Below are 57,166 nucleotides of genomic sequence, written 5' to 3' on the forward strand. Positions count from 1 at the left end.
CTGGATCACGCACAAACGCTGGCCGTCGTCCTGCCTGCACTGTGGAACGAAAAACGTGATACCAAACGCGCTAAATTGCTGCAATACGCTGAGCGCGTGTGGAACATCACCGAAGGTTCTGACGATGCGCGTATCGACGCGGCTATCGAAGCAACCCGCAGCTTCTTTGAAGGTCTGGGCGTGCCAACGCGTCTGTCCGGCTATGGTCTGGATGGCAGCTCCATCCCTGCCCTGCTGGCGAAACTTGAAGAACACGGTATGACCCAGTTGGGCGAGCACGGCGACATTACGCTGGAAGTGAGCCGTCGTATCTACGAAGCGGCACGCTAAGCGTTTTTGACATCCCGACTTTCGTTTTTTGACATTTCGTCCAGACTTAATGCACATCACATCGTCGGGGGTTCCCTCCGACGATGAGCACCTGAAGGAGGAAAAATGGCAAACCAAACCGTAATCAAGCTGCAGGATGGCAACGTGATGCCCCAACTGGGGCTAGGTGTATGGAAAGCCGGTAACGACGAGGTCGTCTCCGCCATTCATAAAGCACTGGAAGTCGGCTATCGGTCGATTGATACCGCCGCCGCGTACAAAAATGAGGACGGCGTGGGTAAGGCACTGGCCAGCGCTGGCATGCCCCGCGACGACCTTTTCATCACCACCAAACTGTGGAACGACGATCAAAAACGCCCCCGCGAAGCCCTGCAGGAGAGTCTGGACAAACTCCAGCTCGATTTCGTCGATCTCTATCTGATGCACTGGCCAGTCCCGGCTATCGATCACTATGTTGACGCCTGGAAAGGGATGATTGAGCTGCAGCAGGCAGGGCTGGTGAAAAGCATCGGCGTGTGTAATTTCCAGGTTCACCACCTGCAGCGCCTGATTGACGAGACGGGTGTCGCGCCGGTTATCAACCAGATTGAGCTGCACCCGCTGATGCAGCAGCGTCAGCTTCACGCCTGGAACGCCACGCACAAGATCCAGACCGAGTCCTGGAGCCCGCTGGCACAGGGCGGTGAAGGGGTGTTCGACCAGAAAATTATTCGCGATCTCGCGGATAAATACGGCAAGACGCCGGCGCAAATCGTTATTCGCTGGCATCTGGACAACGGCCTGGTGGTGATCCCGAAATCGGTCACGCCATCGCGTATCGCTGAGAACTTCGACGTCTGGGATTTCCGCCTGGATAAAGATGAACTGAGTGAAATTGCGAAGCTGGACAAGGGCAAGCGTTTAGGCCCGGATCCCGATCAGTTTGGCGGGTGAATAAAAAAACCCCGGCTCGCCGGGGTTTTTATTTTTTACGCTTTACGTTTCACGGGTTTCTTCGCACTGGCGTTACCGTTTGAACGCTGATGCACAATCGGCGTGTGCTTGGTCAATGCCGGGCGCGTGTGGCGGTTCTGGCGGCGCGCTTCACGCATCTCGTCAAGCGTAGGCGCAGGCACCAGGCAGTCGCGGCGCGAGCCGATCAGGTGCTTTTTACCCATATCTTCCAGCGCCTGACGGATCAGCGGCCAGTTAGCCGGATCGTGGTAGCGCAGCAGTGCTTTATGCAGACGGCGCTGTTTATCCCCTTTCGGCACCACCACATCTTCACTCTTATAGCCAATTTTACCCAGCGGGTTCTTGCCGGTGTAATACATGGTCGTTGAGTTCGCGAGCGGTGATGGATAGAAGTTCTGCACCTGATCCAGACGGAAGCGACGCTGTTTCAGCCACAGCGCCAGGTTCACCATGTCCTCATCGCGCGTGCCGGGGTGCGCGGAGATGAAGTATGGGATCAGATACTGCTCTTTACCCGCCTGCTTCGAGTAGGTGTCAAACAGCTCTTTAAAGCGATCGTAGCTGCCCATACCCGGCTTCATCATCTTGGACAGCGGGCCTTCTTCGGTATGCTCAGGGGCAATTTTCAGGTAGCCACCCACGTGATGCGTCGCCAGCTCTTTGATGTAGCGCGGATCTTCCACGGCGATATCGTAACGTACCCCAGAGGCGATCAGGATCTTCTTGATCCCTTTCAGGTCACGTGCACGACGATAAAGGTTGATCGTCGGTTCATGGTTGGTATCCATGTGCTGACAGATATCCGGGTACACGCACGACAGACGACGGCAGGTCTGTTCCGCGCGCGGTGATTTACAGCGCAGCATGTACATGTTCGCAGTCGGGCCGCCCAGATCGGAGATCACCCCGGTGAAGCCAGGCACGGTATCGCGAATGGCTTCGATCTCATTGATGATCGAATCTTCGGAGCGACTCTGAATAATGCGCCCTTCGTGCTCGGTAATGGAGCAGAAGGAGCAGCCGCCGAAGCAGCCGCGCATGATGTTTATTGAGAAACGGATCATCTCATACGCCGGGATTCGGCTCTCGCCGTATGCCGGATGCGGCACGCGTTTGTACGGCAGCGCGAAGACGCTGTCCATCTCTTCGGTGGAAAGCGGGATGGCCGGCGGGTTGATCCAGATAAAGCGCTCGCCGTGCTTTTGCATCAGCGCACGCGCGCAGCCCGGGTTGGTTTCGTGGTGCAAAATACGGGACGCATGCGCGTAGAGCACTTTATCGGCTTTGACCTTCTCAAAGGAAGGCAGCAGCACGTAGGTTTTTTCCCACGGTTTCGGGCGCGGCGGCTGAACAACAATAGCTTTCGTTTCAGCTTTCTTTGGCTCTACCGGTTTGTTATCCGCACACGGCAGATCGTCGCCGTACGGGTGCGGGATCGGGTCGATTTTACCCGGCATATCTATGATACGGGAATCCACCCCGCTCCAGCCCGGCAGCGCCTCTTTCACCATGATCGCGGTGTTGCGCACGTCGCGGATGCTGCTCACCGGCTCACCCTGTGAGAGACGGTGCGCCACTTCCACCAGCGGACGTTCACCGTTACCGTAAATCAGCATATCGGCTTTGGAATCCACCAGCACCGAACGGCGCACGGTGTCTGACCAGTAGTCGTAGTGCGCGGTACGGCGCAGACTCGCCTCGATGCCGCCCAGGATAACCGGCACGTCTTTCCAGGCTTCTTTGCAGCGTTGGGTGTAGACCAGCGTCGCGCGGTCAGGACGTTTACCCGCGACGTTATCCGGCGTGTAGGCATCGTCATGACGCAGCTTACGGTCGGCGGTATAGCGGTTGATCATCGAGTCCATGTTGCCTGCGGTCACGCCGAAGAACAGGTTGGGTTTCCCCAGACGCATAAAGTCGTCTTTGCTGTTCCAGTCAGGCTGGGCGATGATCCCCACACGGAAGCCCTGCGCCTCAAGCATACGGCCACAGATAGCCATGCCAAAGCTCGGGTGGTCGACATAGGCATCGCCCGTCACCAGAATGATATCGCAGCTGTCCCAGCCCAGTTGGTCCATCTCTTCCCGGGACATCGGCAGGAACGGCGCCGGTCCAAAGCAGGCCGCCCAGTACTGGGGCCAGGAGAAGAGGTCACGATCCGGCTGGATCAGGGAAATTGCGCTCATAGTGCTTCCGAAGAAAAAATAGACAAAAGGAGCGGGATTATACGCTGTTAGTCCGCCGGATTTGAAGAAAAGGATGCAAGAAGTAAACAGAAAATCCTGGAAGCCGTTAAAATACAGCGCACTGTTAATTTTGGATCATAATATCCACTCTATCTTGCGGTAATCAGTTACCGGGATGCATTCTGGCACGGAGTTTCTTTGTGAAGTTCAACGATTCGTTACATGTGTCCCAGCTGCGGGTTGTGCTTCACCTCTGCGGTTTTCTGGTTCTTCTGTACAGCCTGTCCATGCTGCCGCCGATGGTTATCGCCCTGCTGAATAAAGAGCGAACCTACTTTGCTTTTTTAACCACCTTTTTGACCTTTTTCACTCTTGGTGGACTCACCTGGCGGGCAACACGTCATTCCGGTATACAGCTGCGCACCCGTGACGGTTTCGTGATTATCGTTCTGTTCTGGCTGCTGTTTTCATTGATTAGCGCCATGCCGTTATGGATGGATGACGGTCTGCAACTCTCCTTTTCCGATGCGCTCTTTGAAGGGGTCTCAGGGATCACCACCACCGGGGCGACGGTGATTGGGGACGTCAGTGCCCTGCCGAAGTCGTACCTTTATTACCGCGCTCAGCTCAATTTCATTGGCGGATTAGGGGTCATCGTACTGGCCGTCGCGGTCCTGCCGCTGCTCGGTATCGGTGGCATGAAGCTGTATCAGTCGGAAATGCCTGGGCCGTTCAAGGAGGAGCGCCTGACGCCCCGACTCGCCGATACCGCGCGTACGCTGTGGGTAACCTATCTGGCGCTGGGACTGGTCTGCACGCTGGCGTACTGGCTGGCGGGCATGCCCTTTTTTGACGCCGTCTGTCACGGGCTTTCCACCGTCTCATTGGGTGGGTTTTCAACCCGAAGTGAGAGCATCGGGTTTTACGACAGCCACGCGATTGAGCTTGTCGCCGGGGCTTTTTCACTGCTTTCCGCGTTTAACTTTACCCTCTGGTATGTCGTCATCGCGCGCCGCACGCTGAAACCGATTCGGCGCAGCCCGGAGGTGAAATTCTTTCTCGGTGCCGCCACCGTCATTATCGCCATCCCCGCCTGGCAGGTGTGGCACGCGGGGATGTACAACGGTACCGACAGCCTGGTACATGCCTTCTTTCTGGCCAGTTCCATGATGACCGACAACGGTCTTTCGACGGCCGATTACGCTCACTGGCCTCCCCACACCATTTTCCTGCTGCTGAGCGCCAGCTTTTTTGGCGGCTGCGTCGGCTCTACCTGCGGCGGGATCAAAGCGCTGCGTTTTCTCATCATGTTTAAGCAGTGTATTCAGGAGATGAATCAACTCGCGCATCCGCGCGCGCTGCTGAGTATTAAGGTCGGCAAAAGCGTCGTGAATGAACGCGTTCTGCGCTCGGTGTGGAGCTTCTTTTTTCTCTACGTGATGATAACGGGCTTTTTCGTCTGGGCGCTGAACCTGCTGGGATACGATCTGTTCACGTCATTTGCCACCGTTGCGGCCTGCATTAACAATATGGGGCTGGGGTTCGGCGAAACGGCATCAACCTTCGGGACGTTAAAAGACGAGGCCAAGCTGTTGATGTGTGCGGCGATGATTATGGGGCGTCTGGAAATTTATCCGGTGCTGATCCTGTGCTCACGCTTTTTCTGGCGGGCATAAACATTCCCGGCGAACCGGGAATCGTATCGTGGTTTAGGGTGCCGGGTTGACCAGCATCTGGCCGACGGATCCCCTGTCCATCATCTCCAGCGTCTGGCTGTGGAACAGGAACGGGAAGTGCGGCCACGAAGGCTGTCCGTAGTAGACCAGCAGTTCGACCTGCCCATCCACCCAGACGGTATCCTTCCAGCCCCTGTCTTCAGGGAACGGCATCGCGCCATTGACGTTGCGGATCAGGAAACTCACCCCTTCGATATGGAACGACTGCGGCATGTCCGAGCGAACCGTCCAGCGCTCCCAGGTACCCTGCTGCGCGGTAATATCGATACGGTTAACGTCCCACAGCGTGCCGTTGATCCCCGGGTCGTCGCCCAGGCTGATATCGCGGCTGCGCACCGGCGAACCGCTCATGATCTCCTGCGGTAGCAGGCGCATCGGCAGGCTGTCGGTCACCAGCGGCAGCAGGCCGGTAGGACGCAGGGTCAGCACCAGGGTGGAGACCAGGATACTCGACGGCTCAAAGAAACCGCGAATGCGGTCCACAATGCTGGCCGCTTCGCCACAGGTGATCGACACCTCATCACCGTTGGTCATATCAATAAGGATTTCGCGGCGTTCGCCTGGCGACAGCGCCAGCTGCTTCACGGAAACCGGGGCCGGTAAAAAGCCCTGGTCGCCGGAGATGACGTGTAGCGCGCGGCCATCGCTCATTTGTAGCTGGTAGCGGCGCGAGTTAGAGGCGTTCAGCAGACGCAGACGTACCCACCCGCGCGACACTTCGACATACGGACTTTGCGCGCCGTTAACCAGCAGCGTATCGCCAACGAAGCCACCGCTGCCCGGCTCGCTGTATTCCGGCGTGCCGAAATTATCCAGCCGTTTGTCCTGAATAATGACCGGAAAATCATCCACGCCATAGTGGTTCGGGATTGGCAGGGATTTACTGATTTCATCTTCCACCAGCCACATGCCGGCCAGGCCGTTATACACCTGCTGGGCCGTGCGGTTAGGGGTATTGGCATGATACCAGAGCGTCGCCGCGCTCTGACGAATCGGCAGAACGGGCGCCCAGTCAGCGTTAGGCGACATCATGCGCGCCGCGCCGCCAAGCAGCGGGCCAGGCACCTGTAAACCACTGATGGTCATGGCGACATTTTCTGTCGTACGGTTACTGTAGATCAGCTTAACGTCATCGCCATTCCACACGCGTATGGTCGGCCCAAGGTAACGCCCGTTAATGCCCCACACCGGCGCACGCGTGCCCTGGGTAAAGGACCAGTGGCTGCGCTGTAGCGTCAGGAAAAGCGGCTGCCCGCGACGGGATTCTATTAACGGCGGAATGGGCAGCGGCTGTTGCTGCCCGGCGGCGTTGGCTGTCAGCGGCAGCGCACCCGCACAAAGGGCGATCCCGGAAGCCTGAATAAACTGACGCCGACTGAATGACATATAAGCTCCATCTGAAACGACTAACAACGCGGGAATTCGTTTTCCCTTTTAACGCCGGCTTACTTCTTACCGGCGGCTTCTCTCTCTGCGACTTCTTTGTCGAGCAGCGCAATATGCTGAGCCATCAGTTCACGGCAGTGTGCTGCCAGCTCGCGAACCTGATCTTTACCGTATTTACTGGTATCCACCGGCGGCAGCATTTCGACAATCACCAGCCCGTTATTCAGGCGGTTAAGATTAATCTTATTAGAAGTATTGGAAACACACACAGGAATAATTGGAACACCTGCCGCAATTGCAGCATGAAACGCACCGGTTTTGAACGGCAGCAGGCCACGACCACGGCTGCGCGTCCCTTCCGGGAACATCCAGATTGAGATCCTGCGCTTTTTGAAGTGATTAACCACTTCAGCAATAGTGCTGTGCGCTTTCGCGCGGTTGTTACGGTCAATCAGCAGGTTACCGGTCAGCCAGTACAGCTGGCCGAAAAAAGGGATCCACAGCAGGCTCTTTTTGCCCACGGTCACGGTCGGTGGCAGAACAATGTTGGAGGCCGTCACCATATCGTAGTTGTTCTGATGGTTAGCGATAAAGATGGCGTTACCGAAGTTCTCAGCCCCTTCCGGCAGGCGTTTTTCAACCTTCAGGCCAAACAGCGGCGCAAGGCGGCCGAACATATGGCCAAAGGTGGCGACATGTTTCGGATTGCGCGGACTGAACAGGCAATAAATAGAGCCGAAAATACAGACCAGAATGCAGTAAATAATGGTAAGAATTAAACGAACAATGAATAGCATAGCGACCTCTGAAGCCCTGACAGCTGACAATTATACTTCACCTGTGGCCAGGTAAGGACTTTATTACGAGCGCGTATTGTTAATCGCAACGCACGAATTAACAACGATTTTACGGGAAATTTTATTGAAATTCCCCCTCCGGAACAGAGGGGGAGATAACGGCGTTACTCTTCGCTGTCGCCCGCGGTACTGCGCGCAGGAGAGTCAATCTCCACGCGGTCAATACGCTGCAGGCCGCGCATCAGCGAGCCGCGTCGACCGCGCTCGCCCACCACTTTCTGCAACTCTTCCGGACGAAGCTTGATTTTACGTTTGCCGACATGAATGGTCAGCGTGCTCTGCGGCGGCAGAATAAAGAGGTGCGCCAGACCATCTACCCCTTTCGCCGCTTCCGCTGACGGGATGCTGATGATCTTGTTGCCCTTGCCTTTTGACAATTCCGGCAGGTCGCTGACCGGGAACATCAGCATACGCCCGGCGGCAGTGATCGCCAGCAGCATATCGCTGTCGTTTTCCACCACCAGCGGCGGCATCACATGCGCGTTGTCAGGCAGGCTGATCAGCGCCTTACCGGCACGGTTGCGGGAAACAAGATCGTTAAAGGTACAGATAAAGCCGTACCCCGCGTCAGACGCCAGCAGCAGTTTCTGGTCATCGGCTTCCATCAGCATATGGTCAACCGTCGCACCCGGCGGCAGCGTCAGCTTACCGGTAAGCGGTTCGCCCTGTCCGCGGGCAGAAGGCAGCGTGATCGGGTCGATGGCGTAGCTGCGCCCCGTCGAGTCGATAAAGGCGACCGGCTGGTTGCTCTTACCTTTCACGGCGGCTTTAAAGCTATCGCCCGCCTTGTAGCTCAACCCTGGCGCGTCGATATCGTGACCTTTAGCACTGCGCACCCAGCCGCTCTGAGACAGCACAATGGTGACCGGCTCTGATGGCTGCATGTCGTGCTCATTCATCGCCTTCGCTTCTTCGCGCTCATGCAGCGGAGAACGACGGTCGTCACCGAATGCATCGGCGTCAGCCTGCAGCTCTTTCTTAAGCAGGTTGTTCATCTTGCGTTCGGACGCGAGGATCGCCTGCAGCTGATCGCGCTCTTTTTCCAGTTCGTTCTGCTCACCGCGGATCTTCATCTCTTCGAGTTTGGCGAGATGACGCAGTTTCAGTTCAAGGATCGCTTCGGCCTGGGTTTCACTGATGCCAAAGCGCGACATCAGCGCCGGCTTCGGCTCGTCCTCGGAACGGATAATCTCAATAACTTCGTCGATATTGAGGAACGCCACCAGCAAACCTTCAAGGATGTGCAGGCGTTTAAGCACTTTTTCCAGTCGATAGTTCAGACGGCGGCGAACGGTATCGCGGCGGAACGTCAGCCATTCGCTCAGGATCTCCAGCAGGTTTTTCACTGCCGGACGACCGTCGAGGCCGATCATGTTCAGGTTGATGCGGTAGCTTTTTTCCAGATCGGTGGTGGCAAACAGGTGGTTCATCACCTGCTCCATGTCCACGCGGTTGGAACGCGGCACGATCACCAGACGCGTCGGGTTCTCGTGGTCGGATTCGTCGCGCAGGTCATCCACCATCGGCAGCTTTTTATTGCGCATCTGGGAGGCAATCTGTTCCAGCACTTTCGCGCCGGAGACCTGGTGCGGCAGCGCGGTGATGACCACTGCGCCGTCCTCTTTGGTCCACACCGCACGCATGCGCACGGAGCCGCGGCCGTTCTGGTAGATTTTGCGGATTTCCGCGCGCGAGGTGATGATTTCGGCCTCGGTCGGGTAGTCCGGCCCCTGCACGATATCCAGCAGATCGTCCAGCGTGGTTTTCGGCTGTTCAATCAGGGTGATGGCGGCTTTCGCCACTTCACGCAGGTTGTGCGGCGGAATGTCCGTCGCCATACCCACCGCGATACCGGTAGTGCCGTTCAGCAGGATGTTCGGCAGACGCGCAGGCAGCATTTTCGGCTCCTGCATCGTACCGTCGAAGTTTGGCACCCAGTCCACGGTTCCCTGACCCAGCTCGCCCAGCAGCACTTCAGCATAGCGGGAGAGACGGGATTCGGTATAACGCATCGCTGCGAAGGATTTCGGATCGTCCGGCGCCCCCCAGTTCCCCTGACCATCCACCAGCGGATAACGGTAAGAGAACGGCTGTGCCATCAGCACCATCGCTTCATAACAGGCGCTGTCGCCGTGCGGATGGTATTTACCCAGTACGTCACCGACGGTACGGGCGGATTTTTTGAACTTGGCGGTCGCATTCAGCCCCAGCTCGGACATCGCATAGACGATGCGGCGCTGAACGGGCTTCAGGCCATCCCCGATAAACGGCAACGCCCTGTCCATGATGACGTACATGGAGTAGTTCAGGTAGGCGTTTTCCGTGAATTCATGTAGCGCGAGGCGCTCTGCCATATCGCTCATTATGTGTGATTCCTCAACTCAGAAACCGAAAGGTTTCAGGCAATATTGCCGCAGATACTACCTTATCTGGCGTGTTGAGTCACAAAGAAAAAGGGCCGCATCCGCGGCCCTTTCGGGGTTATTTGTTCAGTTTGATAACCTGCTTCACGTCGATTTCAAAATCGTTCCACTCTTTATCGACTTTACCCTGGATTTCCACCTTATCCTGCGGGGTTACGGTCACGCCGTTCCAGCGCTTGTGGTCAATCTCCACGTTAACCGTACCGGTCTCATCGCGGAAGGTGTAGCGGTCATCAGACAGTCGCTGAGTGATGTTCCCGCGCAGCTTCACCCAGCTGTCGTCCTTCATGTCCTTCACTTTCACCGCGGTGGTGAGGTTCGCGTCATTATCGACAAAACCGCCCGCCTGCGTCTGGGCCTGGGTTTGTGCGGCAGAGGGGCCGTTAAATCCGCCCTGTGCAGCAAAAACAGGGGCAGTGGTCATCATCATGATGGCGGCAATCGCAGCGAATTTTTTCATATTAACTCTCCCTTTAATGTGGTTTCGCAGTCCATTTAACAGGGTAAACCTTAACAACTTCTTAAGGGAAAAATTTATTTATTATTACTGTACAGCAGGCTGATGCAGAGGGTTTACTGACGTTATCAAGGAGGGAACATGCGCATTTTACTGGTTGAAGACGACAAGTTGATCGGCGATGGCATCAAGGCGGGGTTAAGCAAAATGGGCTTTAGCGTGGACTGGTTCACCGACGGAAAAACCGGCCAGACCGCGCTTCATTCTGCACCGTATGATGCCGTAGTGCTGGATCTGACGCTGCCGGAAATCGACGGACTGGATATTCTGCGCGCCTGGCGCGAAAGCGGACGCCGCGAGCCGGTATTGATTCTGACGGCGCGGGATGCGTTAAACCAGCGTGTCGAAGGGCTGCGTCTGGGGGCGGATGATTACCTGTGCAAGCCCTTTGCACTGATCGAAGTGGCTGCCCGCCTTGAGGCGCTGGTGCGCCGAAGCCACGGCCAGACCCGCAGCGAGTTGCACCACGGAAAGGTCACGCTCGATCCCACTAGTCTCGTGGCCACGCTGGACGGCGAAACGCTGACGCTCAAGCCGAAAGAGTTCGCCCTGCTGGAGCTGCTGATGCGTAACGCGGGCCGCGTGCTGCCGCGCAAGCTGATCGAGGAAAAGCTCTACACCTGGGACGACGACGTCTCCAGCAACGCCGTTGAAGTCCACGTTCACCATCTTCGTCGTAAACTGGGCAGCGAATTTATCCGCACCGTGCACGGTATCGGCTATACCCTGGGTGACGCATGAAACTGACCCAACGCCTGAGCCTGAAGCTGCGCCTGACGCTCCTCTTTTTAGTGCTGTCGCTGACGGCGTGGTTTGCCGCAAGCCTGGTCGCCTGGCAGCAGACCACCCACACGCTGGATAAGCTGTTCGATACGCAGCAGATGCTATTTGCCAAACGGCTGTTGACCATGGATCTGGATGAGATCCGGGCCCCCGAACGGATGCGTGAGATCCCCAAAAAAGCGAAGCACGGTCGTCTGGATGACGACGCGCTGGCCTTCGCCATCTACGCCACCGACGGCAAGATGATGTTAAATGACGGCGAAAACGGGCGGGACATTCCGTACCACTATCGCCGTGACGGGTTTGATAATGGACGGCTACAGGGCGACAACGACGAGTGGCGTTTTTTATGGCTCACCTCACCCGACGGGAAGTACCGCGTGGTGGTCGGCCAGGAGTGGGAGTATCGCCAGGAGATGGCGGTAGATGTGGTCAGCTCCCAGTTGACCCCGTGGCTGGTGGCGCTGCCCCTGATGCTGCTGTTGCTGATCGTTCTGCTGAGCCGGGAACTGAAACCGTTAAAAAAACTGGCGCAGACCCTGCGCTCCCGCTCACCGGATGCCACCGACGCGCTCCCGACTCAGGGGGTTCCCACTGAGGTGCGCCCGCTGCTCGACTCGCTGAACCATCTGTTCACGCGAACCCAGGAGATGATGACCCGCGAGCGTCGTTTTACCTCAGATGCCGCGCACGAGCTACGCAGCCCTCTCGCGGCCCTGAAGGTGCAAACCGACGTGGCGCAACTGTATCAGGACGATCCGCAGGCGCAGCAAAAAGCGCTGGCGCAGCTGCATGCGGGTATCGATCGCGCATCCCGGCTGGTGGATCAGCTCCTTACGCTGTCGCGTCTGGACTCGCTGGATAACCTCGACGATATCGAACCGATCGTGATGGCCGATCTCCTGCAGTCGGCAGTGCTGGATATCTGGCATCCGGCACAGCAGGCCGGGATTGATATTCGCCTGAACATTCATGCTCCACAGATCACACGTCAGGGCCAGCCGCTGCTGCTGAGCCTGCTGGTGCGTAACCTGCTGGACAACGCCGTGCGTTATAGCCCGCATGGCAGCGTGGTGGACGTCACGCTGGACACCCGGCGTTTTACCGTGCGTGACACCGGCCCCGGCGTTTCCACCGATGCGCTGGCGCGTATTGGTGAGCGTTTTTATCGGCCACCGGGACAGGATGCAACGGGTAGCGGCCTGGGGTTATCGATCGTCAGGCGCATTGCCACCCTGCATGGTATGCGCGTCGCGCTGGGCAATGCGGCAGAAGGCGGCTTCGAAGTGAAGGTCAGCTGGTAAGGGATTATTGCGTTTAATGCAAAAGACTTTGCACATTTTGCTCATTTAACCGCATCGCTCGCGCGCGTAGAATCCTCGCCATACTTTCATCTTCGAGGACACCTCATGAGCAACATTCTGATTATCAACGGTGCAAAAGAATTTGCGCACTCTAAAGGCCAGTTGAATGACACCCTGACCGAGGTCGCGGACGGTTTTCTGCGCGACGCCGGGCATGATGTTAAGATCGTGCGCGCGGACAGCGATTACGATGTCAACGCGGAAGTGCAGAACTTCTTGTGGGCTGACGTGATTATCTGGCAGATGCCTGGCTGGTGGATGGGCGCCCCCTGGACCGTGAAAAAATACATGGATGATGTCTTCACCGAAGGCCATGGCGCACTGTACGCCAGCGACGGTCGCACCCGCTCCGACGCATCCAAAAAATACGGTTCTGGCGGCCTGATTCAGGGCAAAAAATATATGCTGTCCCTGACCTGGAACGCACCGCTGGAAGCGTTCACCGAGAAAGATCAGTTCTTCGAAGGGGTGGGCGTTGACGGCGCATATCTGCCGTTCCACAAAGCTAACCAGTTCCTCGGAATGACGCCGCTGCCAACCTTTATCGTGAACGACGTCATCAAAATGCCTGACGTCCCGCGCTATATCGCAGAATATCGCAAGCATCTCGCGGAAATTTTTGCTTAACTGGTAACCTGGAATTAGAAGGAGTTAACCATGCTTACTGTTATTGCTGAAATCCGTACTCGTCCAGGCCAACATCACCGCCAGGCGGTGCTGGATGAGTTCGTGAAAATTATCCCCACTGTACTGAAGGAAGAAGGCTGCCACGGTTACGCGCCGATGGTCGACGCCACCACCACCGCCAGCTTCCAGGCTACTGCCCCAGACTCGATCATTATGATTGAGCAGTGGGAAACCGTGGCCCATCTTGAAGCCCACCTGCAGACCGCGCACATGAAAGCGTGGAGCGACGCGGTGAAGGGCGATGTGCTGGAAACGCATATCCGCATTCTGGAGCAAGGGGTGTAAGTTTACCCTGTTCCTGATTCCTGCCCTCCCCCTTCCGGGAGAGGGTCAGGGAGGCATATTACCAGTACAACTTCCAGCTTTGGGTAAACCTGACCAACGCCTCCACGTAGAAGTAGTCCCCCCAGCTCGCGCACTCGTCCACGCCTTTATTGCTTGCCAGATGATAAACGGAGTGCTTCAGCAGCCCAGTGCCCTTCTCATCTTTGCCCATCAGGTAGTGTTTCGTCAGTGACGACATCATTCCTTTTGCCCATTCAGAATACCGCTCGCGATCCGGGTCGGTCACCGGCAGATGCTTCACCAGCTCCAGCAGGCCACATACCGCAATCGCCGCCGAGGACGCGTCGCGTAGCGCATCCGTGCCGACCAGCGCCAGGTCCCAGTGGCAGACGTAATCTTCCGGCAGACGGTTGAGGAAGTAGTTCGCCAGCCGTTTCGACAGGGCAATCATCGTCGCATCACCGGTATAGATGTAGCTCAACAGGAAGCCGTAAATTCCCCACGCCTGCCCGCGCGACCAGCAGGAGTCATCGGCATAGCCTTGCTGAGTATTGCCGTAGCGCGGCGCGCCGGTGTGCACATCCATATAGTAGGTGTGGAACGTTGAGGCATCTTCACGGATAAGGTACCTCGCTGCCTGCATCACGTGTGCTTTGGCGGCATCGGCAAAGCGCGGATCGCCCGTCTGTTCGCTCGCCCAGTAGAGCAGCGGCAGGTTCATATTGCAGTCGATAATCATCCGCCCGGCCTGTTCCGGGTCAGCCAGATCGCCCCACGCCTGAATAATCTTTGCCTTCTCGTGGAAGCGCTCCAGCAGCGCCTCCGCCGCCAGCAGCGAGAAGCCACGCGCCTCACGGTTACCGGTCAGTCGCCAGGCCGCCACGCAGGAGAGCGTATACAAAAATCCCAGATCGTGGGTGTTAGTGTCGTGGCGCCCGGCGATACGCAGGCCAAACGAGCGCACATGTTTTTCCGCCATCGCGCGGAATTTCGCTTCGCCGCTCATCTCCCACGCCAGCCACAGCTGCCCGGTCCAGAAGCTGGTGGTCCACTCCACGTTGTCGGTCAGCGGATAAAAACCCTGCTGGCAGGTTTCCGCCGGGAACTGCTCACCAAACGCCGTTAAATGGCGGCTAATCAGCGCGAGGACATGGTCGCGCGCTGAACTCAGTTCATCGCGGAATACGCGCGAATCAACGGGCACGGGGATAGCGGGCAGGCGTTCCTCTGCGATACGACTTAACATATTTCGGTTCCTTCTTTGACGGCTTAATTATCGTGATGAGGGTTCTGCTACGTTCAGCGCGCGGGGGCCGCGCCATTTACTCTGGCAGGCAGATAACGTAAAGGCAGAAATAAACGTGAAGATCAGCGCCGTGGCGCCCATGATGATATAGGTGTTCTCGAAACCGATGCGGTCATACATATAGCCAGCAGGCGATGAGACCACGACATTGCCGACGTACAGCATCGCCTGATATCCCAGCAAATACATAGTGGCGTTAACACGCTTATCGAAATGTTCGGCAATATATTTAAAGACGGAGACCAGCAGCAGACAAATTTCCAGACCGTACAGCGGCTTAAGAATGGAAATTAACAGATGTGAATCACACAGACCAGAAATAATCAGACGCGCACCGACCACCAGCCCGACAATTAACAGCCCTCGTTTGGCACCAATAGCGTTCACCAGCAGCGGGATCACCATATACATGACAAACTCCATTCCCGACTGCACGGTCCCCAGATAACCAAACACCGCATTGCCCTGGTGAATATCATCAAAGAAGGTCACGAAATAGCGCGAAAACTGCTGCTCGGCGATAAACATCATCCACGCCACACCGGCCACGTACAGACAGAAGGCCCAGAATTTACGGTTACGCAGCAGCGCGTAAACGTCTGACGGGGCAATTTTCTCTTTCGTCAGCACTTCGCCGGCATGTGCGGAGTTAGTGTTCACTTTCAGGCTCAACAGGACAATCAGCATCACCACCGATGCCACGCTGCCCATAATAAAGTTATACGCTGGTGAGAGATTAAACAGCAGGCCGGAGAAGGAGGACGCCACTGCCCAGCCAAGGGAGCCCCACATCCGGATCTGGCCAAATTCCATGCCATTTAAACGGCTAAAACGGTCAGAATAGGATTCGCACGCCGCCACGCCCGCATACCAGGCAAAGCTTAAATAGAGTGCGCCAATAATAATCCCCAGCAGCGTGTTGGACATTAACAGCGGCTGATAGACATAAATAAAGAACGGCGCCATCAGGGCAGACATTGCCACCACAAAATAGAGCAGGTATTTACTCATGCCGATCTTATCGAGAATATAGCCATAAATGGGCTTCAGAATGACGGAGAAAATACCGTTCACCGCAAATACGGTACCAATCACCGAACCACTGAGGTTCGCTTTCTGGCCTAACCAGATAGCCAGCAGGCCAATACTGGCAGACCAGGTAAAGAAATAGAGAAATATAAAACTGCTGATTTTGTAATATTCAGTTCTGTTTGTTGTAGCGGTCTTTTTCATATCATCCTCGCCGACGTGTAGGGTCAGAGTTTTTATAATGAGAACGACAGCTGTCGCTCACTGCCGGGCTCGCGGATAACAACCCGGTTCTCGCTAATATTCAGTTGTGGGACTGCCATAACCGGCTGGCTTTCGCCGGCGACGGCGGCACAACAGAGCCAGCTCTCCCCCTGCGCAAGCGTGGTTTTCAACAGCGGAATGGCAGCGCATTCCGGGAACATAATGCTGCTGTTCGGCGGTGTGACGATGCTGTCCGGTTCACGGTTAACCACCGGAGAGAGATCGACCAGCACGCTGGTGCCGTTACCGGCGACAAGCCAGCATCCGTTCTCACGGATCTGCGGTTCGGTGTTCATCACCGCAAAACCGCCCTCCGCCGTATTCAGTCGACGGGCGCTGTTGATACGGTGCAGTCGCAGGTGCCACTCACCAAACGGCACTTGCCAGGTCTCGATATGGACGTCATGCCACGGAGACCAGCGTGAGTAGAGATAATCTTCAGTGACCCGCACCGCTTCACATTCGCGGCGACCGCGGAAATAGTTATCCCCGTCTGCCAGCAGCAGCATGGAGTCGCAGGCGGCATGTTTCAGGCCAAACCTTCCGCGCTCAATCGTGAAACCAAAGCGGCTGGAGTAGGCAAATTTGGTGTATTTGGCTTCCGTATTCACGTAGTTATTCAGCTCAAGCTGCCCGGCGGTAAGCAGGGTGACGTGCTGCGACTGACCGGCATGCATCAGGATCTGCTGTGCATGCGGGATGACGCGTTTTTCCGCAAGCGCGGGCAGCGGCTGCTCTTCAGCCTGCCAGAACGGATGGTCCTCCGGCATCGCCAGAATCAGGTAGGTTTTCAGCGCCCAGTATGGCGAGCCGGGGGCGTTATAGTCCTCACACATCGCCAGGTTCGGATAAGCAAAACCGAGGGTCAGAATGCCGTCCCGATCGGTGATGGGCTGTTGCTGCCACCAGCGCAGATGGCGCAGCACGATGCCCTTCACAATCCCCGGCGTGAACACCTCCAGACCGGAAAAGGCGACCGCACTCCAGAAGGCGACCATTGCAAAGCGATAGGTCAGGCTGCGACCAAACGGTACCGAGGCACCGTCGGCGGCTGACCAGTAGATAAAGTCTTCGGCGAACAGACGCGAACGCGCTCGCAGCACCTGCGCCCTCTCCTCGTCACCGCTCAGGGTGGCGTAAATCAGGCCGTAGAAATGGAATGCCATCGAGATGTAATAGTCTTTCGGCCGCCCCGGCCCGTCGGAATACCAGCCATCGCCCAGATAATAGGCCTCCATCATCGCAAACCGTCGGTCAATCGCCGTCTGGTCATACGGCAGCCCGGCGCGCTTAAAACCGAGCTGCACCATAATGGCAAAGTAGTTCCAGTTGCTGTCCGGCATTTGCGCATGGGCGATCTGGTTGAGCCATGCGTGCAGGTTCATGACCTCGCGCCTGGTAAAGTGCGCGGTGAGTTTATCCCCCAGCAGGGCAAGCCCCAGACCGTAGGCCGCCATTTCGACCAGACGCTGATCGTAGGGGCCGGTTTCGCCCCAGTAACCGTCACTGTGCGGATCGGTGCCAAGTTTGATCGCGGTAAGGTATTTTTCGCAAAAGGGGCTGGCATCGCCGGATGCCAGCAGCGGAAACAGCCCCCATAACGCACGTGAGAGTCCCTCCATCTGCGCGATATCCGTGCTGTAATGCGCACAGGTTTCACCCAGCGAAAATCGTGAACTGCCCGGCGCAAACGCCTTATCCAGCGCACTCAACAGGGTATTCAATGACGCCACGATATCCTGGCGTGAAGACAACGGATTTGATTTTTCTTTATTTGCCGCCCACATACGCTCACCCTCGTAATCAACTGCGGCAAAGCATAGTGAATCCACACGGGGCAGAAATGTTAGCCATGTCACAGCTAAGAGCGATGAATAAACCCGCAGTTAAGAAAATTTAAAAAGGTGGTTTATAAAGAGATTCTGACGGGAAAAAGTTGAGTTTTATTGCACTATGCGCGACACGCCAACATCCGATCATCTGGAGCTGATTACCTTAAATGACACCGTGGTGTCGTTTAGCCGCCTGTTCGCCAATACGGTGCGCTATCACCACTGGCATCAGTGTCTGGAAATTCTCTATGTGGAAGAAGGCTTTGGCGTGGCGATTGTCGATAACCGTCATTACACCATGCGCCCCGGGCGGCTGTTTTTCTTCCCACCGTTTACCCTGCATAAGGTGATGGTGGACGAGAAGGCAGAAGCCCTTTACAGGCGCACCATTATTCATCTCGACCAGCATGCCGTACTGAAAACCCTGCGTGATTTTCCGCAGGCTCAGCAGCGTCTGCAGAAGCTGTCTCGTCGTGGCGGCGAGGCCTGGGTCGCTGACCTGGCGCATTGCCAGAAGCATATCGATTATCTTCTTGGCTGTTATCAGCCGCCGCTGAACAGCGAAAACATTGCCGGGCTGTTGATTAGCCTGTTTGCCATGCTGCCGGATGATAACGACGGTGCCCCGGGGAGCAGTCAAGGGGTGGCAAGCCAGGTGATGTTCTGGCTGGATGAGCACTATCGGGAGAAATTTCGCCTGGATGCGCTGGCGGCTGAGCTGGGGAAATCACGCAGCTATGTATCGCGAAAATTCCATGCGGAAACAGGCGAGAAGATCCACGACTATCTGAATACGCTACGGCTGCGAAAAGCCTGCGAGTACTTACTGCACAGCGATGCCAGCGTGCGTGAGATTGCCGCACGGGTGGGATTTTCCGATGTGACGTGGTTTATCAGCGCCTTTAAAAAAGGGATTGGCGAGACGCCGCTGCAGTACCGGAAAAATCATGGCGCGGCGTGATCCCCTCACCCGCTCTTCTTGCCCGGTTTTAACCCGCGGTGAAATTCGTTAATGCGCTTCATCGACCTGATGGTGCGCTGGGGCTCCGTTGACGCTACAGATAAAATAATCATCTCCAGACACAGCAGCACCGTGCCGTGGAGCGGAATTTTGCCCTTTTCACCGCCGCGCGGAACGTGGATCACCACGCTGGTCTCTTTGCTAAAGCGCGAGTCCGTAGCATTGGTCAGCAATATCGTGGGAATACCCAGCCGTTTCGCTTCACGCAGCGTGGTTTGTCCTTCCCGGTGGGCCGATTTTTGCGCCATCATCACCAGCACGTCGCCGCGCTGTAAGGCTATCAGTTGCTCTGCCAGGCCAATGCCGGTGCGGTTGAGCGCAATAGCGGGCAGGCCGATACGGCTGAACAGCCGGGAAGTGTACTCGGCCAGAATGCCGGAAGCCCCAATCCCAAAGATCGCGACCTGACGTGCCTGCGCCAGCAACGATACCGCCTGCGCCATTGCGTAGCGGTTGTGCGGCTCGGATAGTACGTCACAGGTATGCTGATGCCCTTCCAGCACAAAATCGATGCTCGCGTTCACGTCGCTGGTGAGCGTATTCACCGTGGTGGACATTTTTTCGCTGGAGGAGACCACCGGCCCAAACCACTGCTCCAGAGTCTGCTTCAGGTCACGCAGCCCGGCAAAGCCAAGAGCCTGAATGGCGCGTACCACCGTAGCGTCCGAGGTTTTCAGCAACGCGGCAATCTCCATCGCCGTCTGCTCCATCACCGCTTCGCGGTTTTCATTGATGTAACGCGCAACCTGCAGCAGGCGCGGCGTGAGCTGGTGCCCCCGCGAGCGAAAGCGGTCGCCATAGACATCAACCCGGGCTTTGTCTTTTCTGATCACTGTGACGCCTCCGGCAGCGGTCGACCGACAATCTGCGACTGCACCTGGGCGGCCATCAGTCCTAAGGAGGCAAAGGAGTTCGAGATGGCCTCTTCACGGGAGATCAGTATGTAGTGGCCGGTGCGACAGGCATTGAGGAACTGACACCAGCCAGGCATCACAGCATCCATCGCTGCCAGCTCATCCTGCGGTTTGCCGCCGGTATCCCCGCGCCAGGTGGCAAAGACAAAATCTGCATCCAGCTCGGGCAGACGCTCGGCGCTGACGTCAATTCGACCGCCGTCAGGGATGGACTCAATCAGCGGCGGGAATGTGAATCCTGCGTCGCGCAGCACGCGCCCCAGCGAGTGGTAGCTGTGCATGGCGTTGATTTTGCCCTGGTTGGCCTGTATCACCGACACGGTGATGTTGCGGGTGTCGATGGTCGCTTTCAGGGCGTTAATCTGCTCCTGATAGCGACGTTCAAGGATCTTCAGCCGGGCTTCGGTGCCCGTGAGCTGTGCCAGCTTGCGGTAGATCTCCGGCGCGCCGCCATCGAGATGATCGATACTCACCGTCGGGGCAATTTTCTCCAGCTGTTCAACCGGCGTGTTACGGGTCGGTTCGGTGATGATTAAATCCGGCTTTGCAGCAGCGATGGCCTCGATGTCGATATCCGCGGAGCCGATAAATTTGATGTCGGCATTATCAAAATCAACGCCCGTCAGCATGCCGCTGGCGCGCAGAAAATGGCTACCGTCCGGCCGCGTGCGCCCGTGGCTTGCCACTGGCGGCACGCCGAGCTCAATCAGCGGAATGGTGATATCCAGATCGTGCAGCGAGACAATCCGCTTTGGGTGAAGGGGCACAGTCACCTTGCGGTTCAGATCGTCGGTAAACGTCTGCGTCGGCTCCGACGCACTCACGGTAAACCCCACCAGCAACAACATCGAAAAAAGTATACGCATCACCATCTCCTAAAATCTGTCCCGTCGCTGCCAGAGCAGCAGCAGGAAAAACGGTCCGCCAATCAATGAAATGACTACGCCTGCCGGCAGCTGCAGCGGCAGGAAAGCCAGACGTCCGACGTTATCTGCCAGCAGAACCAGCAGCGCACCCAGCACGGCACTTCCCGCCAGCAGCGCGGTTTGTCCGCCGCGCAGCAGCAGGCGTGCCATATGTGGCGCAATCAGTCCCACAAAACCGATACTGCCCACGCAGGAGACGCAGGCCGCGGTCAGCACCACCGGGGCAAGCACGCGCAGCAGCGCCAGCCGTGAGGTGTGTACGCCAAGCCCCGTTGCGGTGGGGTTGCCCATCAGGGCCACGTCTGCGGCGCGCGCGGTCAACAGCAATAGCGCAAATGCCGGCAGCGTCCAGGCTGCCGCAATGCCCACCAGCGTCCAGTTTGCGGCATGCAGGCTTCCCGCCAGCCACAGCATCGCCGTTTGCACGTCACGCACGTCGGCGGTGGTCATAAAGACCCCCACTGCCGCGGCAAACGCCCAGGAAACACCGATCCCCGTCAGGATAAATCGCGGCCGCGAAATATCGCGCGCCAGCGCCACCACCAGCAGCGCGGTGAGTATGCCCCCCGCCATTCCCGCCAGCGGTCGCCAGGCCAGGCTGAGCGCCGGGAACTGAAAAATCAGCACCAGCACCGCCGCGCTACATCCCTCTTTCACGCCGATAAGCCCCGGGTCGGCAAGGCCATTACGGGTGACAGACTGCATCGCTGCCCCCGCCATGCCGAGCATGGCACCGCATAACACCGCCATCAGCAGACGCGGCAGACGGATATCCATCACGATGTAGCGTGTATCCGCCTCCAGACTTTGCGGATACAGCAGCGCCCGTCCGATGGCCGACGTCGGGATCGGCAGCGAGCCGTGCGTCAGGCCAAACCCGAGCAGGATAAAGGCCGTGAGTGAAATCAGCGCAAGGCAGGCCAGCGCCCTCGGGCGTACCAGCGTTGAAAAGGTGCCAATACGCAACGCGCGCAGTCCGGCCCGGCTCATTTGAACGCCCTCGAGGCCATAAAGATAAAGACGGGAGCACCGACCAGCGCGGTCATAATGCCGGTCGCCAGTTCATTAGGGGTAAACAGCGTGCGGGCGGCGAGATCCGCCAGCAGCAAAACCAACCCTCCACACAGGGCTGAAAGCGGCACCATCACGCGCAGATCCACCGTCACCAGACGCCGTATCAGCTGCGGCACCACGAGGCCAATAAAACCAATCGGCCCGGCAACGGAGACTGCCGCGCCGCACAGCAGCGCGATTGCCAGCAGCGCGAACAGGCGCGTCCTGAGAAGCGATACGCCAAGCCCCTGGGCCATCCGGTCTCCCAGTGCCAGCATATTGAGTGATGGCGACAGCCAGAGCGCAAGGGCGAAACCCGCGCCAGCGGCCCACGAAGCGCTGCGAAGCGTCCCTTCTGTTATCCCGGCCAAATCCCCCGCCAGCCAGGTGCGTAAGGCGAGAAGCGTCTGCTCATCGAGGATCAGGACCGTGGCGGTAATCGAGGAGGCGAACGCCGACATCGCCACCCCGCACAAGGTGACTTTCATCGGCGTCAACCCGGTGCGTCCCGAAGAGGAGAGCATCAGTACCAGCAGAAACAGCCCGGCGGCGCCGGTGGCGGCAATCAACGGGCGACCAAACGGCAGGGTGAACCCGAGTGCACTTGTCAGCACGACGGCCAGCGCGGCGCCAGCATTCAGCCCCAGAATATGTGGCTCACCCAGCGGGTTACGGATAACGGACTGCAGCAAGACGCCTGCCACGCCAAGTGCAGCGCCGGTCAGCATGGCCGCAAGGAGGCGTAACAGGCGCAGCCTGATAATGATGTTATGGTCGAAATTGCGCGGGTCGGAATCGACAAAAGCCTGCACGACCGTCAGGGGAGAAATAACGCGTGCGCCCGTGCCCAGATGTGCAATTGCGCCCATCACCAGCAGCAGCGCAAAAAGCAGAAAAGCCAGTGACGTTCGTATCATGATTTTTCTGCGACCTGGCGAAACGGCATGAAGAACGGTTTGCCGGTGAGCGGATTAACTGACATATGTACGTCAACCTCAAACACCGCTTTGATCAGTTCCGGCGTACAGGTATCGCCCTCGTGAAGCACACCCTCTACTTTCCCCTGGCGTAAAAAGACCAGGGAATCACCGTAGTTCACCGCGAAGTTAAGATCGTGCAGCACCACCACGACGGTGCGCCCGTGCTGGCGGGTCAGCGTATGCAGCAGTTCAAGGATTTCCACCTGATAGCGGAGGTCAAGAAACGTTGTCGGCTCGTCGAGCAGGATATAGGGCGTTTGCTGCGCCAGCGCCATCGCAATCCAGCAGCGCTGACGCTGGCCGCCGGAAAGGCTTTCCACCGGCAAATGGGCAAACTCCGCCGTACCGGTCAGGCGCAGTGCCTCTTCCACGGCCTGCTCGTCTTCGTCACTCCACTGGCGCATAAAATTTTGCCAGGGGAAACGCCCGCGCGAAACCAGCTCAAACACGGTTAACCCTTCCGGCAACAGCGGTGACTGCGGCAGAATGCCCAGCTGACGGGCGACCGCTTTGGTTGGCTGTTGATGAATGGCTTTGCCATCCAGCAGCGCAGCTCCCCCGAGCGGTTGCAGCAAACGTGCGATCGTGCTCAGTAGCGTGGATTTTCCACAGCCTTTCGCGCCCACCAGAACGGTTATTTTCTGTGGGGGGATCGCAAGCGAGATCTCATCGACGATGATTTTTTTCTGATAGCCAGCAGAGAGGTTCTCAAGAACCAGCCCTGACTTATTCGTGTTGTGAGCCACGTGAACGCCAACTTAATAAAAAACTAACAAATAAAAATAAAACTCATTCTCTTTTGAGAGAATGCCGCTGCGCCATGTAGTAGTCAAGAGAAGAAACACCCTTAAAACCCCAGGGTTATCGTGCAGGAACGGGAAAACCGCTAAACGAATTAATTAATTTATTTTCAACAAGTTAATTGCTTACCACGCTAAGTATCAGAGGGGGCGTACTGCTGTAGTCGATTTTTGCTTTTTTCCATTTACTACTACATCAGCGCATGATTGAATGATTCTCAATTACATGTTCGATGCCAGCGATGGCTAACGAGCAGACCGTAAAGGGCAATGACTCACACATTCTTCCGTGAAGCTTCATTCGCGGGATATTTCGGGAAAACAGATGTAATGGCTACGTTCACTCCTTCACTCTCTGGGGTAAAAGGGCGCGCGCTCTTTTCACTGCTGTTTATGGCGCCGCTGGTGCAGGCAGCAGACAACACCGCGGCTCAGGACGGCGAAACGCTTACCGTCACCGCCGATCCTAATGCCGTGGCCGATGCCACCAACGGCTATCAGCCGCTGAACACCTCCACCGCCACGCTGACCAATATGCCGATGCTGGATATCCCGCAGGTGGTAAATACTGTCAGCGATAAAGTGCTGGAAGATCAGCACGCTACCACGCTGGATGAAGCCCTCTATAACGTCAGTAACGTGGTGCAGACCAACACGCTGGGCGGCACGCAGGATGCGTTTGTACGCCGTGGATTTGGCGCGAACCGCGACGGTTCAATCATGACCAACGGCCTGCGCACCGTTCTGCCGCGCAGCTTTAACGCGGCCACCGAGCGTGTGGAAGTCCTCAAGGGACCGGCCTCAACGCTGTACGGCATCCTCGATCCGGGAGGGCTTATCAATGTGGTCACCCGACGTCCGGAAAAACAGTTTGGCGGTTCGATCTCGGGCACCTCCTCAAGTTTTGGCGGCGGTACCGGCCAGCTCGATGTCACGGGTCCCATTGAAGGAACGCGCCTGGCTTACCGCCTGACGGGCGAGTACCAGGACGAAGATTACTGGCGAAGTTTCGGCAAGGCGCGCAGCACCTTTATCGCGCCCTCGCTGACCTGGTTTGGTGATGACGCCACCGTGACCGTGCTCTATTCACATCGTGATTATAAGACGCCGTTCGATCGCGGTACGATCTTCGATCTCACGACCAAACAGCCGGTGAATGTTGACCGTAAAACCCGGTTTGACGAGCCGTTCAACATTACCGATGGCCAGTCCGATCTGGCGCAGCTCAACGCGGAATACCGCCTTAACAGCCAGTGGACGGCGAAGTTCGATTACAGCTACAGCCAGGATAAATACAGCGATAACCAGGCGCGGGTGATGGCCTATGACGCGAAAACCGGCAACCTGACCCGTCGTGTCGATGCGACGCAAGGATCAACGCAGCGCATGCATTCCACCCGTGCAGACCTGCAGGGGAACGTGGATATCGCGGGCTTTTACAATGAGATCCTGACCGGCGTGTCGTATGAGAATTACGACCTGCTGCGCACGGATATGATTCGCTGTAAGAATGTAAAAGATTTCAATATTTACCATCCGTCTTACGGCAATCTGAGCAAGTGTACGACCGTTTCCGCCGCGGACAGCGATCAGACGCTCAAACAGGAGAGTTACTCCGCTTATGCTCAGGACGCCCTGTACCTGACGGATAAATGGATTGCCGTCGCGGGGCTGCGTTATCAGTATTACACCCAGTACGCGGGCAAGGGCCGGCCGTTCAACGTCAATACCGACAGCCGCGACGAGCAGTGGACGCCAAAGCTGGGGCTGGTCTACAAGCTCACGCCATCCGTCTCGCTGTTTGCTAACTACGCCCAGACGTTTATGCCGCAATCGTCCATCGCGAGCTACATTGGCGACCTGCCGCCAGAAACGTCCAATGCCTACGAAGTCGGCGCTAAATTTGACCTGTTCAACGGCATTACCGCCAACATCGCGTTGTTTGATATCCACAAGCGCAACGTGCTGTACACCGAAAGCGTGGCGGGTGAAAACATTGCTAAAACCGCTGGCCGCGTGCGCTCGCAGGGCGTGGAAGTGGATCTGGCTGGCTCTCTGACCGAGAACACCAATATTATTGCCAGCTATGGCTACACCGATGCGAAAGTGCTGGAAGACCCGGATTACGCCGGCAAACCACTGCCAAACGTGCCGCGCCATACCGGTTCGCTGTTCCTGACGTACGATATTCACAACGTCATCGGCGGGAATACCCTGACAATCGGCGGCGGTGGACACGGCGTGAGCCGTCGCTCCGCGACCAACGGTGCGGATTATTATTTGCCAGGGTACGTTGTTGCTGATGCCTTTGCGGCCTATAAAATGAAGCTACAGTATCCGGTGACGCTGCAGGTCAACGTGAAGAACCTGTTTGATAAGACCTACTACACCTCGTCGATTGCGACCAATAACCTCGGCAACCAGCCAGGCGATCCGCGTGAAGTGCAGTTTACGGTGAAGATGGAATTTTGATGTAAAAAAGCCCGGTGGCGCTAGCGCCTACCGGGCCTTCGTTTCATCCCCTCTCCCAACGGGAGAGGAGTAAAGAGAGGGCATCAGGCCTCAATATCCGCCATATCGCCTTTTTCCTGCAGCCAGTTGCGTCGGTCTTCCGAACGCTTCTTGGCAAGCAGCATATCCATCATGGCGTTGGTTTGCTGTTCGTCTTCGTCGCTGATGGTCAATTGCACCAGGCGGCGGGTGTTTGGATCCAGCGTGGTTTCGCGCAACTGCATCGGGTTCATCTCGCCCAGCCCTTTAAAGCGCTGCACGTTCGGTTTGCCCTTCTTACGCTTGAGCTGTTCCAGTACGCCCGCTTTTTCCTCTTCCGTCAGCGCGTAGTAAACTTCTTTGCCGAGGTCGATACGGTAGAGCGGCGGCAGCGCCACGTGGACGTGACCGTTTTTCACCAGCGTCCTGAAGTGCTTCACAAACAGCGCGCACAGAAGCGTAGCGATGTGCAGACCATCGGAGTCCGCATCCGCGAGGATACAGATCTTACCGTAGCGCAGCTGGCTCAGATCGTCGCTGTCCGGATCGATGCCGATCGCAACGGAGATATCATGCACTTCCTGCGAGGCCAGCACTTCATCCGACGACACTTCCCAGGTGTTCAGGATCTTACCCTTGAGCGGCATGATCGCCTGATATTCACGATCGCGCGCCTGCTTGGCAGAGCCCCCTGCCGAGTCCCCTTCCACGAGGAACAGCTCGGTGCGGTTCAGATCCTGCGCGGTACAGTCCGCCAGCTTGCCCGGAAGCGCCGGGCCACTGGTCAGTTTTTTACGTACCACCTTCTTGGCAGCACGCAGGCGTCGCTGGGCGCTGGAAATGGCCATTTCTGCCAGCATCTCGGCGGCCTGCACGTTCTGGTTCAGCCACAGGGTGAAAGCATCTTTGACCACGCCGGAGACGAACGCCGCACACTGACGTGAGGACAAACGTTCTTTGGTCTGACCGGCGAACTGCGGATCCTGCATCTTCACCGACAGGACGTAGGCGCAGCGATCCCAGATATCTTCCGCCGACAGCTTCACGCCGCGGGGCAGAATGTTGCGGTATTCGCAGAACTCGCGCATTGCATCCAGCAGCCCCTGACGCAGACCGTTGACGTGCGTACCGCCAAGCATAGTCGGGATCAGGTTGACGTAGCTTTCGGTCAGCAGCTCGCCGCCTTCTGGCAGCCACAACAGCGCCCAGTCCACCGCTTCCGTATCACCGGTGAAATTACCGACAAACGGTTTTTCCGGCAGGGTTGGCAGGCCGTTAACGGCTTCGCACAGATAGTCGTTTAGACCGTCTTCATAGCGCCAGGTCTGTTCGGTGTTGTTGACGTTATCTTTAAAGGTAATTTCCACGCCAGGGCACAGTACCGCTTTGGCTTTCAGCAGGTGCGTCAGGCGTGAAACAGAGAAACGAGGACTGTCGAAGAAGCTTTCGTCAGGCCAGAAGTGAACGCTGGTCCCGGTATTGCGCTTGCCGCACGTGCCGACGACCTGCAGATCCTGCACCTTCTCGCCGTTTTCAAAGGCGATGTTATACACCTGGCCGTCGCGGCGGACGTTGACTTCCACGCGTCTGGACAGGGCGTTAACCACGGAGATCCCCACGCCGTGCAAACCACCCGAGAACTGGTAGTTTTTGTTGGAGAACTTACCGCCCGCATGAAGACGACAGAGGATCAGCTCAACGGCTGGCACACCCTCTTCCGGGTGGATGTCCACCGGCATGCCGCGTCCGTCGTCGATGACTTCCAGCGACTGATCGGCATGGAGGATGACGTCAACGCGTTTGGCATGGCCAGCCAGCGCTTCATCCACACTGTTATCAATAACTTCCTGGCCCAGATGGTTTGGGCGTGTCGTATCGGTGTACATCCCAGGGCGGCGGCGAACCGGCTCAAGCCCGGTGAGTACCTCAATGGCATCAGCGTTATAGGTTTGCGTCATGATTTAAACTAGCAGTTCGCATTGATTGTCAGTGGCTGTGCAGTCCAAGAAAATCGACAATCTGGGTGAAATGATTCTCAAAGCCCGTGAAAGCATGGTTTCCGCCTTCTTCTATAGTCTGGCGGCAGGATGCGTAATACGCCACTGCCTGGCGGTAATCCAGCACTTCATCACCCGTCTGTTGCAGCAACCAGATAAGATCGGGCGCTTCAAGCGGGTCTACCTGCATAACTTTGAGATCGTAAATATGGCGTGACTCTAGCACATATTGTTGGCCGGTGTAGGGGTTCTCGTTTTGCCCGAGAAAGTCCCGCAGCAGCTCAAATGGCCGAACCGCCGGGTTAACCACCACCGCAGGCAGCATAAAACATTGCGAGAGCCAGGTGGCGTAATATCCGCCCAGCGAAGAACCGACCACGCCGAACGATTCGCCGCCGTGTTCCATCACTACCGATTCCAGCATTTCTGCGGCTTCCGCCGGGTAAGGCGGCAGTTGAGGGACGATCATCTCAACGTGCGGGTGATGTTCGCTTAGCCACTGGCGAAACTGCGTCGCTTTCGCGGAACGCGGCGAACTGTTGAATCCGTGCAGATAGAGGAGCGTAGACATCAATAGCCTTCTGAAGCGGTGTCCGGGCGGAATTTTGCGCCGGTTAAACGGCAGACTTCCGTGGTGAGCAGGCCATCGGGATGCAGTTCGAGCCAGCGCCAGCCCGGTGCGATGGTGTCCAGGGTAAAGTTTGCGCAATGCGGCTTGAACTGAACGCAGGTCGAGGGCGTGGCCAGCAGTCGGCGGCCATTCCAGTCGAGATCCTGTTCCTGATGAATATGTCCGCACAGGAGATTCTGCACCCGCGGGAATTTCGCCAGCACTCTGTCCAGCGCGGCAGAGTTGCGCAGGCTGTGTTGATCAAGCCAGCTACAGCCTGCCGGCAAAGGATGATGATGCAGCAACAGCAGCGTATGACGTTCAGGTTCGGCAGACAGTTTGGTCTCAAGCCAGTCGAGTTGAAAGTCGCTTAACTCACCGTGTGGGACGCCAAAGACCTGGCTGTCCAGCAGCAGGATCTGCCAGTGGTCACCCACAAAAACACATTTTGCCGGAGAGATCCCCGCATCCTGCAGCGAGCTGTACATGGCAGGCTGGAAATCGTGGTTTCCCGGTAGCCAGACGCAAGGCACGCTAAAACTCGCGATGCCTTCAGCGAAATGCTGGTAGGCCGCGGAGGATTGGTCCTGCGCCAGATCGCCCGTCGCGACAATCAGATCGCATGGGCGATTTTCAGCGTGAATGGCGCTAAGTACCGCCTGATAGCTCTCCCAGGTATTCACCCCAAGCAGAGTTTCATGCTTTTCGGCAAAAAGGTGGGTATCGGTGATTTGTAATATCCTGACTGGTGCCCCACCAGCAACAGTCAGGTTCAACAGGCTTTCCAAATGGTGTCCTTAGGTAGGTTTATGACGCTAACAAACCGGAATCGCCATTGCTCCATGTGCTAAACAATATCTTAGCCAGTCGGCTAAAAACTGGTTAATTTGATGCTTTTCGTCGCGTTGATGCAACTTTTTATTCGGATAATCATACCGCGCTTTGAAGCGAAAGATCTGCTGGCTTGAACACACTTCAGCGACCATCGCGTCATGGTAAAGGCGCACCGTCATCGACGGCAGGCTCCAGTAGCTAATGCTGGGCGCCGTTTGTTCAATTTCGACAAGCGTAGTGTAGCGCGTTGATTCTGTTATCGTTAATCGATACTGCGCGTTGCTCACCTGATAGCTCACCGTTTCGCCGGGTGCGTCGTTTTTCGGCAGCAGGCGGCGCAATTGTGCGAAATTGGTTTCGCACAGGCGCATCATTTCTGGGAAGTCAGGTGTATAACGCTTCATTTTTTCCACTCGTTTCGTAAAGTCAGATAATGCAGTTGCAGCCATTGCAGAGCGATGACAGACGCTGCGTTGTCGATTTTCCCCTCTTCTACCCACTGATAAGCCTGCTCCCGACTCACCACATGAACCCGAATATCTTCGTTTTCATCTGCCAGACCGTGGATCCCTTCCGCCGTCGTGGCGTCCACTTCGCCCACCATAATGGACAAGCGCTCGCTGGTGCCGCCTGGGCTTGCCAGATAACTCAGCACCGGTTTTGTCCGGCCAACCACCAGCCCCGCCTCTTCCAGCGCCTCGCGGCGGGCAACGTCTTCGACCGATTCGCCCTCTTCAATCATGCCGGCCACCATCTCCAGCAGCCAGGGGCTGACGCTGACGTCATACGCGGCAATGCGGATCTGCTCCACCAGCACGACTTCATCACGCACTGGGTCAAAGGGTAGCAAGACTGCCGCATGCCCGCGCTCAAAAATTTCGCGTCTGATTTCACCGCTCATTTCGCCGTTAAACAGGCGATGCCTGAAACGGTAAAGTTCCATTGAAAAAAAACCGCTATAAAGCGTTTCTCGTGCAATAATTTCTACATCGTTTTTCGCGAATGTCACGGGCAAGTTTTCTGGTTTTTGCATGAGTCGAGTCCTGGTAGCAATGGTGATGAAATTATGAATTTCAAGGCTGTTTGGCTGCCGTTTGTAAGGCTATATGGTAGATTGGTGCAAATTACCGCCAGATGGCACGTAACGCCAACCTTTTGGTATGGAAGATTCTGTTAGAATCGGCAATTATTTTTTAATTAGATCAGCGCTAATACTGCTTCACAACAAGGAATGCAAATGAAGAAATTGCTCCCCATCCTTATCGGCCTGAGCCTGACGGGCTTCAGTGCAATGAGCCAGGCGGAAAACCTGTTACAGGTCTACCAGCAGGCACGTCTGGGCAACCCTGATTTACGTAAATCAGCGGCCGATCGTGATGCTGCGTTTGAAAAGATTAACGAAGCGCGTAGCCCATTGCTGCCACAGTTAGGTTTAGGTGCAGATTATACCTACAGCAACGGCTTCCGCGACGCCAATGGCGTTAACTCCAATGCTACCAGCGCCTCACTGCAATTAACACAGACGCTGTTTGATATGTCCAAATGGCGTGCCCTGACCCTGCAGGAAAAGAGCGCGGGCATCCAGGACGTGACGTATCAGACCGATCAGCAGACGCTGATCCTGAACACCGCCACCGCATACTTCAACGTGCTGAGCGCAATTGACTCGCTCTCCTACACCGAAGCGCAGAAACAGGCGATTTACCGCCAGTTAGATCAAACCACCCAGCGTTTCAATGTGGGTCTGGTGGCAATCACTGACGTTCAGAACGCCCGTTCACAATACGATAGCGTCCTGGCCAACGAAGTGACCGCACGTAACAACCTCGATAACGCGCTGGAATCCCTGCGTCAGGTTACCGGGAATTACTACCCTGAGCTGGCGTCTTTGAACGTCGACAGCTTCAAAACGGATAAACCGCAGGCCGTTAACGCCCTGCTGAAAGAAGCGGAAAACCGCAACCTGACGTTACTGCAGGCGCGTCTGAGCCAGGATCTGGCCCGCGAGCAAATCCGTCAGGCACAGGACGGCCACCTGCCGACCCTGAGCCTGAGCGCGTCTACGGGCGTGTCTGATACCACTTACAGTGGTTCTAAAACGAACACCTCCCAGTACGACGACAGCAACATGGGTCAGAACAAAGTGGGTCTGAACTTCTCGCTGCCACTGTATCAGGGCGGCCAGGTGACCTCTCAGGTGAAACAGGCGCAGTACAACTTTGTTGGCGCGAGCGAACAGCTGGAAAGTGCCCACCGCAACGTGGTACAGACCGTTCGTTCGTCCTTCAACAACGTGAATGCCTCTATCAGCAGCATCAACGCCTATAAACAGGCCGTAGTGTCTGCGCAGAGCTCTCTTGATGCCATGGAAGCGGGTTACTCCGTGGGTACGCGTACCATCGTTGACGTCCTGGATGCGACCACCACGCTGTACAACGCGAAACAGCAGCTCTCCAGCGCACGTTATCAGTACCTGATCAACCAGCTGAACATCAAACAGGCGCTGGGTACGTTGAACGAGCAGGATCTTCAGATGCTGAACAGCACCCTGGGTAAACCTGTCTCTACTTCTCCGGAAAATGTTGCGCCAGAGAACCCTGAGCAGGTTGCCGCCGTTGATAACTTCAACGGTAACGGTGCTGCACCTGCCGCGCAGCCAGCTGCCGCACGTACGACTGCACCCGCCAGCAGCGGTAACAATCCGTTCCGCAATTAAGCATGTCATCGGGCCCACTGCGGCCTGATGCCCTCGCCATACCCCTCTCCTTTCGGGAGAGGGCGTACGCAAATCACACCTGAACGTAAGCCAACGTAAAGATCCCCCTCATTCCGGCCATCATCGCTTCATTTTCAACCACTCATCCTCTATCCTGAGCGTTATTACCACTGGGTCCAGGAAGACAACGATGAAACGGACAAAATCTATCAATCACGCTTCGTTCCGCAAAAGCTGGAACGCGCGTCATCTCACCCCTGTTGCGCTGGCCGTCACGGCTGTCTTTATGCTTGCAGGCTGTGAGAAAAGCGATGAAACAGTTTCGCTTTATCAAAACGCGGACGACTGCTCTGCTGCAACCGGCAACGCCGCAGAGTGTAAAACGGCGTATACCAACGCCCTGAAAGAGGCGGAACGTACTGCGCCGAAATATGCTTCACGTGAAGACTGCGTGGCAGAGTTCGGTGAAGGTCAGTGTCAGCAGGCACCGGCTCAGGCAGGCACAGCCCCTGAAAACCAGGCACAGGCCCAGTCCAGCGGCAGTTTCTGGATGCCGCTGATGGCAGGTTACATGATGGGCCGCCTGATGAGTGGTGGTGCGGGTTACCAGCAGCAGCCGCTGTTTAGCTCGAAAAACCCGGCCAGCCCGGCTTATGGGCAATATACCGATGCCAGCGGCAAAGGCTATGGCGCAGCCACCCCTGGCCGCTCCGTAACCGTACCGAAAACGGCGATGGCTCCGAAACCCGCGACCACCAGCACCATTACCCGTGGCGGGTTCGGTGAGTCTGTGGCGAAACAGACCAGCATGCAGCGTAGCGCGTCAGGCACGTCCACTCGCTCAATGGGCGGCTGATCATGGAACGAGTCAGTATCACCGAGCGCCCGGACTGGCGCGAAAAAGCGACCGAATACGGTTTTAACTTCCACACGATGTACGGCGAGCCATACTGGTGTGAAGACGCTTACTACAAGCTCACGCTTGCCCAGGTTGAGAAACTGGAAGAGGTGACCGCCGAGCTGCACCAGATGTGCCTGAAAGTGGTGGATAAAGTCATCGACAGCGACGCGCTGATGGTGAAGTTCCGCATTCCGAAGCACACCTGGAGTTTCGTCCGCCAGTCGTGGAAAACCCACCAGCCTTCGCTTTACTCACGTCTCGATCTGGCGTGGGACGGCGTGGGCGATCCTAAGCTTCTGGAAAACAATGCTGATACGCCAACCTCGCTGTACGAAGCGGCGTTCTTCCAGTGGATCTGGCTGGAAGACCAGGCCAATGCCGGCAACCTGCCGCAAGGCAGCGACCAGTTCAACAGCCTGCAGGAAAAGCTGATTGAGCGTTTCGCCGAACTGCGCGAACAGCATGGTTTTAATCTGCTGCACCTTGCCTGCTGCCGCGACACGGAAGAAGACCGTGGCACGGTGCAATATCTGCAGGACTGCGCGGCCGAAGCTGAAGTGGCGACCGAGTTCCTCTATATCGAAGATATCGGCCTGGGTGAGAAAGGTCAGTTTACTGACCTGCAGGATCAGGTGATAAGCAACCTGTTCAAGCTCTACCCGTGGGAATACATGCTGCGTGAAATGTTCTCCACCAAGCTGGAAGACGCCGGCGTGCGCTGGCTGGAGCCGGCGTGGAAGAGCATCATCTCCAACAAAGCCCTGCTGCCGATGCTGTGGGAGATGTTCCCGAACCATCCGAATCTGCTGCCGGCTTACTTTGCGGAAGACGATCACCCGCCGATGGAGAAATACGTCGTTAAACCGATCTTCTCCCGTGAAGGGGCGAACGTGTCGATTATTGAAAATGGCAAAACGCTGGAAGCCGTTGAAGGGCCTTACGGCGAGGAAGGAATGATCGTCCAGGCGTTTTATCAACTGCCGAAGTTTGGTGACAGCTATACCCTGATTGGCAGCTGGCTCATCAACGATCAGCCAGCCGGGATTGGCATCCGCGAAGATCGCGCGCTGATCACGCAGGATCTATCACGGTTCTATCCGCACATTTTTGTCGAGTGATCGGGTGTGCCGGGGTGCGAGCGGAAGCCCTCACCCCGGCCCTTTCTCTTTGGGAAAGGCACGCATACGTTATCCAATCTGCACCGACAACATACTTAAGCTTCCCATCTCAATGCCATCGACCGGTATGCTGATCGGCTCCTGACCATCCCACGCGCCCAGTACATACAGCAACGGCAGGAAGTGTTCCGGCGTCGGGTTAGAGAGTGAACCGCCTTCGTGATCCAGATAGTTCACCAGCGGATGCTCCTCAACCGGCCCTTGCCAGGTCAGATTCGCTTTCACGTAATCGTTAAAAGATGTCGCCCACGGGTATGGCGTGTTCTCACCGTGCCAGCGCGCTGTACGCAGGTTATGTACCACGTTGCCGCTTGCGATCAGCATGATGCCCTCGTCGCGTAAGGTCGCCAGTTTTCGCCCCATCTCCAGGTGCCAGGCCGCCGGTTTAGTGCTGTCGATACTCAACTGCACCATTGGGATGTCCGCCTCGGGATACATCTTTATCAGTACGCCCCACGAGCCATGGTCAAAGCCCCAGGCTTCGTTATCCAGCGCCACAGGCACAGGCGCGAGTAATTCCACCAGCTGTCGAGCCAGCGCTGGCGAGCCGGGTGCCGGATAGTGCGTGTCGTACAACGCCTGCGGGAAGCCGCCGAAATCATGAATGGTTTTTGGCGTTTCCATTGCGGTTACGCCCGTGCCCCGGGTAAACCAGTGTGCAGACACCACCACAATCGCTTTCGGACGCGGTAGCGTCTCGCCCAGATGACGCCATAATCGGGTATAGACGTTGTCTTCCAGAACGTTCATTGGGCTACCGTGGCCTAAAAACAGTGCTGGCATACGGGAAGAAGTCATGGTGATATCCTTACAGAAGGTGTCAATTTAATGGTTCTACATTACGCGCAATCTCGCCCGGATGAACGCTGATAAGCGTGAAGATCATCATCAGGAAATTTGAATGTAAGGAATGTGTAAAGCAGGGTTTCACCTCTCGCTTTGACCGAAATGAACCATTAATATTAATGATAATCATTATCATAAGGAGCAATGCATGTCAGTCCCCTTGATCCTGACTATACTGGCGGGCGCCGCAACGTTCATCGGTGCCATTCTCGGTGTGCTTGGTCAAAAGCCGTCTAACCGCGTGCTGGCCTTCTCATTGGGCTTTGCTGCCGGGATCATGCTGCTCATCTCTCTGATGGAGATGCTCCCTGCCGCACTGGGCACCGAAGGCATGTCTCCGGTGCTGGGGTATGGCATGTTTGTATTCGGCCTGCTTGGCTACTTTGCCCTCGACCGCATGCTGCCGCACGCGCATCCGCAGGATTTAATGCAAAAAAGCGTGACCCCGATGCCGCGCAATATTAAGCGCACGGCCATTCTGTTAACGCTCGGCATAAGCCTGCACAACTTCCCGGAAGGCGTGGCAACCTATGTCACCGCCAGCAGCAATCTGGAGATGGGCTTTGGTATCGCCCTGGCGGTAGCTTTGCACAATATTCCTGAAGGACTGGCAGTGGCCGGGCCGGTTTATGCCGCCACGGGCTCGAAACGGACCGCGGTCTTCTGGGCGGGGATCTCGGGGATGGCCGAAATTCTCGGCGGCGTGCTGGCGTGGTTGATTCTGGGCAGTCTGGTCTCGCCTGTGGTGATGGCCGCTATCATGGCCGCCGTGGCCGGGATAATGGTGGCGCTCTCCGTGGATGAGCTGATGCCGCTGGCGAAAGAGATCGATCCGAATAATAACCCGAGCTATGGCGTGCTGTGCGGCATGTCGGTGATGGGCTTGAGCCTGGTGCTGCTGCAAACAGCAGGGATCGGCTAAGACAATCGCGCATTAACGTCTCACAACAAAAAAGCCGGGTTTCCCCGGCTTTTTCACATCAGCCCTTTCAGCTGGCTTTGCGCGCGTGCGCCTGGCGATACTCCACCAGATCTTCAATCGTCACCACGGGCATATTATGCAGACGGGCAAAGGTGATGCACTCCGGCGCACGTGCCATGGTGCCATCGTCGTTGGTGAGTTCACACAGTACGCCCGCAGGTTTAAAGCCTGCCAGGGTCACGAGGTCAATGGTCGCTTCGGTGTGACCGCCACGGGTCAATACACCGCCAGCCTGCGCACGCAATGGGAAGACGTGGCCTGGACGATGCAGGTCTGATGGCTTCGCATCATCGGCAATCGCGGCACGTACGGTGGTCAGACGGTCAGCCGCCGACACACCGGTGGTCACGCCATGTGCCGCTTCGATGGTCACGGTAAAACCGGTTCCAAAGGCGCTGGTGTTGTTTTCAACCATCATGGGCAGGTCGAGCTGCTTACGACGGTCTTCGTTGATACACAGGCACACGATGCCGCTACCGTGACGGATGGTCAGCGCCATCTGCTCAACGGTCATGTTTTCGGCGGCGAAAATCATGTCGCCTTCATTTTCACGGTTTTCATCGTCAAGCACCATCACGCCGCGGCCTTCGCGCAGTGCATCCAGTGCATGTTCAACACGTTCAATAGAAGTGCCAAAAGAGGAAAGTAGCGTCTGATTCATGGTAAAAAAACCTCATTAACATTATGGTTACCAGAATCAGGGCAGTCTTAGGAGCGCCGTATTAGCGGCAAAAAGATAACGTGAGCGGGCCAGGCCCGACTTGATCGTTACTCTCTCCCATCCGGACTCTAACCGTCGGCCCCGGAATTACACCGGATCTGCTGTCCTTTGAGTGGTGACCCAAAGCGCTCGCGGGCTTTCAGCGTTACGCTGATTTACCGCCGGTGGGGAATTTCGCCCCGCCCTGAGAATAAGCGAGATAACTATAACGCGATTGATTACCCTGGGCAATGCGCAGACATAAAATCTCCTTTATCCTGGGGCATGACGCGCTACAATGTTCATTAACACCGTCTTATCAAGGGAAGCCACAATGATTGACCCGAAGAAAATTGAGCAAATTGCGCGTCAGGTTCATGAGTCTATGCCAAAAGGCATTCGTGAGTTTGGGGATGACGTAGAGAAGAAAATCCGCCAGACGCTGCAGGCGCAGTTGGTTCGCCTTGATTTAGTCAGCCGCGAAGAGTTTGACGTGCAGACGCAGGTTCTGCTGCGTACCCGCGAGAAGCTGGCCCTGCTGGAGCAGCGTCTGAACGAGCTGGAAAACCGCAATACGCCAGCGGAAGTAAAACCGGCACCGGCCATTCCACCGGTTGATGAAGCAGAATAACAGCCGCGTATAACGGGCTGTTTGCGAAGATACCCTCTCCTGCAAAGAGAGGGTGAAAAAAACGGGCCAGATGGCCCGTTTTTTATTGGCTGACTTTATTTGCTGTCTTTCTGGATCTTCTTGATGATGTTGGTGGTTGAGCACCCGTCCTCAAAGTTGAGCACCATCACTTCACCGCCATTAGCCCAGACCTCTTCGCTGCCTGCGATTTGATCCGGTTTGTAATCGCCGCCTTTCACCAGCAGATCCGGCAAAATTCCGGCAATCAGGCGCTGCGGGGTATCTTCTTCAAACGACACCACCCAGTCCACCGCTTCCAGTGCACCCAGCACGATCATGCGCTGCTCCAGCGGGTTCACCGGACGCGTTTCTCCTTTAAGACGTTTCGTCGACGCATCGCTGTTCACCGCCACAATCAGACGGTCGCCCAGCTTACGCGCATTGGCCAGATAAGAGACATGACCGGCATGCAGGATGTCGAACACGCCGTTGGTCATCACCACTTTTTCACCGCGTTTACGGGCGGCGGCAACGGCCACTTTCAGCTCATCTTCGCTCATCACGCCAAAACCGGTATCGGCACGACCGCGCACCGCGTTTTCCAGTTCGATCGGCGAAACGGTGGAAGTCCCCAGCTTGCCGACGACCACGCCTGCTGCCGCATTAGCGAAGTAGCACGCTTCTTCCAGAGAGTTCCCTGCCGCCAGCGTCGCCGCCAGAACGCCAATGACCGTGTCGCCGGCACCGGTCACGTCATACACTTCCTGCGCCTGGGTCGGCATATGCAGCGGCGCTTTGCCAGGCTGCAGCAGCGTCATCCCCTGCTCGGAGCGGGTCACCAGCAGCGCGGAGAGTTCGAAGTCAGCAATGATCTTCATGCCGCGCTCAACGAGCTCTTCTTCCGTCTTACATTTGCCCGCCACCGCTTCAAACTCAGAGAGGTTTGGCGTCAGCAGCGTTGCGCCGCGATAGCGCTCAAAGTCAGTACCTTTCGGGTCAATCAGCACGGGCACATTGGCTTTACGCGCGAGCTGAATCATCTGCTGTACGCTTGCCAGCGCACCTTTGGCGTAGTCGGACAGCACCAGCGCGCCGATAGTGCTCAGCGCCTGGTTAATGCGCTCGTGCAGCGGCTCAGGATCAACGCCCTCAAAGCCTTCCTCGAAGTCGAGGCGGATCAGCTGCTGGTTACGCGACAGAACGCGCAGTTTGGTGATCGTCGGGTGTGTCGGAACCGAAACGAAATCGCACTTCACGTTCACGTCCGCCAGCGACTTGCTCAGCGCACGCGCCGCATCGTCAATGCCGGTTAAGCCAACCAGACGCGACTGCGCGCCCAAAGAGGCAATGTTCATCGCCACGTTTGCCGCGCCGCCAGGACGCTCTTCAATGGTGTCGACCTTAACTACCGGTACCGGTGCTTCCGGAGAGATGCGGCTGGTCGGCCCGTACCAGTAGCGATCCAGCATGACATCCCCGACAACCATAACTCCAGCACGTTCAAACTCTGGCAGTGTTACTTTCATTCCTGACTCCAGAAAGATTCACAATTTGCGCGCGATAATATCACACTTGTTTTGTTACGCACGGTTCCACCAGCCACTTCTGCCAGCTGGCGGTGACCTGCGCGCGTTCAGTGGCGAAACAGTCCAGCGCGACGTGGCCAGGCTGCTCCTGTAAGGCCAGGTGGTGCAGCTCGTCGCGCAGCGTGGTATAGGCGCGCGTTAAGGCCTGCGCCTCCTGCTCATCCATAATGTCGTTTTGCGCCAGCAGTTCCAGAATACGCACATTATCAGACCAGCGGGTCAGCTTCGGTTTAGCGTGCGCATGGCGTAGCACCAGATATTGCGTAATAAATTCAATATCGGTAATGCCGCCCTCATCCGCTTTAATATCAAAGCGATCGCGATGCTTATTGCCCAGGTGTGCGCGCATTTTCTCGCGCATCTCACGCACCTCGGTCTGCAGCTTGCTGCCGTCACGCGGGGTCGTCATAATCTCCCGACGAATGGCATCAAACTGCGTTTTCAGCGATGGATCGCCGTACACCACGCGGGCACGCACCAGCGCCTGATGTTCCCACGTCCAGGCTTCATTCTTCTGGTACTCAGCGAAGGACTCCGTTGAGGTCACCAGCATACCGGCCGCGCCGGAAGGACGCAGACGCGCATCCACTTCATATAAAATGCCGGATGACGTGCGGGTGCTGAACAGATGCATAATGCGCTGGGCCAGACGCAGGTAGAACTGACGCCCGTCGATTTCACGCTCGCCGTCGGTCATGACGTCTGCCGGGCAGTCATGCAGGAAGATTAAATCGAGATCCGAGCTGTACCCCAGTTCCCATCCACCGAGCTTACCGTAACCCACAACGGCAAAACCGCGGCCTTCGCGGTCAGCAAGGTGTTTCGGCTGGCCGTAGCGCGCCACCATCTGAATCCATGCCTGATGCACCACCGCATCAATGATCGCTTCTGCAAGCCAGGTTAAGTGATCGCTCACTTTCATCACTGGCAGCGTTCCGGCGATATCTGCCGCCGCCACGCGCAGCATTTGCGCCTGCTTAAACTGACGCAGCGCCTCCAGCTGTTGCTCTTCGTCCTCTTCCGGTACGCGCAGCAGATACTGACGCAGCTCGTCACGGTAGGCGTCCGTTGCCGTCGGCTGGTAGAGCGTATTGGGATCGAGCAGCTCATCCAGCAGCAGCGGATACCGCGCCAGCTTGTTGGCCACCATCGGTGAGGCGGCGCAAAGCGTAATCAGATGCTTGAGCGCGCCCGGGAACTCGCTCAGCAACTCAAGATAGGTCGTACGGGTGATGATCCCGCTCAGCAGCGGCATCATGCGCGACAGCGGGACCGGCGCATCCGCACGCGAGCAGACGTTGCTCAGCAGGTGCGGCATCAGATGATCCAGCACCTGACGACCGCGCGGACCAATGGCCCGTTTATTCAGTTCAAGACGGAAATCAGCAATTAACGCCACCACACGATGGCGATCGTCGTCGCTCAGGTGCGCCAGCACCGGCGTGGTGTCATCTTCCTGCAGCGCGTCCTGCCACAATTCGCGCCAGTGTTCAGAGAGCGTATCGTCCTGCGATTCACTTTCATCGTCACCAATCAGCGCGTTAAAGACACGGCGCACGCCGGCCATATGCGCATCCAGTTGCCCGGTCAACGTTGACCAGTCGTCGACGTGCATCCCCCAGGCCAGCCGCGCCCGGTTCAGATCATCGCCTGGCAAAGTCTGGGTCTGCTCGTCATTGATGCTTTGCAGCAGGTTTTCCAGGCGACGCAGGAACAGATAGGCCTCACGCAGGATCTGCGCGTCGCCTTCCGGCAGCAGATGCAGTTGCTCTATGGCTGACAGCGTCGGCAGCAGCGAACGGGATTGCAGTGAGGGCTCACGTCCGCCGCGGATCAGCTGGAAGACCTGAACGATAAATTCGATTTCGCGAATGCCGCCCGCGCCGAGCTTGATGTTGTCCTTCAGACCCCGACGGCGCACTTCACGGGCGATCATTCCTTTCATGTTGCGCAGCGACTGAATAACGCTGAAGTCGATATAGCGACGGAACACGAACGGGCGCAGCATGGCGCGCAGCTCGTTGGCGTAGGCATCGTCGCTGTCTCCCATGATCCGCGCTTTGACCATCGCGTAACGCTCCCAGTCGCGCCCCTGCTCCTGGTAATAATCTTCCAGTGCCGCAAAGCTCAGCACCAGCGGACCGCTGTCGCCAAACGGGCGCAGGCGCATATCCACGCGATAGACAAAACCATCCTGGGTAGGTTGATCCAGCGCTTTAATCAGACGTTGCCCTAGACGGGTAAAGAACTGCGCATTGTCCAGTTCACGGCGGCCCCCGCGTGTGGAGCCGTTCTCCGGCCAGGCAAAAATCAGGTCGATATCCGAGGAGAAATTCAGTTCGCAGCCCCCGAGCTTGCCCATGCCCAGAATCAAGAGTGGCTGAGGAACCCCATCCTCATTGCATGGCGTGCCCCACTCTTTACAGCAGGCGGCATAGAGCCAGTCCCGTGCGGCAACAATTAGCGTCTGTGCCAGCTCGCTCAGCTGTTGCAGGGTACTTTCTTCGCTGACCAGTTCCAGCGCCTGAGCCCAGGCAATACGCACCATCACCCGGCGGCGGAACTGGCGCAGGACGCGCATCAGTGTCGCTTCATCCGCGACCTCTTCAAGTGCGGTTTGCAACCAGCCCGCATAATGCCGCCACTCGTCTGCCTGCGGCGGGGTGCGCTCAAGCGCCTCCAGCCAGTCCGGGTAAGCGGTGATACTTTCCTGCACAAAATCACTGAAGGTGAGCACGCTCCTGGCCTGCTCGCTTAACGATGACGCCGGTAATGACTCAGGCAGACGTTCGCAAACGGTCTGCCACTGCTGCTGTAACTGCGAAGAAAGCGGCATTATAGGGTTCCTTGCCAGAGTTAACGTTTTCCGCTGTGCAGCCAGAACGGCTCCTGCGAAATGGCTTCATTGCGGAAATGCTCAATCTCAATGTGCTGACGGGTTTCGATAGCATGTTTCAGCCCCTGCCAGTTCTCCAGCCAGGCCTGCGCTTTAGGGCCGTCATAGGCACCCGACAGCAGCAGCATGCTGTCGATATTGCGCGACAGGCGGATCAGCTGATCGCCATACTGGTCTCCCAGCGGATACGCAAAGGTGGTTTTAAGCTCCGCCGCGTGGCGTGAAAGATGGATATCGGCGAAACGTTTGAAGTTATCTTCAATTTTGGCCTGCGCTTTTGCATCCAGGAAGGCACGCCAGCTGCGCGTCACCAGAAACTCGGTCAGCGCCAGCCTGGCGGCGGCGTTTTGCGGGCTGTAGAGTGCCGTTTGTGCGGATACGTCAGAGAGCAGCAGCGCTTCGGTCTGGGTCAGCAGGTCACGTAAGTGAGCGCTCGCTTTACGAGGTACGATGCCGCCGAACAGCGCCAGGGTATGACGCACAAGGCTCATCGCCGCTAACACGTGCGCTTTTGCGTTTTTCACATTACGCACCCACAGCTCTTCATGATAAAGCCACTGTGAGAGCGCCAGCTCCAGCGCCGCCTCCATGCCCTGCTCAACGCTGGCTTTCGGTGGCACGTGCAAAATAGTGGTCTCTTTCAGCAGGCGCGGCGCATTCCCGGCGGCCAGATGATACCCCCGCGCCGCTTTGCTCAGGCTGCCCTGACGCAGGCCCGGCTGGCTTACCAGCTTACGCGCCAGCTTCAGTACGTCCTGGACTTCACCCTCCAGCAGTTCGAGCTCCAGCTCGCAAATCGGCTCCTGAAGCTCACTCGCTTTTACCTCACCCTGATCGAGGGCGATTTCAATGCGGCTTTTCCCTTCCGTTACCAGCCATTTTTCACGCCAGAAATCAGTACTAAACAGCGGTTTCACCTCGGCGGATAAGGTTTCTGGCAGCACGCCGTCCGGCCAGACTTCTGCCGGGAAACGATCCAGCTCAAGTTCTGGCTGATTGATGTCGATATTGTATTCCGGGCGCTGATGCAAACCGCCGACCACGCGGCCAGCGATTTTCATCGTCATCTCGTAGCGCCCGTTCGCGCCACGGATGCGCAGTCCCATATCATGGCGGCGCAGCCAGTTGTCTGGCGTTTCGTAATAGATATTAAGCAGTTGTACCGGTTCATGGTGTTCGCCGGAAAGGATCTGCAGATGCTGACGGAGTGCGTCAACGCTGTCTTTTTCGACGATAAATTTTAATTCGATTTCTTGAGCCATAGCCTTGTACTTTTGCAGGCGTCACAGACGCGTCAATGAGGGCGAACTTCCTCGCCATTTGTTTGTCAGTACATAGTATTTTGCGCCAAATTGCCACGCAATGAGCAATTTGACGGGCGTAAATGTTTAGGGTCGTGACACAGATGATTCTGATTGCTGACGAATGCTTTGCGTAGAGACACTGTTGCCACTACTATCGTTCCACTATTTATGAAAATAACGACTAATGATGCTTAAATTACGCCTGATTGGACTTACTTTCCTCGCTTTTAGCGCCGCAACCGCCGTGCACGCTGAAGAGAAGCGTTACGTTTCTGACGAACTGAACACCTGGGTACGCAGTGGCCCTGGAGATAATTATCGCCTCGTGGGTACGGTCAATGCCGGCGAGGAAGTGACGCTGTTACAGACCAACGCGGAGACCAATTATGGTCAGGTTCGCGACAGTACCGGCCGCACGTCCTGGATCCCACTGAAAGAGCTGAGCGCGGTGCCAAGCCTGCGCACCCGCGTGCCGGATCTGGAAAATCAGGTGAAAACGCTGACCGACAAGCTGAACAATATCGACGGTACCTGGAACCAGCGTACCGCGGAAATGCAGCAGAAAGTGGCCCAGAGCGATAGCGTGATTAACGGTCTGAAAGATGAGAATCAGAAACTGAAAAACGAGCTGATTGTCGCGCAGAAGAAGGTGAATGCCGCCAATCTGCAACTTGATGACAAACAACGTACCATCATCATGCAGTGGTTTATGTACGGTGGCGGTGTGCTGGGCGTTGGCCTGGTGCTGGGTCTGGTGCTTCCTCACCTGATCCCAAGCCGTAAGCGTAAAGACCGCTGGATGAACTAATTCGTCTTCTCTGCCAGACTTACGTATTATCTTGCGAAAAGAGAAAACGGGAGTACAGGGCGTGAAGAGTTATCTGGTCGGTGGTGCGGTACGTGATGCGTTGTTAGGTCTGCCGGTCAAAGATAAAGACTGGGTGGTGGTGGGAGCCACACCTGAAGAGATGCTTAACGCGGGCTACCAGCAGGTAGGCCGCGATTTTCCCGTGTTTCTGCATCCGCAAAGCCGTGAGGAGTACGCCCTGGCGCGTACCGAACGGAAATCCGGTTCGGGTTATACCGGCTTCACCTGCTATGCCGCACCGGACGTCACGCTGAAGCAAGATCTCCTGCGTCGCGATCTCACCATCAACGCGCTGGCGCAGGACGAAGACGGCCAGATCATTGACGCGTATGGCGGTCAGGACGATCTGCGTAATCGACTGCTGCGTCACGTCTCCCCGGCGTTTTCTGAAGATCCGCTCCGCGTACTGCGCGTGGCGCGCTTTGCGGCGCGTTACGCGCATCTGAGCTTCCGCATTGCCGATGAGACCCTGGCACTGATGACCGCCATGACCGAGGCGGGCGAACTGGCCCACCTCACGCCAGAGCGCGTCTGGAAAGAGACGGAAAACGCCCTTACTACCCGCAACCCGCAGGTCTTTTTCCAGGTGCTGCGTGACTGTGGCGCACTGAAAGTGCTGTTCCCGGAAATTGACGCGCTGTTCGGCGTGCCCGCCCCGGCGAAATGGCACCCGGAAATCGATACCGGCGTGCATACCCTGATGACCCTGAGTATGGCTGCTATGCTCAGCCCCGAGGTGGATGTGCGTTTTTCAACGCTGTGCCACGATCTCGGCAAAGGATTAACGCCAAAAACCATGTGGCCGCGCCACCATGGCCACGGTCCTGCCGGGGTGAAGCTGGTCGAAGGACTTTGCCAGCGCCTGCGGGTACCCAACGAGATCCGCGATCTCGCCAGACTGGTGGCGGAATTTCACGACCTGATCCACACCTTCCCGATCCTCAAACCGGCCACCATCGTTAAGCTGTTTGATAACATCGACGCATGGCGCAAACCCCAGCGCGTCGAGCAGATCGCGTTGACCAGCGAAGCCGACGTACGTGGCCGCACCGGTTTTGAAGCCTGCGATTATCCGCAGGGGCGGCTGTTACGCGCAGCGTGGGAAGTGGCAAAAGCGGTACCGACTAAAGCGGTTGTCGAGGCGGGCTTCAAGGGACCGGAAATCCGGGAAGAGCTGACGAAACGTCGAATTCAGGCGGTGACGGACTGGAAGGAAAAGCATTGCCCTCAGCCTAAAGACTGAGGGCCGTCGGTCAGAAGAAGACCACGTAAACCGCAGCCGCCACGATAAAGCGATAGATCGCGAACGGAATAAACGAGATACGTTTAATCAACTGCAGGAAGGTTTTGATGGCGATCAGCGCCACGATAAAGGCGGTGACAAAGCCCACGGCGAACATCGGAATGTCACCCGTGGTGAGGAAGCCAATGCTTTTATAGACGTCGAGTGCGGTCGCGCCCATCATCATCGGCACCGCCAGCAGGAACGAGAACTCCGACGCAGCATAGCGGCTAACGCCCATCAGCATCCCGCCAGAGATGGTCGCGCCTGAGCGTGAAAAGCCCGGCCACAGCGCCAGACACTGGAAACAACCAATGATAAACGCCTGACGGTAGGTCATGTCATCCAGACCTTCCGCGCGTGGCGTTTTCGGCTTCAGCAGTTCTGCCGCGATCAGCAGGAAACCGCCGACGACCAGCGCATACATGACGTTAATCGGGTTAAACAGCGATTTAATGGTGTCGTGGAAAACCAGGCCCAGAACCACTGCCGGAACCATGCCAAGCAGAATATGGATAAGCGTCAGGCGACCTTTGCTTTCACCCTCGCGCTGAGGAAGACGGCCAAAGTGGATACCGATAAGCCCGAACAGACGACGCCAGAACATTACAACGACCGCCAGAATAGACCCCAACTGAATGACAACTTCAAACGTCTTTGCGGTATCGCCTTCAAAGCCCAGCAGATGGCCAACGATAATCATATGGCCCGTACTGGAAACCGGCAAAAACTCCGTCAATCCTTCGACCACACCCAGTATTGCCGCCACCAGCAGCGAGTGCATATCGCTCATCTATAAACCCCTAAAAAGATATAAAAAAAACGGTGTCCCACGCGGACAACCGTGAAAGATACAGCTTTAAGACCGGTATAACCTAAAATGGTTTAGCTATTATGACGTTAAATCTTCCCTTTCAGATTTGTGCCACGCTCAATGATCACGCCGACGTTAGCGGCACGCGCCACGGCGCCCGGTTTGCTCAACTTGATGCGTACCCACGGTGCGTTGAACTTGCTCAGCAGCAGCTCGGCCACCTCTTCTGCCACACGCTCCACCAGCGCAAAACGTTGCCCTTCGACGTGGCCCACGACCGTTTCACTGATATCGGCGTAGCTCAGACAGTCATTCACGTCGTCGCTTTTTGCTGACTTGCGGTTATCCCAGCCCATTTCGATATCGAACACGAGTTTCTGCTCAATGGTCTGTTCCCAGTCGTAAACACCAATAGTGGTGATTACCGAAAGTTGCTCTATAAATACAATATCCATCACGACCTGCCTGCTTTTTGGCTAAACCGGATACCACTTCCGGCGAATTATGCGTATTATCCACAGATGCTGAGAATACAGATACATTTTCAAAACGGAACAGCGTTATGAGTGCAATCGCGCCTGGAATGATCCTCCTCGCCTACCTTTGCGGCTCAATCTCCAGCGCCATTCTGGTCTGCCGCATTGCCGGGTTACCTGACCCGCGCGAAAGTGGTTCCGGGAATCCGGGGGCGACCAATGTACTACGAATTGGCGGCAAGGGAGCAGCCGTAGCGGTATTGATTTTTGATGTTCTGAAAGGAATGTTACCCGTCTGGGGAGCGTATGCGCTGGGCGTAACGCCGTTCTGGCTGGGGCTCATTGCTATCGCCGCCTGTGTCGGCCATATCTGGCCTGTATTCTTTGGTTTTAAAGGCGGTAAAGGCGTCGCCACCGCCTTTGGTGCTATTGCCCCAATCGGCTGGGACTTAACCGGCGTAATGGCCGGCACCTGGCTACTGACCATTCTTCTGAGCGGTTACTCGTCATTGGGCGCCATCGTCAGCGCGCTGATCGCGCCATTCTATGTCTGGTGGTTCAAACCGCAGTTCACCTTCCCGGTGTCGATGCTCTCCTGCCTCATCCTGCTGCGTCATCACGATAATATTCAGCGCCTGTGGCGTCGCCAGGAGACCAAAATCTGGTCGAAGCTCAAGAGAAAGAAAAAAGACGCCCCGTAAGGGGGTTAGTTATGCCTTATAACCAAATGTGATTTTGGTCACCCTCTGCCTGTGGTAACTGTTAATGACACAACACAACCACACAAAAAGAAAATGGCAGACATTACAGACACAACTCCCCTTTCAACGGCAGGACATTCGCCTGATGGCGACATCAAGTGGGTACGTAACGCCTCTGACGTTTCACGTCTGGTCAACGACGGTTCTCAGGGTCGGGCCAACGCCCGCATCGTAGTCGGTATCGCGCTGGGCGGTATTTTCCTCGATGCGTACGACCTTGGTGCGCTGGCGTTCGGCATCAAAGACATCACCCGCGAATTTAATCTCACCCCTGCCGGTACCGGCATGGTGGCCTCGGCCATTACCTTTGGTGCGATTGTCGGGGCGCTGCTGGGTGGCTATCTCACGGACAAGATCGGACGCTACCGCGTCTTTATGGCCGACATGCTGTTCTTCGTGGTAGCGGCCATCGCCTGTGCACTGGCACCGAACGAATATGCGCTGGCGGGCGCACGCTTTGTGATGGGCCTCGGCGTGGGGATCGATCTGCCGGTGGCGATGGCGTTTCTTAGCGAGTTCGCCAGGCTCAAAGGCCCCGGAAACAAGGCCTCCAGCGTCGCAATGTGGTGCCCAACCTGGTATGCCGCAATCAGCATCTCTTACTTGTTGGTGTTATTCTTCTACGCCGTACTGCCAGAAAGTCACAGCGACTGGCTGTGGCGCTTAATCCTGGGGTTTGGCGCGGTGCCTGCGCTGGTGATTATCGCCATTCGTAGCCGCTACATGAGCGAGTCCCCGGTCTGGGCGGCGAATCAGGGCAACCTGAAAGAGGCGGCCGCTATCTTGCGGCAATCGTATAACATCAACGCCCACGTGCCGCAGGATGCGCTTAACCAACCGGCACCGGTGGTCAACAAGGCGAAGTGGGCAAATTATCTGAACCTGTTCCGTGGCGTCTATTTGCGACGTACCACGCTCGCCACCCTGCTCTCGGTGGTGTCGTCTTTCGCCTATAACGCCGTCGCATTTGGTCTGCCGGTCATTATCTCCAGCTTCTTTGTGCAGTCGATGCTGACCACTATTCTGATTTCACTGGTGCTAAACCTGCTGTTTGCCTTCGTCGGCGGATTGCTGGCAGTACGCTATGTTCCGCGCTTCGGCGCGTGGCGGATGTCACTGGCGGGCTACGCCTGTCAGCTTGTTGCTCTGCTGGGGCTGGCGCTGATTGGTCGTCCGGAAGGCGTATCGGAAGGCGTTATCGCCGTCGCGATGCTGGCGCTGTTCCTGTTCGGTCAGGGATTTGGGCCCGGTGCCCATACCATGACGTTTGCGTCCCTGAGCTATCCCACCTCTCTGCGCGGCGTGGGCGTGGGCCTTAACCAGACGCTGATGCGCAGCAGTTCTACGCTCTCCCTGTTTCTGTTCCCGCTGCTGGTGGCCTCTCTTGATACCGCCGTGTTCTGGGTGATCGCTCTGGCACCGTTTATCGGGCTGGCTTCGCTGCTGGCGATCCGCTGGGAGCCGTCCGGCTATGATGTGGATGCAGAGGATTATCGATAACCTTCTCAACCGGCTCCTTGAGCCGGTTTTTTTATCCATAAGCGACTCATATGACAGCCTTCATTTCTGCCAGGGCATACTGAAACGTCTCCCGATGATGAGCAGATGGATGCAGCATGTTAGCAGCTCAGGTCACTGATAATTCTTACAAAGGCTGGCAGGCATCGCTTGCCCTGCAGTTTTGTTACACCCCTGAGAAAACCCTCCTGCACGCTGCTCATCACATCGGGCCCCTCACCGTACAGCGACCTTTTTATCCCGAAGGCGACACCTGCCACCTGTATTTACTGCACCCGCCAGGCGGGATAGTCGGCGGCGATACGCTGGATATTTCGGTGCATCTGGACGCGAAAAGCCATGCGCTGATCACCATGCCCGGCGCGAGCAAGTTCTATCGCAGCAGCGGCCCGCAGGCCTGTCTCAATCAGCACTTCTGGCTCGGTGATGAGGCTACGCTGGAGTGGCTGCCGCAGGACACCATTATCTTTCCCGGTGCGAATGCCGCCCTGCGTTCCGTTTTTCATCTGAAGGCCTCCAGTACACTGCTGGCATGGGAGCTGTACTGTCTGGGTCGCCCGGTGATCGGCGAAACCTTCAGCCACGGCACGCTGGAAAGCCGCCTTGAGATCTGGGTCGACGATGAGCCACGGCTGATTGAACGTCAGCACCTCAGCAATGGCGATCTCACGCCCGTTGCAGGTCTCCCGTGGGTCGGCACGCTGCTGTTCTTTCCGGCCAGGGAAGCGCACCTCGAAACGGTGCGCGAGCTGCTGACGCCGCTGAGCCACTTTGCCGGGGCAACGCTCACAGACGATCTGCTGTCGGTACGTTTTCTCTCCCACGACAACCTGATTTGCCAGCGGGTGATGCGCGATATCTGGCAGTCGCTTCGCCCGCTTTTAACCCCCAAAACCGCCTGTTCGCCGCGTATCTGGCAGACATAAGAGAAACGTTATGGAACTGACCCCCAGAGAAAAAGACAAGCTGTTGCTGTTTACCGCTGCGCTGGTTGCCGAACGCCGCCTTGCGCGCGGGGTAAAACTGAATTACCCGGAATCAGTCGCGCTGATCAGCGCGTTTATTATGGAAGGCGCCCGCGATGGCGAAACCGTCGCCTCACTGATGGAAGCGGGCCGTCACGTCCTGACGCGCGACCAGGTGATGGAAGGCGTACCGGAGATGATCCCCGACATTCAGGTGGAAGCGACGTTCCCGGACGGATCAAAGCTCGTCACCGTCCATAACCCGATCGTATAAGGAGCGCGTGATGATCCCAGGCGAATACCAGATCCAATCCGGAAACATTACGATCAACGTTGGGCGAGACACGCAAAACGTGATCGTCGAAAACCATGGCGACAGACCGATCCAGGTGGGATCGCACTACCACTTTTATGAGATTAACCCGGCGCTGAAATTCGACCGGGAAGCCACCAAAGGCTATCGGCTGAATATTCCGGCAGGCACCGCCGTGCGTTTCGAACCCGGACAGAAGCGCGAGGTGACGCTGGTTCAGGTCAGCGGCGCGCAGCGTATTTTCGGCTTTCGCGGCGAGGTGATGGGAGAGGTGAAAAATGGCTGAAATTTCACGTCAGGCCTACGCCGATATGTTCGGCCCCACCACTGGCGATAAAGTGCGTCTGGCCGACAGCGAGCTGTGGATAGAAGTGGAAAACGATCTCACGGTCTACGGCGAAGAGGTCAAATTCGGTGGCGGGAAGGTGATCCGCGACGGTATGGGCCAGGGGCAGATGACATCCGACGGCTGCGTGGATCTGGTGCTGACCAACGCGCTGATTATCGATCACTGGGGGATCGTTAAAGCCGATATTGGCGTAAAAAACGGGCGGATCTTTGCCGTGGGTAAAGCCGGTAACCCGGATATACAGCCCGGGGTCACGATCCCGATTGGCGCAGCGACAGAAGTGATCGCCGCCGAAGGGAAAATTGTCACCGCCGGCGGGATCGACACGCACATCCACTGGATCTGCCCGCAGCAGGCGGAAGAGGCGCTGGTCTCTGGCGTCACCACCATGATTGGCGGGGGCACGGGCCCTGCGGCAGGCACCAACGCCACGACCTGTACGCCGGGGCCCTGGTATATCGCACGGATGTTGCAGGCGGCCGATACACTACCGGTGAATATCGGCCTGCTTGGCAAAGGTAACGGTTCCAACCCTGATGCCCTGCGCGAGCAGATCGCAGCGGGTGCCATCGGGCTGAAGATCCACGAAGACTGGGGCGCGACGCCGGCCGCCATCAACTGCTCACTGGCGGTGGCGGAGGAGATGGATATTCAGGTGGCGCTGCACAGCGACACGCTGAACGAATCCGGGTTTGTTGAGGACACGCTGGCGGCTATCGGCGGACGGACCATTCACACCTTCCATACGGAAGGGGCGGGCGGCGGACATGCACCGGATATTATTACTGCCTGCGCGCACCCGAATATTCTGCCCTCCTCCACTAACCCGACGCTGCCCTACACGGTGAATACCATCGACGAGCATCTCGACATGCTGATGGTGTGTCACCACCTCGACCCGGATATCGCCGAGGATGTGGCCTTTGCTGAATCACGCATTCGCCGGGAGACCATCGCCGCGGAAGATGTCCTTCACGATATCGGTGCCTTCTCGCTGACCTCGTCCGACTCCCAGGCAATGGGTCGCGTCGGCGAAGTGATTATTCGTACCTGGCAGGTGGCGCACCGTATGAAGGTTCAGCGCGGCGCACTGTCGGAAGAGACCGGGAACAACGATAACTACCGCGTGAAACGCTATATCGCCAAATACACCATTAACCCGGCGCTGACCCACGGGATTGCCCATGAAGTGGGCTCGATTGAGGCCGGGAAACTGGCGGATTTAGTGGTCTGGTCCCCCGCGTTCTTTGGCGTCAAACCCGCCACCATTGTGAAAGGCGGGATGATCGCCTGCGCGCCGATGGGGGATATCAACGCCTCTATCCCAACGCCGCAACCGGTCCATTACCGCCCGATGTTTGGCACGCTGGGTGCCGCACGCCATGCGACACGGCTGACGTTTGTTTCCCAGGCTGCCGATGCGAAGGGCATTTCGCACCAGCTCAGCCTGCAGAGCGGCATAGCCGTCGTAAAAGGCTGCCGCACGGTGAAAAAGGCCGACATGATCCACAACAGCCTGCAGCCCAACATCACCGTTGATGCACAAACTTACGAGGTTCGCGTTGATGGCGAGCTCATTACCAGCGAGCCGGCAGACGTTCTGCCGATGGCCCAACGCTATTTCCTGTTTTAAGGAGTGACGATGATCTACCTGACCCAACGCCTTGACCATGCCCATCCGATAACCGCCAGCGTCACGCTGCCGATTGATGTCCGGGTAAAAAGCCGTGCCCGCGTGACGCTGAATGACGGTCGCGAAGCCGGGCTGATGCTGCCGCGCGGCCTGCTGCTGCGCGGGGGAGATCTGCTGACCACTGACGACGGCAGCGAGGTGATCGAGGTGATCGCCGCGCCGGAATCGGTCTCCGTGGTGCGCTGCGACGATCCGTTCCTGCTCGCCCGCGCCTGCTACCACCTCGGCAACCGCCACGTGCCGCTGCAGATCATGCCCGGCGAGCTGCGCTACCACCACGATCATGTGCTCGATGACATGCTGCGCCAGTTCGGGCTCGAGGTGACATTTGCCACCCTCCCGTTTGAACCGGAAGCGGGGGCGTATACCAGCGATGCCCACAGCCATAGTCATAGTCACTCTCACGCTCATTCACATTAAGGATTCATCATGCGTACGTTTTTACCTCTGCTACTGCTGGCCTTTTCTCTTCCTGCCCTGGCGCATCCCGGACACGGCACAGACAGCTTTCAGGCCGGTTTTTTCCATCCGCTGACGGGTCTTGATCATCTGCTGATGCTAACCGGTGCGGGCGTACTTTCGGCCCTGAGCGGGCGCAAGCTGCTGCTGCCCCTTGCCACTCTCAGCATGATGCTGGCCGGTGCCGTTGCAGGCAGCCTGCTTGGCGGCTTTAGCGGCATGGAAATGCTGATTATCGCCTCGCTGGCGGTCTGCGGCGCGATGATGTTTAAAACCGAAAATCGCCTACTGTTGGCCGTGCCGGCGCTGGCAATGTTCCACGGCTGGGCGCACGGGGTAGAGATGTCTGGCCACAACTTCTGGCTCTTCACCAGCGGCTTTATGTTTGCCAGTGCCACGGTGCTGTGCGCCAGCTTCGCCGCCGGGTTACTGCTGCGCCGTCACGACGGGTTGCGTAAAACCTTTGGTGGCGGGCTGATTGTCTCTGCGCTGCTGGCGCTGATGGGCTGATGGAGCACGTCCGCCAGCGGCTGCGCCTGATGCAGCTCTCCAGCAGCAGCCTTCCGGTCGGGTCATTCACCTGGTCGCAGGGGCTGGAGTGGGCCGTAGAAGCAGGCTGGGTCCCCGATGCTGAGGCGTTCAAAAACTGGCAGATCCTGCAGATGGAGCAGAGCTTGTTCTGTGTCGATCTGCCGCTGTTTTCCCGACTTTATCAGGCGTGCGAGCAAAACGATTTGGCGACGGCAACACGCTGGACGGCCTACCTTCTCGCCTGCCGGGAAACGCGTGAACTGCGTGATGAGGAACGCAACCGCGGGGCGGCCTTTACGCGCCTGCTCAAAAGCTGGGAGCCGGACTGTCCGGCAGAGTGGCGGACGCTGTTTATGCAAAGCCAGCTCAGCGGGATGGCGTGGCTGGGAGTACGCTGGGGCATTAGCGCCCATGAGCTGGCCCTGAGCCTGGGCTACAGCTGGATTGAGAGCGCGGTCATGGCGGGCGTCAAGCTGGTGCCGTTCGGGCAACAGACGGCGCAGCAGCTGATTATCGACCTGAGCGACCACTTTGCCGCCGGGCTTGAACCGGCTTTTTTGCGTGGCGACGACGCGCTGGGTGCGGCAACGCCGCTGTCGGCCATCGCCTCTGCGCGCCACGAAACACAATATTCACGATTATTCCGTTCCTGAGGAGACAACATGGCTGATTACAAACATCCCCTGCGCGTGGGCGTGGGCGGCCCGGTGGGGTCGGGCAAAACCGCGTTACTGGAAGCACTCTGCAAAGCAATGCGCGACACCTATCACCTGGCAGTGGTGACCAACGATATCTACACCAAAGAGGATCAGCGCATTCTCACCGAAGCGGGGGCCCTTGAGCCAGAGCGCATCGTGGGCGTGGAGACGGGCGGCTGCCCGCATACCGCAATCCGCGAAGATGCCTCAATGAACCTGGCGGCAGTGGAAGCGTTAAGCGAAAAGTTCGGCAATCTGGACCTGATCTTCGTTGAAAGCGGCGGTGACAACCTGAGCGCCACCTTCAGCCCGGAGCTGGCTGACCTGACGATCTATGTGATTGACGTCGCTGAAGGTGAGAAGATCCCGCGTAAGGGCGGCCCAGGGATAACCAAATCCGATTTTCTGGTGATCAACAAAACCGACCTGGCGACCTATGTGGGGGCCTCACTGGAAGTGATGGAGCGTGACACCAACCGCATGCGCGGCGAGCGCCCGTGGACCTTCACCAATCTGAAGGCGGGCGACGGACTGGCGACGATCGTGACATTTCTGGAAGAGAAAGGGATGTTGCGGGTGTAACCGTATAAATCCCCTCTCCCTGGCGGGAGAGGGTCAGACATTACGCCTCCGGCAACTCCGCCAGCGGCCAGCGTGGACGTACAGAGACGCTCAGATCGGCGGTCGCGCCAGCGTTCAGACGTACCATACCCGCGTAGGCGATCATCGCCCCGTTATCGGTACAGAATTCCGGACGGGCATAAAATACTTCCCCACCACGCTTTTGCATCATCTGCGCGAGTTTTGCACGCAGCGTGCGGTTGGCGCTGACGCCCCCGGCCATCACCAGACGCTTAAAGCCGGTCTTTTCCAGTGCGCGTTTGCATTTGATCATCAGGGTATCGACCACCGCGTCTTCGAACGCACGGGCGATATCAGCACGGGTATGCTCGCTATCGTCATTATTGCGAATGGTATTGGCCGCGAAGGTTTTCAGACCGGAAAAGCTGAAATCCAGCCCTGGACGGTCAGTCATCGGACGCGGGAAGACGAAACGCCCTTCCGTGCCCTGCGATGCCATTTTCGAGAGCATCGGACCGCCAGGATAATCCAGACCCAGCAGTTTGGCCGTTTTGTCGAAGGCCTCACCGGCTGCGTCGTCAATGGACTCGCCGAGCAGCTCATACTTGCCAATCCCCGTTACGCTAATCAGCTGGGTATGGCCACCTGAAACCAGCAGCGCCACAAAAGGAAACGCAGGCGGATTATCTTCCAGCATCGGTGCCAGAAGATGCCCTTCCATATGGTGAACCGGAATGGCCGGCACATCCCACGCGAATGCCAGCGAACGGCCCACCGTTGCGCCGACCAGCAGCGCACCCACCAGGCCCGGGCCTGCGGTATACGCTACAGCATCAATATCAGTAGAGCTCAACCCGGCTTCTTTCAGCGCCGCCTGAATCAGGGGAACCGTTTTACGCACGTGGTCACGAGAAGCCAGTTCAGGCACGACGCCGCCGTAGTCAGCGTGTAATTTCACCTGACTATACAGTTGGTTGGCAAGAAGCCCTTTTTCGTCGTCGTAAATGGCGATGCCGGTCTCATCGCAGGATGTTTCAATACCCAGTACACGCATGACTTGTTTTACCTCGTTTCAATACCGCGCAGTGTAGGGCCAATGCGGATTGATGTAAAACTTTGTTCGCCCCAGGAAGAAGCCTCGTGTATACTCCTCACCCTTATTAAAGTCCCTTTCAAAAACGCGTCGGTGCTTTACAAAGCAGCAGCATTTGCAGTAAAATTCCGCACCATTTTGAAATAAGCTGGCGTTGATGCCAGCGGCAAACCGAATTTATCAAAGGTGAGAGTTACATGCCGGTAATTAAAGTACGTGAAAACGAGCCGTTCGACGTTGCACTGCGTCGCTTCAAACGTTCATGCGAGAAAGCAGGTGTTCTGGCTGAAGTTCGTCGTCGTGAGTTCTATGAAAAACCAACGACCGAACGTAAGCGCGCTAAAGCTTCTGCTGTGAAACGTCACGCGAAGAAACTGGCTCGCGAAAACGCACGCCGTACTCGTCTGTACTAATCAATTGAGGGCCTCAGCCCTCAATGACAGACAGAGTTGTAGTCGTAAGGCCGTGCTTCCGGAAGGAATGCGCGGCTTGTTTTCGTTTATGAGTTACTAAAATTTTTGGGGCATATGGCCGGACGAATCCCACGCGTATTCATCAATGACCTGCTAGCCAGAACCGACATCGTCGATCTCATCGACGCGCGGGTAAAGCTGAAAAAGCAGGGCAAGAACTACCATGCGTGCTGTCCTTTCCATAACGAAAAAACCCCCTCCTTCACCGTAAACGGTGAAAAGCAGTTTTACCATTGCTTCGGCTGTGGTGCTCACGGTAATGCTGTCGATTTTTTAATGAACTACGACAAGCTTGAGTTCGTTGAAACCGTCGAAGAGCTGGCGGCGATGCACAACCTTGAAGTGCCGTATGAAGCAGGCAGTGGGCCAAGCCAGATCGAGCGCCATCAACGGCAGACGCTGTACCAACTGATGGATGGTCTGAACTCGTTTTATCAACAGTCTCTTAAGCACGCTGCTGCTGAGCCTGCGCGTCAGTACCTGACAGCGCGTGGACTGAGTGACGATGTGATTGCGCGTTTCGCTATTGGTTACGCCCCGCCCGGCTGGGACAACGTGTTAAAGCGTTTTGGCGGCAATAGCGAAGATCGTAAGTCTCTTATCGATGCCGGCATGCTGGTCACCAATGACCAGGGACGAAGCTACGACCGCTTCCGCGAACGGGTGATGTTCCCGATCCGCGACAAGCGTGGCCGGGTGATTGGTTTTGGTGGTCGCGTGCTGGGTGATGCCCTGCCGAAGTACCTCAACTCCCCGGAGACCGATATTTTTCATAAAGGCCGCCAGCTTTACGGTCTTTATGAGGCGCTGAAGGATAACGCGGAACCTCCGCGCCTTCTGGTCGTCGAAGGCTATATGGATGTCGTCGCGCTGGCGCAGTACGACATCAACTATGCGGTTGCATCTCTGGGCACCTCGACCACAGCCGATCACATTCAGCTGCTGTACAGGGTGACTAACAATGTCATCTGCTGTTACGACGGTGAC

General features: G+C 57.0%; 54 protein-coding genes and 1 riboswitch (2 of these 55 running past the window's edge). Of the genes, 28 read left to right on the forward strand and 26 right to left on the reverse strand.

Annotated features, from left to right (window positions below):
- Window positions 1–330, forward strand: partial view of an alcohol dehydrogenase gene (gene yqhD / locus QMG44_RS15865; RefSeq protein WP_020883658.1) — the 3' portion only. It extends 834 nt beyond the left edge of the window; only the last 330 of its 1,164 coding nucleotides appear in the window; its start codon lies beyond the left edge, outside the window; it ends in the stop codon at window positions 328–330.
- A gap of 105 nt (window positions 331–435) precedes the next feature.
- A complete protein-coding gene (dkgA, locus tag QMG44_RS15870; RefSeq protein ID WP_020883657.1) occupies window positions 436–1,263 on the forward strand; it encodes a 2,5-didehydrogluconate reductase DkgA in 828 nt (275 codons plus the stop codon).
- A gap of 35 nt (window positions 1,264–1,298) precedes the next feature.
- On the opposite strand, the gene QMG44_RS15875 is transcribed toward dkgA, so the two are convergent.
- A complete protein-coding gene (locus QMG44_RS15875; RefSeq protein WP_020883656.1) occupies window positions 1,299–3,470 on the reverse strand; it encodes a YgiQ family radical SAM protein in 2,172 nt (723 codons plus the stop codon).
- A 200-nt stretch (window positions 3,471–3,670) separates the two neighbouring features.
- On the opposite strand from QMG44_RS15875, the gene QMG44_RS15880 reads away from it, so the two are divergent.
- Complete coding sequence (locus QMG44_RS15880; RefSeq protein ID WP_086532112.1) at window positions 3,671–5,146, forward strand: TrkH family potassium uptake protein; 1,476 nt, start codon at window positions 3,671–3,673, stop codon at window positions 5,144–5,146.
- A 33-nt stretch (window positions 5,147–5,179) separates the two neighbouring features.
- On the opposite strand, the gene ftsP is transcribed toward QMG44_RS15880, so the two are convergent.
- From ftsP to QMG44_RS15900, 4 genes are all read right to left on the reverse strand, one after another.
- Window positions 5,180–6,592: a cell division protein FtsP gene (ftsP, locus tag QMG44_RS15885; protein ID WP_020883655.1), complete on the reverse strand. Its 1,413-nt coding sequence runs from the start codon at window positions 6,590–6,592 to the stop codon at window positions 5,180–5,182.
- A gap of 59 nt (window positions 6,593–6,651) precedes the next feature.
- The gene (gene plsC, locus QMG44_RS15890; RefSeq protein WP_020883654.1) at window positions 6,652–7,389 is read right to left on the reverse strand and encodes a 1-acylglycerol-3-phosphate O-acyltransferase; all 738 of its coding nucleotides are present in this window, start codon (window positions 7,387–7,389) and stop codon (window positions 6,652–6,654) included.
- Between the two features lie 164 nt (window positions 7,390–7,553).
- On the reverse strand, window positions 7,554–9,812 hold the full coding sequence (gene parC / locus QMG44_RS15895) for a DNA topoisomerase IV subunit A (RefSeq protein ID WP_014171622.1): 2,259 nt from the start codon (window positions 9,810–9,812) through the stop codon (window positions 7,554–7,556).
- A 118-nt stretch (window positions 9,813–9,930) separates the two neighbouring features.
- Window positions 9,931–10,332: a YgiW/YdeI family stress tolerance OB fold protein gene (locus QMG44_RS15900; protein ID WP_020883653.1), complete on the reverse strand. Its 402-nt coding sequence runs from the start codon at window positions 10,330–10,332 to the stop codon at window positions 9,931–9,933.
- Window positions 10,333–10,470: 138 nt separating this feature from the next.
- Between QMG44_RS15900 and qseB the strand changes: the two genes are divergently transcribed.
- The 4 genes from qseB to QMG44_RS15920 all read left to right on the forward strand — a co-directional run bounded on the left by qseB (window position 10,471) and on the right by QMG44_RS15920 (window position 13,508).
- On the forward strand, window positions 10,471–11,130 hold the full coding sequence (gene qseB / locus QMG44_RS15905) for a quorum sensing response regulator transcription factor QseB (RefSeq protein WP_025203157.1): 660 nt from the start codon (window positions 10,471–10,473) through the stop codon (window positions 11,128–11,130).
- Window positions 11,127–12,476 (forward strand): quorum sensing histidine kinase QseC, encoded by a 1,350-nt coding sequence (qseC, locus tag QMG44_RS15910; protein ID WP_086532111.1) that lies wholly within the window; start codon window positions 11,127–11,129, stop codon window positions 12,474–12,476. Before qseB ends, qseC begins: the two co-directional genes overlap by 4 nt.
- 105 nt (window positions 12,477–12,581) lie before the next feature.
- Window positions 12,582–13,163 carry an NAD(P)H-dependent oxidoreductase gene (locus QMG44_RS15915; protein ID WP_020883651.1) on the forward strand — a complete coding sequence of 194 codons (582 nt, stop codon included), beginning with the start codon at window positions 12,582–12,584 and terminating at the stop codon, window positions 13,161–13,163.
- 30 nt (window positions 13,164–13,193) lie between these two features.
- Window positions 13,194–13,508 (forward strand): putative quinol monooxygenase, encoded by a 315-nt coding sequence (locus QMG44_RS15920; RefSeq protein ID WP_014171627.1) that lies wholly within the window; start codon window positions 13,194–13,196, stop codon window positions 13,506–13,508.
- Window positions 13,509–13,566: 58 nt separating this feature from the next.
- Here QMG44_RS15920 and QMG44_RS15925 read toward each other — a convergent pair whose 3' ends face one another.
- The 3 genes from QMG44_RS15925 to QMG44_RS15935 are packed head-to-tail and all read right to left on the reverse strand — an operon-like array spanning window position 13,567 to window position 17,894.
- Window positions 13,567–14,754 carry a glycoside hydrolase family 88 protein gene (locus QMG44_RS15925; protein ID WP_020883650.1) on the reverse strand — a complete coding sequence of 396 codons (1,188 nt, stop codon included), beginning with the start codon at window positions 14,752–14,754 and terminating at the stop codon, window positions 13,567–13,569.
- A 27-nt stretch (window positions 14,755–14,781) separates the two neighbouring features.
- Window positions 14,782–16,047, reverse strand: coding sequence for an oligosaccharide MFS transporter (locus QMG44_RS15930; RefSeq protein WP_025203155.1), 1,266 nt, complete (start codon window positions 16,045–16,047; stop codon window positions 14,782–14,784).
- A gap of 32 nt (window positions 16,048–16,079) precedes the next feature.
- Window positions 16,080–17,894 carry a DUF2264 domain-containing protein gene (locus QMG44_RS15935; RefSeq protein ID WP_086532110.1) on the reverse strand — a complete coding sequence of 605 codons (1,815 nt, stop codon included), beginning with the start codon at window positions 17,892–17,894 and terminating at the stop codon, window positions 16,080–16,082.
- Window positions 17,895–18,060: 166 nt separating this feature from the next.
- Here QMG44_RS15935 and QMG44_RS15940 point away from each other — a divergent pair, with 166 nt between their 5' ends.
- Window positions 18,061–18,900, forward strand: a complete 840-nt coding sequence (locus tag QMG44_RS15940) for an AraC family transcriptional regulator (RefSeq protein ID WP_020883647.1) — start codon at window positions 18,061–18,063, stop codon at window positions 18,898–18,900.
- A gap of 5 nt (window positions 18,901–18,905) precedes the next feature.
- Here QMG44_RS15940 and QMG44_RS15945 read toward each other — a convergent pair whose 3' ends face one another.
- From QMG44_RS15945 to QMG44_RS15965, 5 genes are read right to left on the reverse strand one after another with little or no spacing between them, the layout of a single operon-like run.
- Complete coding sequence (locus tag QMG44_RS15945; protein ID WP_086532109.1) at window positions 18,906–19,793, reverse strand: MurR/RpiR family transcriptional regulator; 888 nt, start codon at window positions 19,791–19,793, stop codon at window positions 18,906–18,908.
- Window positions 19,790–20,740: an iron-siderophore ABC transporter substrate-binding protein gene (locus tag QMG44_RS15950; RefSeq protein WP_086532909.1), complete on the reverse strand. Its 951-nt coding sequence runs from the start codon at window positions 20,738–20,740 to the stop codon at window positions 19,790–19,792. The genes QMG44_RS15945 and QMG44_RS15950 overlap by 4 nt, the downstream gene beginning before the upstream one ends.
- A gap of 9 nt (window positions 20,741–20,749) precedes the next feature.
- Window positions 20,750–21,790 (reverse strand): iron ABC transporter permease, encoded by a 1,041-nt coding sequence (locus QMG44_RS15955; RefSeq protein WP_086532108.1) that lies wholly within the window; start codon window positions 21,788–21,790, stop codon window positions 20,750–20,752.
- Window positions 21,787–22,770, reverse strand: coding sequence for an iron ABC transporter permease (locus tag QMG44_RS15960; protein WP_086532107.1), 984 nt, complete (start codon window positions 22,768–22,770; stop codon window positions 21,787–21,789). Before QMG44_RS15960 ends, QMG44_RS15955 begins: the two co-directional genes overlap by 4 nt.
- Complete coding sequence (locus tag QMG44_RS15965; RefSeq protein WP_281853200.1) at window positions 22,767–23,579, reverse strand: ABC transporter ATP-binding protein; 813 nt, start codon at window positions 23,577–23,579, stop codon at window positions 22,767–22,769. The genes QMG44_RS15960 and QMG44_RS15965 overlap by 4 nt, the downstream gene beginning before the upstream one ends.
- 384 nt (window positions 23,580–23,963) lie before the next feature.
- Here QMG44_RS15965 and QMG44_RS15970 point away from each other — a divergent pair, with 384 nt between their 5' ends.
- Window positions 23,964–26,105, forward strand: a complete 2,142-nt coding sequence (locus QMG44_RS15970; RefSeq protein WP_047355865.1) for a TonB-dependent siderophore receptor — start codon at window positions 23,964–23,966, stop codon at window positions 26,103–26,105.
- An 83-nt stretch (window positions 26,106–26,188) separates the two neighbouring features.
- On the opposite strand, the gene parE is transcribed toward QMG44_RS15970, so the two are convergent.
- From parE to nudF, 5 genes are read right to left on the reverse strand one after another with little or no spacing between them, the layout of a single operon-like run.
- Window positions 26,189–28,081 (reverse strand): DNA topoisomerase IV subunit B, encoded by a 1,893-nt coding sequence (gene parE / locus QMG44_RS15975; protein ID WP_020883640.1) that lies wholly within the window; start codon window positions 28,079–28,081, stop codon window positions 26,189–26,191.
- Window positions 28,082–28,109: 28 nt separating this feature from the next.
- Window positions 28,110–28,691 (reverse strand): esterase YqiA, encoded by a 582-nt coding sequence (gene yqiA / locus QMG44_RS15980; RefSeq protein ID WP_032680279.1) that lies wholly within the window; start codon window positions 28,689–28,691, stop codon window positions 28,110–28,112.
- Window positions 28,691–29,518 (reverse strand): 3',5'-cyclic-AMP phosphodiesterase, encoded by an 828-nt coding sequence (gene cpdA, locus QMG44_RS15985; RefSeq protein WP_014171641.1) that lies wholly within the window; start codon window positions 29,516–29,518, stop codon window positions 28,691–28,693. Before cpdA ends, yqiA begins: the two co-directional genes overlap by 1 nt.
- A 27-nt stretch (window positions 29,519–29,545) precedes the next feature.
- Window positions 29,546–29,968: a DUF1249 family protein gene (locus QMG44_RS15990; RefSeq protein ID WP_014833293.1), complete on the reverse strand. Its 423-nt coding sequence runs from the start codon at window positions 29,966–29,968 to the stop codon at window positions 29,546–29,548.
- On the reverse strand, window positions 29,965–30,597 hold the full coding sequence (gene nudF / locus QMG44_RS15995; protein ID WP_049023322.1) for an ADP-ribose diphosphatase: 633 nt from the start codon (window positions 30,595–30,597) through the stop codon (window positions 29,965–29,967). The genes QMG44_RS15990 and nudF overlap by 4 nt, the downstream gene beginning before the upstream one ends.
- A gap of 204 nt (window positions 30,598–30,801) precedes the next feature.
- On the opposite strand from nudF, the gene tolC reads away from it, so the two are divergent.
- The 3 genes from tolC to QMG44_RS16010 all read left to right on the forward strand — a co-directional run bounded on the left by tolC (window position 30,802) and on the right by QMG44_RS16010 (window position 34,299).
- Window positions 30,802–32,280: an outer membrane channel protein TolC gene (gene tolC, locus QMG44_RS16000; protein ID WP_020883637.1), complete on the forward strand. Its 1,479-nt coding sequence runs from the start codon at window positions 30,802–30,804 to the stop codon at window positions 32,278–32,280.
- 190 nt (window positions 32,281–32,470) lie between these two features.
- Window positions 32,471–33,136: a DUF1190 family protein gene (locus QMG44_RS16005; protein WP_014171645.1), complete on the forward strand. Its 666-nt coding sequence runs from the start codon at window positions 32,471–32,473 to the stop codon at window positions 33,134–33,136.
- Window positions 33,137–33,138: 2 nt separating this feature from the next.
- A complete protein-coding gene (locus tag QMG44_RS16010) occupies window positions 33,139–34,299 on the forward strand; it encodes a glutathionylspermidine synthase family protein (RefSeq protein WP_086532106.1) in 1,161 nt (386 codons plus the stop codon).
- 69 nt (window positions 34,300–34,368) lie between these two features.
- Here the strand turns inward: QMG44_RS16010 and ygiD are convergent, their stop codons facing one another.
- A complete protein-coding gene (ygiD, locus tag QMG44_RS16015) occupies window positions 34,369–35,157 on the reverse strand; it encodes a 4,5-DOPA dioxygenase extradiol (RefSeq protein ID WP_086532105.1) in 789 nt (262 codons plus the stop codon).
- Between the two features lie 196 nt (window positions 35,158–35,353).
- Between ygiD and zupT the strand changes: the two genes are divergently transcribed.
- The gene (gene zupT, locus QMG44_RS16020; RefSeq protein WP_014171648.1) at window positions 35,354–36,127 is read left to right on the forward strand and encodes a zinc transporter ZupT; all 774 of its coding nucleotides are present in this window, start codon (window positions 35,354–35,356) and stop codon (window positions 36,125–36,127) included.
- A 67-nt stretch (window positions 36,128–36,194) separates the two neighbouring features.
- On the opposite strand, the gene ribB is transcribed toward zupT, so the two are convergent.
- Window positions 36,195–36,848, reverse strand: a complete 654-nt coding sequence (ribB, locus tag QMG44_RS16025) for a 3,4-dihydroxy-2-butanone-4-phosphate synthase (RefSeq protein WP_014171649.1) — start codon at window positions 36,846–36,848, stop codon at window positions 36,195–36,197.
- 105 nt (window positions 36,849–36,953) lie between these two features.
- Window positions 36,954–37,104: riboswitch (FMN riboswitch) on the reverse strand.
- A 117-nt stretch (window positions 37,105–37,221) separates the two neighbouring features.
- Here ribB and ubiK point away from each other — a divergent pair.
- Window positions 37,222–37,518 (forward strand): ubiquinone biosynthesis accessory factor UbiK, encoded by a 297-nt coding sequence (gene ubiK, locus QMG44_RS16030; RefSeq protein ID WP_020883634.1) that lies wholly within the window; start codon window positions 37,222–37,224, stop codon window positions 37,516–37,518.
- A gap of 95 nt (window positions 37,519–37,613) precedes the next feature.
- Here the strand turns inward: ubiK and hldE are convergent, their stop codons facing one another.
- From hldE to QMG44_RS16045, 3 genes are read right to left on the reverse strand one after another with little or no spacing between them, the layout of a single operon-like run.
- A complete protein-coding gene (hldE, locus tag QMG44_RS16035; protein ID WP_020883633.1) occupies window positions 37,614–39,044 on the reverse strand; it encodes a bifunctional D-glycero-beta-D-manno-heptose-7-phosphate kinase/D-glycero-beta-D-manno-heptose 1-phosphate adenylyltransferase HldE in 1,431 nt (476 codons plus the stop codon).
- A gap of 40 nt (window positions 39,045–39,084) precedes the next feature.
- Window positions 39,085–41,943 (reverse strand): bifunctional [glutamate--ammonia ligase]-adenylyl-L-tyrosine phosphorylase/[glutamate--ammonia-ligase] adenylyltransferase, encoded by a 2,859-nt coding sequence (gene glnE, locus QMG44_RS16040; protein WP_086532104.1) that lies wholly within the window; start codon window positions 41,941–41,943, stop codon window positions 39,085–39,087.
- Between the two features lie 17 nt (window positions 41,944–41,960).
- On the reverse strand, window positions 41,961–43,262 hold the full coding sequence (locus tag QMG44_RS16045) for an inorganic triphosphatase (protein WP_086532103.1): 1,302 nt from the start codon (window positions 43,260–43,262) through the stop codon (window positions 41,961–41,963).
- Between the two features lie 229 nt (window positions 43,263–43,491).
- Here QMG44_RS16045 and QMG44_RS16050 point away from each other — a divergent pair, with 229 nt between their 5' ends.
- Together QMG44_RS16050 and QMG44_RS16055 are read left to right on the forward strand one after the other, a co-directional pair.
- Entirely contained in the window at window positions 43,492–44,112 is a 621-nt protein-coding gene (locus QMG44_RS16050; RefSeq protein ID WP_025203004.1) for a TIGR04211 family SH3 domain-containing protein, read from the forward strand.
- Between the two features lie 61 nt (window positions 44,113–44,173).
- Window positions 44,174–45,415 (forward strand): multifunctional CCA addition/repair protein, encoded by a 1,242-nt coding sequence (locus tag QMG44_RS16055; protein ID WP_281853201.1) that lies wholly within the window; start codon window positions 44,174–44,176, stop codon window positions 45,413–45,415.
- Window positions 45,416–45,425: 10 nt separating this feature from the next.
- Here the strand turns inward: QMG44_RS16055 and bacA are convergent, their stop codons facing one another.
- Together bacA and folB are read right to left on the reverse strand one after the other, a co-directional pair.
- Complete coding sequence (gene bacA, locus QMG44_RS16060) at window positions 45,426–46,247, reverse strand: undecaprenyl-diphosphate phosphatase (RefSeq protein ID WP_014171656.1); 822 nt, start codon at window positions 46,245–46,247, stop codon at window positions 45,426–45,428.
- A 107-nt stretch (window positions 46,248–46,354) separates the two neighbouring features.
- On the reverse strand, window positions 46,355–46,723 hold the full coding sequence (gene folB / locus QMG44_RS16065) for a bifunctional dihydroneopterin aldolase/7,8-dihydroneopterin epimerase (protein ID WP_020883629.1): 369 nt from the start codon (window positions 46,721–46,723) through the stop codon (window positions 46,355–46,357).
- A 107-nt stretch (window positions 46,724–46,830) separates the two neighbouring features.
- On the opposite strand from folB, the gene plsY reads away from it, so the two are divergent.
- From plsY to ureG, 10 genes are all read left to right on the forward strand, one after another.
- Window positions 46,831–47,445, forward strand: a complete 615-nt coding sequence (plsY, locus tag QMG44_RS16070) for a glycerol-3-phosphate 1-O-acyltransferase PlsY (protein ID WP_020883628.1) — start codon at window positions 46,831–46,833, stop codon at window positions 47,443–47,445.
- A 93-nt stretch (window positions 47,446–47,538) separates the two neighbouring features.
- The gene (locus tag QMG44_RS16075; protein WP_020883627.1) at window positions 47,539–49,005 is read left to right on the forward strand and encodes an MFS transporter; all 1,467 of its coding nucleotides are present in this window, start codon (window positions 47,539–47,541) and stop codon (window positions 49,003–49,005) included.
- Window positions 49,006–49,121: 116 nt separating this feature from the next.
- Window positions 49,122–49,949, forward strand: coding sequence for an urease accessory protein UreD (locus tag QMG44_RS16080; protein WP_025203001.1), 828 nt, complete (start codon window positions 49,122–49,124; stop codon window positions 49,947–49,949).
- A gap of 10 nt (window positions 49,950–49,959) precedes the next feature.
- The gene (locus QMG44_RS16085; RefSeq protein ID WP_003862556.1) at window positions 49,960–50,262 is read left to right on the forward strand and encodes an urease subunit gamma; all 303 of its coding nucleotides are present in this window, start codon (window positions 49,960–49,962) and stop codon (window positions 50,260–50,262) included.
- Between the two features lie 10 nt (window positions 50,263–50,272).
- A complete protein-coding gene (locus tag QMG44_RS16090; protein WP_040018813.1) occupies window positions 50,273–50,587 on the forward strand; it encodes an urease subunit beta in 315 nt (104 codons plus the stop codon).
- On the forward strand, window positions 50,580–52,283 hold the full coding sequence (gene ureC / locus QMG44_RS16095; protein WP_086532102.1) for an urease subunit alpha: 1,704 nt from the start codon (window positions 50,580–50,582) through the stop codon (window positions 52,281–52,283). The genes QMG44_RS16090 and ureC overlap by 8 nt, the downstream gene beginning before the upstream one ends.
- A 9-nt stretch (window positions 52,284–52,292) precedes the next feature.
- Window positions 52,293–52,763, forward strand: a complete 471-nt coding sequence (ureE, locus tag QMG44_RS16100; protein WP_032680264.1) for an urease accessory protein UreE — start codon at window positions 52,293–52,295, stop codon at window positions 52,761–52,763.
- Window positions 52,764–52,772: 9 nt separating this feature from the next.
- Window positions 52,773–53,312 carry a HupE/UreJ family protein gene (locus QMG44_RS16105; RefSeq protein WP_014171664.1) on the forward strand — a complete coding sequence of 180 codons (540 nt, stop codon included), beginning with the start codon at window positions 52,773–52,775 and terminating at the stop codon, window positions 53,310–53,312.
- Complete coding sequence (locus tag QMG44_RS16110) at window positions 53,312–53,986, forward strand: urease accessory protein UreF (protein ID WP_014171665.1); 675 nt, start codon at window positions 53,312–53,314, stop codon at window positions 53,984–53,986. The genes QMG44_RS16105 and QMG44_RS16110 overlap by 1 nt, the downstream gene beginning before the upstream one ends.
- Window positions 53,987–53,995: 9 nt before the next feature.
- On the forward strand, window positions 53,996–54,613 hold the full coding sequence (gene ureG, locus QMG44_RS16115) for an urease accessory protein UreG (protein ID WP_086532101.1): 618 nt from the start codon (window positions 53,996–53,998) through the stop codon (window positions 54,611–54,613).
- A gap of 40 nt (window positions 54,614–54,653) precedes the next feature.
- Here the strand turns inward: ureG and tsaD are convergent, their stop codons facing one another.
- Window positions 54,654–55,667, reverse strand: coding sequence for a tRNA (adenosine(37)-N6)-threonylcarbamoyltransferase complex transferase subunit TsaD (gene tsaD / locus QMG44_RS16120; protein WP_014171667.1), 1,014 nt, complete (start codon window positions 55,665–55,667; stop codon window positions 54,654–54,656).
- A gap of 236 nt (window positions 55,668–55,903) precedes the next feature.
- Between tsaD and rpsU the strand changes: the two genes are divergently transcribed.
- Together rpsU and dnaG are read left to right on the forward strand one after the other, a co-directional pair.
- Window positions 55,904–56,119 (forward strand): 30S ribosomal protein S21, encoded by a 216-nt coding sequence (gene rpsU / locus QMG44_RS16125; protein ID WP_001144069.1) that lies wholly within the window; start codon window positions 55,904–55,906, stop codon window positions 56,117–56,119.
- Window positions 56,120–56,233: 114 nt separating this feature from the next.
- Window positions 56,234–57,166, forward strand: the 5' portion of a protein-coding gene (gene dnaG, locus QMG44_RS16130; RefSeq protein ID WP_025202985.1) for a DNA primase. It continues 813 nt past the right edge of the window; 933 of the gene's 1,746 nt are visible here — the first part of the coding sequence; its start codon is at window positions 56,234–56,236; its stop codon lies beyond the right edge, outside the window.

This window comes from Enterobacter sp. 200527-13 (assembly GCF_027924865.1).
Classification (GTDB): Bacteria; Pseudomonadota; Gammaproteobacteria; order Enterobacterales; family Enterobacteriaceae; genus Enterobacter; species Enterobacter ludwigii.

Bases quoted from the DNA above. Each gene is read 5' to 3' on its own strand.
- dkgA (WP_020883657.1), top strand. From the start codon at position 436: ATGGCAAACCAAACCGTAATCAAGCTGCAGGATGGCAACGTGATGCCC.
- QMG44_RS15875 (WP_020883656.1), bottom strand. From the start codon at position 3,470: ATGAGCGCAATTTCCCTGATCCAGCCGGATCGTGACCTCTTCTCCTGG.
- ftsP (WP_020883655.1), bottom strand. From the start codon at position 6,592: ATGTCATTCAGTCGGCGTCAGTTTATTCAGGCTTCCGGGATCGCCCTT.
- plsC (WP_020883654.1), bottom strand. From the start codon at position 7,389: ATGCTATTCATTGTTCGTTTAATTCTTACCATTATTTACTGCATTCTG.
- parC (WP_014171622.1), bottom strand. From the start codon at position 9,812: ATGAGCGATATGGCAGAGCGCCTCGCGCTACATGAATTCACGGAAAAC.
- QMG44_RS15900 (WP_020883653.1), bottom strand. From the start codon at position 10,332: ATGAAAAAATTCGCTGCGATTGCCGCCATCATGATGATGACCACTGCC.
- qseB (WP_025203157.1), top strand. From the start codon at position 10,471: ATGCGCATTTTACTGGTTGAAGACGACAAGTTGATCGGCGATGGCATC.
- qseC (WP_086532111.1), top strand. From the start codon at position 11,127: ATGAAACTGACCCAACGCCTGAGCCTGAAGCTGCGCCTGACGCTCCTC.
- QMG44_RS15915 (WP_020883651.1), top strand. From the start codon at position 12,582: ATGAGCAACATTCTGATTATCAACGGTGCAAAAGAATTTGCGCACTCT.
- QMG44_RS15920 (WP_014171627.1), top strand. From the start codon at position 13,194: ATGCTTACTGTTATTGCTGAAATCCGTACTCGTCCAGGCCAACATCAC.
- QMG44_RS15925 (WP_020883650.1), bottom strand. From the start codon at position 14,754: ATGTTAAGTCGTATCGCAGAGGAACGCCTGCCCGCTATCCCCGTGCCC.
- QMG44_RS15930 (WP_025203155.1), bottom strand. From the start codon at position 16,047: ATGAAAAAGACCGCTACAACAAACAGAACTGAATATTACAAAATCAGC.
- QMG44_RS15935 (WP_086532110.1), bottom strand. From the start codon at position 17,894: ATGTGGGCGGCAAATAAAGAAAAATCAAATCCGTTGTCTTCACGCCAG.
- QMG44_RS15940 (WP_020883647.1), top strand. From the start codon at position 18,061: ATGCGCGACACGCCAACATCCGATCATCTGGAGCTGATTACCTTAAAT.
- QMG44_RS15950 (WP_086532909.1), bottom strand. From the start codon at position 20,740: ATGCGTATACTTTTTTCGATGTTGTTGCTGGTGGGGTTTACCGTGAGT.
- QMG44_RS15955 (WP_086532108.1), bottom strand. From the start codon at position 21,790: ATGAGCCGGGCCGGACTGCGCGCGTTGCGTATTGGCACCTTTTCAACG.
- QMG44_RS15960 (WP_086532107.1), bottom strand. From the start codon at position 22,770: ATGATACGAACGTCACTGGCTTTTCTGCTTTTTGCGCTGCTGCTGGTG.
- QMG44_RS15970 (WP_047355865.1), top strand. From the start codon at position 23,964: ATGGCTACGTTCACTCCTTCACTCTCTGGGGTAAAAGGGCGCGCGCTC.
- parE (WP_020883640.1), bottom strand. From the start codon at position 28,081: ATGACGCAAACCTATAACGCTGATGCCATTGAGGTACTCACCGGGCTT.
- yqiA (WP_032680279.1), bottom strand. From the start codon at position 28,691: ATGTCTACGCTCCTCTATCTGCACGGATTCAACAGTTCGCCGCGTTCC.
- QMG44_RS15990 (WP_014833293.1), bottom strand. From the start codon at position 29,968: ATGAAGCGTTATACACCTGACTTCCCAGAAATGATGCGCCTGTGCGAA.
- nudF (WP_049023322.1), bottom strand. From the start codon at position 30,597: ATGCAAAAACCAGAAAACTTGCCCGTGACATTCGCGAAAAACGATGTA.
- tolC (WP_020883637.1), top strand. From the start codon at position 30,802: ATGAAGAAATTGCTCCCCATCCTTATCGGCCTGAGCCTGACGGGCTTC.
- QMG44_RS16005 (WP_014171645.1), top strand. From the start codon at position 32,471: ATGAAACGGACAAAATCTATCAATCACGCTTCGTTCCGCAAAAGCTGG.
- QMG44_RS16010 (WP_086532106.1), top strand. From the start codon at position 33,139: ATGGAACGAGTCAGTATCACCGAGCGCCCGGACTGGCGCGAAAAAGCG.
- ygiD (WP_086532105.1), bottom strand. From the start codon at position 35,157: ATGACTTCTTCCCGTATGCCAGCACTGTTTTTAGGCCACGGTAGCCCA.
- zupT (WP_014171648.1), top strand. From the start codon at position 35,354: ATGTCAGTCCCCTTGATCCTGACTATACTGGCGGGCGCCGCAACGTTC.
- ribB (WP_014171649.1), bottom strand. From the start codon at position 36,848: ATGAATCAGACGCTACTTTCCTCTTTTGGCACTTCTATTGAACGTGTT.
- ubiK (WP_020883634.1), top strand. From the start codon at position 37,222: ATGATTGACCCGAAGAAAATTGAGCAAATTGCGCGTCAGGTTCATGAG.
- hldE (WP_020883633.1), bottom strand. From the start codon at position 39,044: ATGAAAGTAACACTGCCAGAGTTTGAACGTGCTGGAGTTATGGTTGTC.
- QMG44_RS16045 (WP_086532103.1), bottom strand. From the start codon at position 43,262: ATGGCTCAAGAAATCGAATTAAAATTTATCGTCGAAAAAGACAGCGTT.
- QMG44_RS16050 (WP_025203004.1), top strand. From the start codon at position 43,492: ATGCTTAAATTACGCCTGATTGGACTTACTTTCCTCGCTTTTAGCGCC.
- bacA (WP_014171656.1), bottom strand. From the start codon at position 46,247: ATGAGCGATATGCACTCGCTGCTGGTGGCGGCAATACTGGGTGTGGTC.
- folB (WP_020883629.1), bottom strand. From the start codon at position 46,723: ATGGATATTGTATTTATAGAGCAACTTTCGGTAATCACCACTATTGGT.
- plsY (WP_020883628.1), top strand. From the start codon at position 46,831: ATGAGTGCAATCGCGCCTGGAATGATCCTCCTCGCCTACCTTTGCGGC.
- QMG44_RS16075 (WP_020883627.1), top strand. From the start codon at position 47,539: ATGGCAGACATTACAGACACAACTCCCCTTTCAACGGCAGGACATTCG.
- QMG44_RS16080 (WP_025203001.1), top strand. From the start codon at position 49,122: ATGTTAGCAGCTCAGGTCACTGATAATTCTTACAAAGGCTGGCAGGCA.
- QMG44_RS16085 (WP_003862556.1), top strand. From the start codon at position 49,960: ATGGAACTGACCCCCAGAGAAAAAGACAAGCTGTTGCTGTTTACCGCT.
- QMG44_RS16090 (WP_040018813.1), top strand. From the start codon at position 50,273: ATGATCCCAGGCGAATACCAGATCCAATCCGGAAACATTACGATCAAC.
- ureC (WP_086532102.1), top strand. From the start codon at position 50,580: ATGGCTGAAATTTCACGTCAGGCCTACGCCGATATGTTCGGCCCCACC.
- ureE (WP_032680264.1), top strand. From the start codon at position 52,293: ATGATCTACCTGACCCAACGCCTTGACCATGCCCATCCGATAACCGCC.
- QMG44_RS16105 (WP_014171664.1), top strand. From the start codon at position 52,773: ATGCGTACGTTTTTACCTCTGCTACTGCTGGCCTTTTCTCTTCCTGCC.
- QMG44_RS16110 (WP_014171665.1), top strand. From the start codon at position 53,312: ATGGAGCACGTCCGCCAGCGGCTGCGCCTGATGCAGCTCTCCAGCAGC.
- ureG (WP_086532101.1), top strand. From the start codon at position 53,996: ATGGCTGATTACAAACATCCCCTGCGCGTGGGCGTGGGCGGCCCGGTG.
- tsaD (WP_014171667.1), bottom strand. From the start codon at position 55,667: ATGCGTGTACTGGGTATTGAAACATCCTGCGATGAGACCGGCATCGCC.
- rpsU (WP_001144069.1), top strand. From the start codon at position 55,904: ATGCCGGTAATTAAAGTACGTGAAAACGAGCCGTTCGACGTTGCACTG.